At 61.8% G+C, this 57671-nt stretch carries 54 protein-coding genes (2 of these 54 running past the window's edge); 34 read left to right on the top strand and 20 right to left on the bottom strand.

What is annotated here, in order from left to right:
* From C8N35_RS20765 to C8N35_RS20780, 4 genes are all read right to left on the bottom strand, one after another.
* Positions 1–170 carry the start of an ABC transporter ATP-binding protein gene (locus tag C8N35_RS20765; protein ID WP_428977130.1) on the bottom strand. 547 nt of this gene lie to the left of the window's left edge, so 170 of the gene's 717 nt are visible here — the first part of the coding sequence; the start codon lies at positions 168–170; the stop codon falls past the left edge of the window.
* Positions 170–1939: a branched-chain amino acid ABC transporter ATP-binding protein/permease gene (locus C8N35_RS20770; RefSeq protein WP_107991654.1), complete on the bottom strand. Its 1770-nt coding sequence runs from the start codon at positions 1937–1939 to the stop codon at positions 170–172. The genes C8N35_RS20765 and C8N35_RS20770 overlap by 1 nt, the downstream gene beginning before the upstream one ends.
* Positions 1936–2979 (bottom strand): branched-chain amino acid ABC transporter permease, encoded by a 1044-nt coding sequence (locus C8N35_RS20775; protein WP_107991655.1) that lies wholly within the window; start codon positions 2977–2979, stop codon positions 1936–1938. Before C8N35_RS20775 ends, C8N35_RS20770 begins: the two co-directional genes overlap by 4 nt.
* A 134-nt stretch (positions 2980–3113) precedes the next feature.
* Positions 3114–4271, bottom strand: a complete 1158-nt coding sequence (locus C8N35_RS20780; protein WP_107991715.1) for an ABC transporter substrate-binding protein — start codon at positions 4269–4271, stop codon at positions 3114–3116.
* 1184 nt (positions 4272–5455) lie between these two features.
* Between C8N35_RS20780 and C8N35_RS20785 the strand changes: the two genes are divergently transcribed.
* The 17 genes from C8N35_RS20785 (at position 5456) to C8N35_RS20865 (ending at position 27806) form a co-directional block, all read left to right on the top strand.
* Complete coding sequence (locus C8N35_RS20785) at positions 5456–6391, top strand: LysR family transcriptional regulator (RefSeq protein WP_107991656.1); 936 nt, start codon at positions 5456–5458, stop codon at positions 6389–6391.
* Between the two features lie 82 nt (positions 6392–6473).
* Positions 6474–7295, top strand: a complete 822-nt coding sequence (locus C8N35_RS20790; RefSeq protein WP_210203634.1) for a putative hydro-lyase — start codon at positions 6474–6476, stop codon at positions 7293–7295.
* A 37-nt stretch (positions 7296–7332) separates the two neighbouring features.
* On the top strand, positions 7333–8370 hold the full coding sequence (locus C8N35_RS20795) for a TRAP transporter substrate-binding protein (RefSeq protein WP_107991658.1): 1038 nt from the start codon (positions 7333–7335) through the stop codon (positions 8368–8370).
* 97 nt (positions 8371–8467) lie between these two features.
* Entirely contained in the window at positions 8468–9016 is a 549-nt protein-coding gene (locus C8N35_RS20800; protein ID WP_107991659.1) for a TRAP transporter small permease subunit, read from the top strand.
* The gene (locus C8N35_RS20805) at positions 9013–10296 is read left to right on the top strand and encodes a TRAP transporter large permease (protein ID WP_107991660.1); all 1284 of its coding nucleotides are present in this window, start codon (positions 9013–9015) and stop codon (positions 10294–10296) included. Before C8N35_RS20800 ends, C8N35_RS20805 begins: the two co-directional genes overlap by 4 nt.
* Before the next feature lie 78 nt (positions 10297–10374).
* Entirely contained in the window at positions 10375–14010 is a 3636-nt protein-coding gene (locus C8N35_RS20810) for a hydantoinase B/oxoprolinase family protein (protein WP_107991661.1), read from the top strand.
* Positions 14011–14064: 54 nt separating this feature from the next.
* Complete coding sequence (locus C8N35_RS20815) at positions 14065–15504, top strand: Glu/Leu/Phe/Val family dehydrogenase (RefSeq protein ID WP_170122200.1); 1440 nt, start codon at positions 14065–14067, stop codon at positions 15502–15504.
* A 300-nt stretch (positions 15505–15804) separates the two neighbouring features.
* On the top strand, positions 15805–18966 hold the full coding sequence (locus tag C8N35_RS20820; RefSeq protein ID WP_107991662.1) for a glutamate cyclase domain-containing protein: 3162 nt from the start codon (positions 15805–15807) through the stop codon (positions 18964–18966).
* A gap of 22 nt (positions 18967–18988) precedes the next feature.
* Positions 18989–19459, top strand: coding sequence for a hypothetical protein (locus tag C8N35_RS23950; protein WP_107991663.1), 471 nt, complete (start codon positions 18989–18991; stop codon positions 19457–19459).
* Between the two features lie 28 nt (positions 19460–19487).
* Positions 19488–19955, top strand: a complete 468-nt coding sequence (locus C8N35_RS20830; protein WP_107991664.1) for a type III secretion system chaperone — start codon at positions 19488–19490, stop codon at positions 19953–19955.
* A gap of 596 nt (positions 19956–20551) precedes the next feature.
* Positions 20552–23599: a glutamate cyclase domain-containing protein gene (locus C8N35_RS20835; RefSeq protein ID WP_170122201.1), complete on the top strand. Its 3048-nt coding sequence runs from the start codon at positions 20552–20554 to the stop codon at positions 23597–23599.
* Between the two features lie 28 nt (positions 23600–23627).
* Positions 23628–24107, top strand: coding sequence for a type III secretion system chaperone (locus C8N35_RS23955; RefSeq protein ID WP_170122202.1), 480 nt, complete (start codon positions 23628–23630; stop codon positions 24105–24107).
* Between the two features lie 28 nt (positions 24108–24135).
* Positions 24136–24603, top strand: coding sequence for a type III secretion system chaperone (locus C8N35_RS20845; protein ID WP_107991666.1), 468 nt, complete (start codon positions 24136–24138; stop codon positions 24601–24603).
* A gap of 24 nt (positions 24604–24627) precedes the next feature.
* Positions 24628–25215, top strand: a complete 588-nt coding sequence (locus C8N35_RS20850; protein WP_146177442.1) for a hypothetical protein — start codon at positions 24628–24630, stop codon at positions 25213–25215.
* 32 nt (positions 25216–25247) lie between these two features.
* Entirely contained in the window at positions 25248–25697 is a 450-nt protein-coding gene (locus C8N35_RS20855) for a hypothetical protein (RefSeq protein WP_107991668.1), read from the top strand.
* Positions 25698–25924: 227 nt separating this feature from the next.
* Positions 25925–27139: a hypothetical protein gene (locus tag C8N35_RS20860; RefSeq protein WP_146177443.1), complete on the top strand. Its 1215-nt coding sequence runs from the start codon at positions 25925–25927 to the stop codon at positions 27137–27139.
* Between the two features lie 76 nt (positions 27140–27215).
* Positions 27216–27806: a hypothetical protein gene (locus C8N35_RS20865; protein WP_146177444.1), complete on the top strand. Its 591-nt coding sequence runs from the start codon at positions 27216–27218 to the stop codon at positions 27804–27806.
* Here C8N35_RS20865 and sctU read toward each other — a convergent pair.
* The 13 genes from sctU to C8N35_RS20930 form a co-directional block, all read right to left on the bottom strand.
* The gene (sctU, locus tag C8N35_RS20870; RefSeq protein ID WP_107991671.1) at positions 27762–28949 is read right to left on the bottom strand and encodes a type III secretion system export apparatus subunit SctU; all 1188 of its coding nucleotides are present in this window, start codon (positions 28947–28949) and stop codon (positions 27762–27764) included. The two genes, C8N35_RS20865 and sctU, sit on opposite strands and share 45 nt — an antisense overlap.
* Positions 28946–29797 carry a type III secretion system export apparatus subunit SctT gene (gene sctT, locus C8N35_RS20875; protein ID WP_107991672.1) on the bottom strand — a complete coding sequence of 284 codons (852 nt, stop codon included), beginning with the start codon at positions 29795–29797 and terminating at the stop codon, positions 28946–28948. The genes sctU and sctT overlap by 4 nt, the downstream gene beginning before the upstream one ends.
* Positions 29798–29806: 9 nt before the next feature.
* A complete protein-coding gene (gene sctS, locus C8N35_RS20880; RefSeq protein ID WP_107991673.1) occupies positions 29807–30076 on the bottom strand; it encodes a type III secretion system export apparatus subunit SctS in 270 nt (89 codons plus the stop codon).
* An 8-nt stretch (positions 30077–30084) separates the two neighbouring features.
* Positions 30085–30723, bottom strand: coding sequence for a type III secretion system export apparatus subunit SctR (sctR, locus tag C8N35_RS20885; RefSeq protein WP_107991674.1), 639 nt, complete (start codon positions 30721–30723; stop codon positions 30085–30087).
* A gap of 23 nt (positions 30724–30746) precedes the next feature.
* On the bottom strand, positions 30747–31865 hold the full coding sequence (locus C8N35_RS20890; protein WP_107991675.1) for a FliM/FliN family flagellar motor switch protein: 1119 nt from the start codon (positions 31863–31865) through the stop codon (positions 30747–30749).
* Positions 31862–32662 carry a hypothetical protein gene (locus C8N35_RS20895; RefSeq protein ID WP_107991676.1) on the bottom strand — a complete coding sequence of 267 codons (801 nt, stop codon included), beginning with the start codon at positions 32660–32662 and terminating at the stop codon, positions 31862–31864. The genes C8N35_RS20890 and C8N35_RS20895 overlap by 4 nt, the downstream gene beginning before the upstream one ends.
* A complete protein-coding gene (gene sctO, locus C8N35_RS20900) occupies positions 32659–33138 on the bottom strand; it encodes a type III secretion system stalk subunit SctO (protein ID WP_107991677.1) in 480 nt (159 codons plus the stop codon). Before sctO ends, C8N35_RS20895 begins: the two co-directional genes overlap by 4 nt.
* Positions 33135–34517 (bottom strand): type III secretion system ATPase SctN, encoded by a 1383-nt coding sequence (gene sctN / locus C8N35_RS20905; RefSeq protein WP_281261784.1) that lies wholly within the window; start codon positions 34515–34517, stop codon positions 33135–33137. Before sctN ends, sctO begins: the two co-directional genes overlap by 4 nt.
* Positions 34514–35188 carry a hypothetical protein gene (locus tag C8N35_RS20910; RefSeq protein ID WP_107991678.1) on the bottom strand — a complete coding sequence of 225 codons (675 nt, stop codon included), beginning with the start codon at positions 35186–35188 and terminating at the stop codon, positions 34514–34516. The genes sctN and C8N35_RS20910 overlap by 4 nt, the downstream gene beginning before the upstream one ends.
* Positions 35185–35898, bottom strand: coding sequence for a hypothetical protein (locus tag C8N35_RS20915; RefSeq protein ID WP_107991679.1), 714 nt, complete (start codon positions 35896–35898; stop codon positions 35185–35187). Before C8N35_RS20915 ends, C8N35_RS20910 begins: the two co-directional genes overlap by 4 nt.
* Before the next feature lie 12 nt (positions 35899–35910).
* Positions 35911–36732, bottom strand: a complete 822-nt coding sequence (gene sctJ / locus C8N35_RS20920) for a type III secretion system inner membrane ring lipoprotein SctJ (RefSeq protein ID WP_107991680.1) — start codon at positions 36730–36732, stop codon at positions 35911–35913.
* A gap of 19 nt (positions 36733–36751) precedes the next feature.
* Complete coding sequence (locus C8N35_RS20925) at positions 36752–37396, bottom strand: EscF/YscF/HrpA family type III secretion system needle major subunit (RefSeq protein ID WP_107991681.1); 645 nt, start codon at positions 37394–37396, stop codon at positions 36752–36754.
* Positions 37397–37483: 87 nt separating this feature from the next.
* Positions 37484–37846 (bottom strand): tetratricopeptide repeat protein, encoded by a 363-nt coding sequence (locus tag C8N35_RS20930; protein WP_107991682.1) that lies wholly within the window; start codon positions 37844–37846, stop codon positions 37484–37486.
* 210 nt (positions 37847–38056) lie between these two features.
* Between C8N35_RS20930 and sctV the strand changes: the two genes are divergently transcribed.
* The 10 genes from sctV to gspD all read left to right on the top strand — a co-directional run bounded on the left by sctV (position 38057) and on the right by gspD (position 49201).
* Positions 38057–40207 carry a type III secretion system export apparatus subunit SctV gene (gene sctV / locus C8N35_RS20935; RefSeq protein ID WP_210203631.1) on the top strand — a complete coding sequence of 717 codons (2151 nt, stop codon included), beginning with the start codon at positions 38057–38059 and terminating at the stop codon, positions 40205–40207.
* Positions 40208–40217: 10 nt separating this feature from the next.
* Positions 40218–41150 (top strand): MotA/TolQ/ExbB proton channel family protein, encoded by a 933-nt coding sequence (locus C8N35_RS20940; RefSeq protein WP_107991684.1) that lies wholly within the window; start codon positions 40218–40220, stop codon positions 41148–41150.
* A 2-nt stretch (positions 41151–41152) separates the two neighbouring features.
* Complete coding sequence (locus C8N35_RS20945; RefSeq protein WP_107991685.1) at positions 41153–41680, top strand: hypothetical protein; 528 nt, start codon at positions 41153–41155, stop codon at positions 41678–41680.
* On the top strand, positions 41670–42452 hold the full coding sequence (locus C8N35_RS20950; RefSeq protein WP_107991686.1) for a hypothetical protein: 783 nt from the start codon (positions 41670–41672) through the stop codon (positions 42450–42452). The genes C8N35_RS20945 and C8N35_RS20950 overlap by 11 nt, the downstream gene beginning before the upstream one ends.
* Positions 42453–42548: 96 nt before the next feature.
* The gene (locus C8N35_RS23740; protein ID WP_146177445.1) at positions 42549–42830 is read left to right on the top strand and encodes a hypothetical protein; all 282 of its coding nucleotides are present in this window, start codon (positions 42549–42551) and stop codon (positions 42828–42830) included.
* Between the two features lie 72 nt (positions 42831–42902).
* Positions 42903–43592 carry a Crp/Fnr family transcriptional regulator gene (locus C8N35_RS20955; protein WP_107991687.1) on the top strand — a complete coding sequence of 230 codons (690 nt, stop codon included), beginning with the start codon at positions 42903–42905 and terminating at the stop codon, positions 43590–43592.
* 6 nt (positions 43593–43598) lie between these two features.
* Positions 43599–43871, top strand: a complete 273-nt coding sequence (locus C8N35_RS20960) for a hypothetical protein (RefSeq protein ID WP_107991688.1) — start codon at positions 43599–43601, stop codon at positions 43869–43871.
* Positions 43872–43905: 34 nt separating this feature from the next.
* Positions 43906–44229 carry an EscF/YscF/HrpA family type III secretion system needle major subunit gene (locus C8N35_RS20965; RefSeq protein WP_210203632.1) on the top strand — a complete coding sequence of 108 codons (324 nt, stop codon included), beginning with the start codon at positions 43906–43908 and terminating at the stop codon, positions 44227–44229.
* 231 nt (positions 44230–44460) lie between these two features.
* Positions 44461–46866: an EscD/YscD/HrpQ family type III secretion system periplasmic domain-containing protein gene (locus tag C8N35_RS20970; RefSeq protein ID WP_146177446.1), complete on the top strand. Its 2406-nt coding sequence runs from the start codon at positions 44461–44463 to the stop codon at positions 46864–46866.
* Between the two features lie 166 nt (positions 46867–47032).
* On the top strand, positions 47033–49201 hold the full coding sequence (gene gspD / locus C8N35_RS20975; protein ID WP_170122203.1) for a type II secretion system secretin GspD: 2169 nt from the start codon (positions 47033–47035) through the stop codon (positions 49199–49201).
* A 195-nt stretch (positions 49202–49396) separates the two neighbouring features.
* Here the strand turns inward: gspD and C8N35_RS20980 are convergent, their stop codons facing one another.
* From C8N35_RS20980 to C8N35_RS20990, 3 genes are all read right to left on the bottom strand, one after another.
* The gene (locus C8N35_RS20980; RefSeq protein WP_107991691.1) at positions 49397–50047 is read right to left on the bottom strand and encodes a hypothetical protein; all 651 of its coding nucleotides are present in this window, start codon (positions 50045–50047) and stop codon (positions 49397–49399) included.
* Between the two features lie 257 nt (positions 50048–50304).
* Positions 50305–50700, bottom strand: coding sequence for a type III secretion system chaperone family protein (locus C8N35_RS20985; protein WP_107991692.1), 396 nt, complete (start codon positions 50698–50700; stop codon positions 50305–50307).
* A 20-nt stretch (positions 50701–50720) separates the two neighbouring features.
* Complete coding sequence (locus C8N35_RS20990; protein ID WP_107991693.1) at positions 50721–51962, bottom strand: HrpJ domain-containing protein; 1242 nt, start codon at positions 51960–51962, stop codon at positions 50721–50723.
* Between the two features lie 196 nt (positions 51963–52158).
* Between C8N35_RS20990 and C8N35_RS20995 the strand changes: the two genes are divergently transcribed.
* From C8N35_RS20995 to C8N35_RS21025, 7 genes are all read left to right on the top strand, one after another.
* Entirely contained in the window at positions 52159–52620 is a 462-nt protein-coding gene (locus tag C8N35_RS20995; protein WP_107991694.1) for a hypothetical protein, read from the top strand.
* 14 nt (positions 52621–52634) lie between these two features.
* Entirely contained in the window at positions 52635–54170 is a 1536-nt protein-coding gene (locus C8N35_RS21000) for a hypothetical protein (RefSeq protein ID WP_107991695.1), read from the top strand.
* A gap of 8 nt (positions 54171–54178) precedes the next feature.
* Positions 54179–54565: a type III secretion apparatus assembly protein SctX gene (gene sctX, locus C8N35_RS21005; protein ID WP_107991696.1), complete on the top strand. Its 387-nt coding sequence runs from the start codon at positions 54179–54181 to the stop codon at positions 54563–54565.
* Positions 54566–54567: 2 nt separating this feature from the next.
* Positions 54568–54942, top strand: a complete 375-nt coding sequence (locus tag C8N35_RS21010) for a SirB1 family protein (RefSeq protein WP_107991697.1) — start codon at positions 54568–54570, stop codon at positions 54940–54942.
* A 108-nt stretch (positions 54943–55050) separates the two neighbouring features.
* Positions 55051–55620, top strand: a complete 570-nt coding sequence (locus C8N35_RS21015) for a tetratricopeptide repeat protein (protein ID WP_107991698.1) — start codon at positions 55051–55053, stop codon at positions 55618–55620.
* Positions 55621–55670: 50 nt separating this feature from the next.
* A complete protein-coding gene (gene sctE / locus C8N35_RS21020) occupies positions 55671–56789 on the top strand; it encodes a type III secretion system translocon subunit SseC family protein (RefSeq protein ID WP_146177447.1) in 1119 nt (372 codons plus the stop codon).
* 117 nt (positions 56790–56906) lie between these two features.
* Positions 56907–57671: the 5' portion of a hypothetical protein gene (locus C8N35_RS21025; protein ID WP_107991700.1), read on the top strand. 444 nt of this gene lie beyond the right edge of the window; only the first 765 of its 1209 coding nucleotides appear in the window; the start codon lies at positions 56907–56909; the stop codon falls past the right edge of the window.

Genomic DNA, 57671 nt, shown 5'->3' on the forward strand with positions numbered 1-57671 from the left:
CCGGACGCCGGAAGAAGTCCGATGGCGGCATTCAGCAGGCTGGTCTTGCCGGCGCCGTTGGGGCCGATCACGGTCGCGATCCTGCCCTTTTCCACTTCCACCGAAACCGACCGCACGGCTTCCGCCTTGCCGTAGGAAACGGAGAAATCCTCGATTGCGAGCAGGGCCATCAGACGACACCTCCCAGATACGCTTCTTGCACGCGGGCATCTGCGCGCACGCTCGCCGGGTCGCCCTCGCACAGCTTGGTGCCGAACTCCATGACGACGATGCGGTCGACGAGCCCCATCACGAATTCCATGTCGTGCTCGACCAGCAGGATGGTCAGGTGCTCCTCGCGCAGGGATTTCAGCAAGGCCGACAGCGCCGCCTTTTCCTGCTTGCGCAGGCCCGCCGCCGGTTCGTCCAGCACCAGAAGCACCGGATCGGCGGCAAGCGCGCGGGCGATCTCCAGCACGCGCTGGTTGCCGAGCGGCAGGTTGCCGGCAAGCTCGAACGGCTTGTCGCCGAGCCCCACGCGCTCCAGCTGCCGCATCGCCTCGTATCGCGCGCGCTTTTCCTCCGCCGCATCGAGACCCAGCGCGCCGGAGAAGAAGCCGGCCTTCGTGCGGGCGTAGGTGCCCAGCAGCACGTTGTCGAGAAGCGTCATGTTGGGCCTCAGCTTCACGTGCTGGAAGGTGCGCGCGACGCCGGCTTCAGCGATCTTTCGCTGGCGGGCGCGGGTGATGTCGCGTCCGTCGAAGGTCACCTTGCCCGCCGAAAGCGGCATGGCGCCGGTCACCAGGTTGAACATGGTGCTCTTGCCGGCCCCGTTGGGGCCGATCAGGCCGAGGATCTCGCCCGACATGACCTCGAAGCTCACGTTGTTGACCGCCGCCAGCCCGCCGAAGCGTTTTTGCGCGGCTTCCACCTCCAGCAGCACCTTGCCCGGTGCGGGCTGCGTGCGGCGCGGCAGCGGTTCGGCCTCGGCGGGTCTCTCATGAACCACATCCGGCAGCAGGGCGGCGATATAGGGCACGATGCCGTTGCGCGCGCGCTGCAGGAACAGGATGAAGATCGCCGAATAGACCACGATCTCCAGCTGTCCGGCCGAGCCGGGGGCGATCAGCGGCAGGTAGTCCTGCACAGCGTTCTTCAAAAGCGTGATCAGCCCGCTGCCGACGACGGCGCCGGCGAGATATCCCGCACCGCCCACCATTGCCATCATCAGGTATTCGATGCCGCGCGTGACGTCGAACTCGACCGGGCTGATGAAGCGTCCGAGATGGGTGTAGAGCCAGCCGGAAAGGCCGGCGAGGATGGCGGCGATGACGAAGGTGGCGAGCCGGATGCGGAAGGCGTCGACGCCGAGCGATTCCACCATCGAATTGCCGCCGCGAAGCGCCCGCATGGCGCGCCCGACGCGCGAATCCAGCATGTTGTGTGCAAGCCACATCGCGCCGATGAGCATCGCCCAGATGAGATAATAGATCTGGTTGCTGTCCACGAGCGCGACGGTGCCGACCGAAATCGGCGGGATCGACGCGATGCCGCTGTTGCGGCCCAGCCCCTCGATGTTGCCGAAGGTGAAATAGATCGCGATGCCCCAGGCGACCGTGCTGATCGACAGGAAATGGCCTTGCAGCTTCAGCGTGATGGCGCCGAGCGCGGCGGCCACCGCGCCGCTCAGCACGATCGCCAGCACGAGCCCTGCCCAGGGCGAATAGCCCATGATGGCGCTCACCCAGGCGGTCGAATAGGCGGCGATGCCCATGAACGCGGTCTGGCCGAAGGAGACCATGCCGCCGATGCCGGTGAGCAGAACGAGGCCGAGCGCGATCAGCGCGAACACGCCGATATAGTTCATCAATGTGATGGTGAAGGGTTGCAGCAGGAACGGGGCGGCGGCGATCAGCACGACGGCGGCGATCGCGACGAGCCGCAGGGTGCGCGGGCTCATTCCTCGGTATCCTCTTCGGAGTGGACGGTCGTGTAGGAGCGCCAGAGCAGCACCGGGATGAGGATCGAGAACACGATCACCTCCTTGTAGGCGCTGGACTGGAAGGAGGCGAAGCTCTCCAGAAGGCCGACCAGAACCGAGCCGAGCGCGGTGACGGGAAAGCTGACGAGCCCGCCGATGATGGCGCCGACGAAGGCCTTCAGGCCGATGAGGAAGCCGGAATCGTAGAAGATGGTGTTGACCGGGGCGATCAGGATGCCGGAGACGCCGGCAAGCAGCGAGCCGAGCAGATAGGCGATGGTGCCGGCGCGTTCCGGCCGGATGCCCATCAGCCGTGCGCCGGTGCGGTTGATCGCGGTGGCGTGCAGCGCCTTGCCGGTCAGCGTGAACTCGAAGAACAGGTAGAGCAGGGCGGAAAACAAGAGCGCCGCGCCCACGATCATCACCGTCTGGCCGGGCACGAACACGCTGCCGAATTCGAAGGTGGCATCCGTCAGCGTTTCCGTGCGCACGCCTTCCGGCCCGAAGAACAGCAGCCCCAGCCCGACCAGCGCGAAGTGCAGCGCCATGGAGACGGTGAGCAGCAGCAGCACCGAGGCATCGGCGATGGGGCGGTAGACGATGCGGTCGAGCAGCGGCGCGACCGGCAGGATCAGCACCAGCGATAGCACGATGCGCAGCGCCATCGGCAGCGCGTGGCCGGCCGTCAGCCACACCGCGCCGGCGGCGGCAAGCGGCAGGACGAGATAGAACACCAGCGCCTTCGGGATCCGGCCGGGACTGCGCGCGCGCAGCAGCGAGACGACCTCGACCAGCGTGGCCAGCACGGCAAGCGCCGCGACAAGCCCGACCGTGCCCGGCACCTGCTTCAGTTCAAGGGCCGCGACGGTCAGCGCGGTGAAGGCGGCGATGTCGCCGAAGGGGACGAAGATCACCCGGGTCACGGCGAAGATCAGCACGAAGCCCAGCGCGATCAGCACGTAGATCGCGCCCGTGGCGATGCCGTCGACGGCCAGAATGGCGGCAATATCAGCGGTCATGGTGTCTCAAGGCTGGAGAAGGGGCCGGCGAGCCGGCAGGGGGCGAGCCGCGCCCGGCAGCAGCGGCCCCGTGCCCGCACGATGCATTCAGGTGGAGCGGGCCCCCGCGACCGGCCGGCCGCGGGGACGAGGCGTCAGGGCTGGTAGACCCACTTGCCCTCGACCAGCTTGACGACGACAAGGCTGCGCTCGTCGACGCCATAGCTGGAGGCCGGGGTGAAGTTGTAGACAGCGTGAACGCCTGGGAGATCCTTGGTGGTGAAGATGGCGTCGTTGAGTGCCTTGCGGAACGCCTGCGTGCCCGGCTTCTCCTCCTTCAGGGCCTTTTCAGCGGCATCGAGGAAGACCAACCAGCCGTCGAAGGAATATCCGGAGAAGCCGTCGGTCACCTGCTCGCCATTGTTCACCTTGGCATAGGCCTCGTGAAAGGCCATGCCCGGCTTCTTGGCGAAGTGGTCGTCGGGAAGCTGCGAGGTGACGACCACGGGGCCGGCGGACACCTGAATGCCCTCGACCGCAGCGCCGCCGACGCGGATGAAGTCGGCGTTGAGAACCGACGGCGTGCCGTAGAACGGTCCCTTGAAGCCGCGCTTTCTGAGTTCGATCAGCGGCAGCGCACCCTGGGTGCCCGAGCCGCCGTCGATGAAGGCATCGGGACGCGACGCCAGCACTTTCAGCACCTGGCCGGTGACGGAGGTATCGGTGCGCGAATAGCGCTCGTTCGTCGTCACCTTCGGGCCGCCGTCGGCTTCCGCCGCCTTGGCACCATCATAGACGAAATCGCCCCAGGCATCGTTGTAGCCGATATAGCCGACGGTCTTGATACCGTCGCGCTGCATGCGCTTGGCGATGACCTTGACCATCAGCGCCGGGGTCTGCGGCATTGCGATGGCCCAGCGCTCGCCGTCCTTGGCCGGCGTCACGTTGATCGGCGAGATCGCGATCATCGGCACGTGCAGTTCGTTGGCGACTGCCACCATGGCGATGGTGGAGGTTGCCTGCGCCGAACCGATCAGCAGATCGACGTGCTCTTCCTCCACCAGCTTGCGCGCCGCGCGGGAGGCGGCCGACGGGTCGGAGCCGTCGTCGAGGCTGATCAGCGTGATCTTCTCCCCGCCCACCTCGCTCTGGTATTCGAACGCGGCCTTGATGCCCTTTTCATACGGAATGCCGATCGAGGCGCCCGCGCCGCTGAGCGCGGTCACGAAGCCGACCTTGATTTCGGCCTGCGCCGCCGTCGCCGCCAGGCTCAGCCCGGCCACAACGGCGAGTGTCGAAGCGATTTTCTTCAAGATTGCCTCCACTGTCTGCCACCGGCGCGGATGCCCGGCGGTGAGGTTCATCTGGTCCCTTGATCGTCTGGAGATGTCGGCTTTCCGGATGTTCCGGCATGTTGGCCGGTATTTTGACCAATATTCTGAAAGGTGCGGCCCGCATCTTTGTGATGGCGTGCGGGTTCCGGCTTCGCGGTGGGAAGGTCGCGAACAGGTGCAGTGTTCTTCTGGTGAGCGAGCGCGCGATGCCGGCCCGCAATCGTTGCAACCGCCCCGGGGGACTCCACCCCGGCAGTGTCGTGTGTATCGGTCGGGCCGCGCCGCGAAAGAGCTTCGCGAAACGGCGTAAGGCAGGCAGGCGGAAGGCGCCGGTTGCCGCCTCATCGCGACCTGCCGAGCCGAAACCGCGTGGAGGACGCCGGACGGACATTCCAGGCGGGCATCGGGTCTCCGGGATGCGCAGACGCGTTCACCATGGGGCCTCCGTCAGCCGGTCCGTTGACTGTGCGCGATCTTGTAGCGTTCCCGACCGGACCGATATTTGAAGCTTAAAGTTAATTCGCGGTCGCTGTCAACAAAGCCGTGCTCCCGGAAGGCGCTGGATCATTCTCTTTTGAAATGGACAAATAAAATCAGATGTTTGTGATGGGCGCTCAAGCGCGCCGGAGCGGGCCGCTTTCCGTCAACGCTTGTGCTCCTGCTTGCGAAGACTAGTGCCGGAGCATCTTTTCGGTCCTGTGAAACTGGCAGCGCCGCCGCCAGACACCCTGCGTGCACCGTTCCAATGGCTGGTCGAACGACAATCGCCGGGCGGGTCCCGGATCTCCGAAGCTCAGGCTCAAGAACGACAACCTGAAGTATTCGGTGCGCCGGCATGGGAACTGCCACGACAATGCCGTTGCGGAGAATGCCCGCAACCGGCTCGAGCGAAAGCGGATACGGCGCCGGCTATCGATGCGCGGGGGCGAAGACAGGCAGGTTGTGTTCGATGACATTGAGATGTTCTACAATCCGCAGCCCGGGCATGTGAGGAGCGCGAAGCTGCCACCCGTCGCGTGCGAGGGCCGGCCGGAAATGAATGCTGCGGGTGTGCGAAAAATCCGGGGCGATTCAAACACAACGAAACGAAAACAAGCACTTCCGGCTAGCGCTGTGTCAGCCGACCGGAAGCCCATTTCAAGTCGACTTGAGGTTTTATTCACATGCGCGCTTTGAACTTGGATCAGATCCGGGCGTTCCTGGCCGTTTGTCGCAGCGGGGGCGTACAAAAGGCTGCGCAGCATCTGAATCTGACACAGCCGGCCGTCACGACGCGCATTCGCAAGCTGGAGGACAGTCTTGGTGTCTCTCTGTTCGAGCGGCAGATCTCGGGCATGAAGCTGACCAAACGGGGCGAGTTGCTGCTGCAATATGCCGAGCAGTTCGAACGGCTTGCCGATCGTGTGGAAGAAGTCGTTGTTGCGCCCGAGGGCATCGACCGACGCCTGCGGGTGGGGGCGTCGGAGACGGTTGCCCAATGCTGGCTGCCCGATCTCGTCTCCGCGCTTCATCGCAAATTTCCGCGCCTTGAAGTGGATATCAACGTCGATATCTCGGTGAACCTGCGCGCGGCGCTTCTTGCGCGCGAGATCGATCTGGCAATCCTGCTGGGGCCGATCTCCGAATACTCTGTCGACAATGTCACCTTGCCCGGCTTCGAACTCGCGTGGTTCGTCGCGGCCGACGCCGCCGATCCTGCGGAGGGAGCGCACCGGCTGTTTGAAGACAAGCCGGTCATCTCCTATGCCCGCAACACCCGGCCGTGGCGGGAGTTGAAGAGCCTGTTGTTCGATCGCGTCGGACCGGATGTCTCGGTCTTTCCGTCCTCGTCCCTTTCCGCCTGTTTCCGGCTCGTCGAAGCCGGGCTCGGGGTGGCGGCACTGCCGCGAGTCCTCGGCCACAAATTGGTCAGGGAAGGCAGCATCCGGGAATTCGATCCGGGCTGGAAGCCGAGCGAGTTGCGCTTCTCCGCATCCTATCTTGGCGACCCGCACGATCACATGGTCGAGGCTGCCGCCGAACTTTCTCAAACGATTTCAGAAGCATGGCATCTAGAGAATGATAGGAGAGGATCCGCAGGTGACGGAAAGAGACCATAAATGAAATTTATAAAGATAAGTAAAAATAATCAATTTGCGGTTATGTCGCGGATGCTCAACGCTTATAAAAAACAGGGGACATATAAGCGTGCTTGTGAGCTATCAGACACTGAGGGCGCGTCCTGCGGACGCTCAGCGACAGGCCATCCGACTTGGTGAATACCAGTCCCATACCGCGGGATTGGGCAAGGGATGTCTGCAGGCAAATGTGGTTATTACGCCGGCGGCCTATGCGCTCGACTTCATGCGCTTTTGCCAGCGCAACCCCAAACCGTGTCCGTTGATTGGCGTGTCCGATACCGGCAACCCGGACATGTTCACGCTCGGCGCCGATATCGATATCCGCACCGATATCCCGGCCTACAACATCTATCGCTATGGCGAACTCGCGGACACGGTCCCGGACATCCGGGCAATCTGGAACGACGATCTCGTTGCTTTCGCGCTGGGGTGCTCCTTTACGTTCGAACACGCGTTGCTCGAGGCCGGAATTGATGTCTGGCACATCAGCAACAATTCCACCGTTCCGATGTACCGGACCTCGATTTTCACGGTTCCGGCCGGCCCGTTTCGTGGTGGCAGCGTTGTATCCATGCGCATGATCCCGAGCGAGCGGGTCGACGAGGCGGTCGCCATTTCCTCCCGTTTTCCGTTGGCCCATGGATCGCCGGTCCACATCGGCGATCCTGCCGCGATCGATATTGCGGATCTCTCCAGGCCCGATTGGGGCGATCCCGTGCCGATGCCGGTCACGCACACGCCGGTTTTCTGGGCGTGTGGCGTCACGCCCCAAGCTATCATTCGCAATGCCAAGCTTCCGATCTGCATCACACACAAGCCGGGAACCATGCTTCTGACGGAAGTTCCCGACGATGCGGACGTACCTTTGTTCCAAAAATCATAAGACCAAAAAACAATCTGTACCCCAGAGGAGAAATACAATGAAACGACTGCTCGTTGCATGCGCTGTCTCTGCCGCTTTCACCTCGGCCGCAATGGCCGAAGATCTTTCCGTGGTCGGCAGCTGGTCCAGTCTGCCGTTGCACAACCAGTATGAAAAGCCGTTCTGGGAAACGACCCTCCCGGAAGCCTCCGCCGGCAGGCTGAAGGTCAATCTGACCACGCACAACCAGATGGGTCTGGGTGTCGGCGATGTGTTCCGCCTTCTGGGCGATGGCGTCTATGACGTGGCGATGACGGTTTCCGACTATGCGGTTGCGGACGCGCCGGAACTTGAAGGTCTCGACGTTCCACTCATTGCGCTTGATGCCAAGACGGAACACGCGGCAATCGATGCGGCCCGGCCGATGGTCGAGGAGATCTTCGAGACGCGCTTCAATGCGCATGTGCTGGCGATCGCGCCCTATCCCCCGCAGGTTGTCTTCTGCAACAAGGCGATCGGCGGCCTTGCCGACCTGAAGGGCCTCAAGATCCGCGCCTCGGGTCGCATGACGGCGAAGTTCCTGGAGGCCCTGGGCGCCGAAGGCGTCAATGTCGCCTTCTCCGAAGTCCCGGGCTCTTTGCAGAAGGGCGTGGTCGATTGCGCCGTGACCGGTGCCGGTTCGGGCTACAGCGCCGGCTGGTGGGAAGTGTCCTCGCATCTTCTGACCTTGCCGCTGGGCGGCTGGGATCCGGTCGTCACAGCCATCAACAAGGACAAGTGGGACAGCCTCTCGGCCGAGGATCGTGACCTCATTTCCACCCTGATCAAGTCGAAGTTCGAGGCGCCCGCCTGGGCGGCGGCCGACGGTGCGCTGGCCAATGACGTGGCCTGTCTGACCGGCGAGGGCGATTGTCAGTCCGGCGAGGCGCGCGCGATGGTGCTGGTTCCGGCGAGCGAGGCCGACATGGCGACGGCGCGCGAGATCCTGGAAACCGTCGTGCTGCCCGACTGGGGCAAGCGGGCCGGCAAGGATTGGGCCGAGCGCTGGAATGCCAGCGTCGGCAAGGTCGTCGAGGTTTCGATCCCGACCAATTGATCCTGACCGGTTTCGCCCAAGCCCTTGTCGATCAGGCGTCTTCGTCTGATCGACAAAGGCAACGCCAGACAGCCACTGCGCTTCAGGAGGTCTCTCGATGGCTCGCAAGACGCTCATTTTGCTGCGCCGGTTAAACAGGATCATCGCAATCCTGGTCGGCCTCATGTTCCTGGTCTGCGCGGGAACGGTGTTGCTCGATATCGTCTTGCGAAAATTGGGGGCCTCCTTCGGCGGAACCGATGAAATCACCGGCTACGTCATGGCGATAGCCAGCGCCTGGGGCATGGGCTTCGCGATGCTTGAGCTGGCCCATGTCCGCATCGACGTTCTGCGCGCTCAGGTCAACCAGCTCGGGCGCAGCATCTTCGACCTGCTGTCCATGCTGGTCCTGTCCGGCACGATCACGGTCATCGCCATGGGATGCTGGCCGGTTGTGGCGCGCTCGATCGCCAATGGGTCGCATGCCAACACACCGCTGGAGACACCGCTGGCCCTCGTGCAGGTGCCGTGGCTGGCCGGCTGGATCTGGTTCGCCTGCATGGCCTGGGCGACCTTCGTCGCCGCATTCGTGCTGGTTCTGCAGGGCCGGTTTGAAGAATCCGAATTCGCGATCGGCGCGTTCGCCGAACAGGAGGCCATGCCATGATCGCGTCCGTCGCTGCCGGCTTGCTTGGCCTTCTGTGTCTGTCGATACCGGTCGGGATCGTGCTGTTCATCCTCGGTTTCGGCATCGACGCCTTCTTCAGCCCGTTTCCACTGATCCGGGGTCTGGGCAACCTCGTCTGGTCATCGTCCAACAGCGCGACCCTGATCGCCATTCCGTTCTTTGTGCTGCTGGGCGAGATCCTGGTTCGAAGCGGATTGGCAGCGCGCACCTATACTGCGCTCGACCGATGGGTGTCCTGGCTTCCCGGCGGGCTGGTCCATGCCAACATCGCGACCGCGACCATGTTCTCCGCGACGTCCGGGTCCTCGGTCGCCACGGCCGCCACGGTGGCGACCGTGGCCATGCCGCAGGCCGAAAAACTCGGCTATGACCAGAAGCTGTTTTCCGGGGCGATCGCCGCCGGCGGCACCCTCGGCATCATGATCCCGCCCTCGATCAACCTGATCGTCTACGGCTTCCTGACGCAGACATCGATCCCGCAACTGTTCGTGGCGGGGCTGGTGCCCGGCGTCCTGCTGGCGCTCAGCTTTGTTCTTGTCGTCGGTATCATCTGTTCCATCAGGCCGGACCTGGGGGGCGAACGACGCGTCTTCCCGTTCGGGCAGATGATGCGGGCGCTTGGCGATCTGCTGCCGATCATCCTGCTTTTCACGCTCATCATCGGATCGATCTACAAGGGCTGGGCGACGCCCACGGAAGCCGCATCGGTCGGCGTCGGCGGCGCCATCGCGATCGCCGCGATGTTCGGCGGCATCAACGCGCGGATGGTGAGCGATGCCCTCATTGGCACGGTCAAGATCACGGCCATGATCATGCTCGTCGTGATCGGTGCGTCGTTTCTCAACTTCACGCTCTCGGCCGCCGGCATGGGGCAGGAGCTGCGCGACTTCCTCGAGGGGCTGGGCTTCAGCCCGCTGATGACCATTCTCGTGATCATCGCGATGTACGTCATCCTCGGCTTCTTCATCGAGACGCTGTCGCTGATGGTCGTGACCATTCCCATCGTCGTGCCGCTTGTCGTGAAGCTCGGCTACGACCCGATCTGGTTCGGCATCCTGATGATCGTGCTGATCGAAATGGCGCTGATCACGCCGCCGGTGGGGCTCAACCTCTATGTGGTCCAGGGCGCGCGCAAGAGCGGCAAGATGAGCGATGTCATGCTCGGCACGATCCCGTTCGTGATCGCGATGTCCCTGATGATCGTCGCTCTGGTCGCGTTTCCCGAGATTGCGCTCTATCTGCCGCAAGCTCTCGAATAGCGCGTCATCGATATCCGTTTTGAAACTTGATACGCGGCGGGCGCAGTCAGGCCCCGCCGGCGAGGGGAGGCTGTTGCCATGTCAGCGCTCAAGGATGATGCGCGCGCCGAAGTCGGAAAATGGGATTTCTGGATCGATCGGGGCGGCACGTTTACCGATATCGTCGGCCGCACGCCGCAAGGCGAGTTGAAGCCGCACAAGCTGTTGTCGGAAAACCCGGAAGCCTACCGCGATGCGGCCGTTCAGGGCATCCGCAACCTGATGGGCATTGCCGCCGACCAGCCCATCCCCTCAGACCGGATCGCGACCGTGAAGATGGGCACGACGGTGGCCACCAACGCGCTGCTGGAGCGCAAGGGCGACCGGGTTCTCCTGATCACCAATCCGGGCTTCGCTGACGCGCTGGAAATCGGCTACCAGGCACGCCCGCGCCTGTTCGACCGGGAAATCCGCAAGCCGCAGCTTCTCTACGAGCGGGTCGAGGAAGTGGGCGGCCGTTTCCTGACCGACGGCAGCGAGGAGGAGCCCCTCGACGAGGCCCGCGCCCGCCGCGTGCTCATGGAAGCGCATGATGCCGGCATCCGTTCGGTCGCGATCAATTTCATGCACGGCTACAAGTATCCGGACCATGAACGGCGCGTCGCCGGGATCGCGCGTGAAATCGGGTTTTCCCAGATTTCGCCGAGCCACGAGGTTTCCCCGCTGATCAAGTTCGTCGGGCGCGGCGACACGGCGGTTGTCGATGCCTATCTGTCGCCGATCCTGCGCCGCTATGTCGAACAGGTCGCCGGCGAATTCGATACCGAAAACTCCGGCATGCGGCTGATGTTCATGATGTCGTCCGGCGGCCTGACGGCGGCGGACCGCTTCCATGGTCGCGACGCGATCCTGTCGGGTCCCGCGGGCGGCATCGTCGGGGCGGTGGAGACCAGCCGGATTGCCGGATATGACCGGATCATCGGGTTCGACATGGGCGGAACGTCCACCGACGTCGCTCACTATGCCGGTGATATCGAGAACGAGTACGAGACCGAGGTGGCGGGCGTGCGCATGCGCGCGCCGATGATGAAGATTCACACGGTCGCCGCCGGGGGCGGCTCGATCCTGAACTATGACGGATCGCGCTTCCGTGTCGGGCCCCAATCGGCGGGCGCCAATCCCGGTCCCGCGAGCTACCGGCGCGGCGGGCCGCTGTCGGTGACCGATGCCAACGTGATGCTCGGCAAGTTGATGCCGCGGCATTTTCCCGCCGTCTTCGGCCCGCACCAGAACGAGCCGCTGGATGGGGATGTGGTGCGCCGCAAATTCTCCGAAATCGCGCAAGAGAGCGGCGCCGGGACACCCGAGGAGGTGGCCGAGGGCTTTCTCAGGATCGCCGTGGAGAACATGGCGAACGCGGTCAAGAAGATCTCCGTCCAGCGCGGCTATGACGTGACGCGCTACGCGCTCACGTGCTTTGGCGGGGCGGGGGGACAGCATGCCTGTCAGGTCGCCGATGTTCTTGGCATCAGAACGATCCTCATCCACCCCTTCGCCGGTATCCTGTCGGCCTACGGCATGGGGCTGGCCGATATCAAGGCCGGCCGCCAGACGAGCGTGGAGCGGCCGCTGGCCGCGGATGTGGTGAGCGAGCTTCAGAACACAAGCACGACGGTCGGTACGCAATTGAGGGACGATCTGGTCGGGCAGGGCGTGCCGGCCGGCGCCGTCGGGCTTCGCACCAATCTGCACCTTCGCTACGTTGGCACCGATACCGCCATCGAGGTGCCTTGCGGCGATATCGAGACGATGACCGCCCGTTTCGAGCGCATTCACAAGGAGCGTTTCGGCTTCCTGATGCCCGACACCGCGCTCATGATCGAAATGCTCGACGTGGAAGCAAGCGGCGGCGGCGCCGGGGAGGTCGAGACCCCGGCAAGGGTCGTGACCAGTGCTCCCATGCCTCTTGAACAGGCGCGGTTCTTCTCCGGTGGCAGGTGGCAGGACGCGCAGGTCTATCGGCGCAATCGGCTGAAGCCGGGTTACAAGCTGCGCGGCCCGGCGATCATCCTTGAGGATATCGGCACGATCGTCGTGGAGCCGGGTTGGCAGGCGTCGGTCAACGAGTATTCGCATATCGTGCTGAAGCGGTTCGACCACGCATCGCAGGCGCAGGTGGTCTCAAAAGAAGCCGATCCGGTGATGCTGGAGATCTTCAACAACCTCTTCATGTCGATTGCCGAGCAGATGGGCGTGCGCCTGCAGAACACGGCGCGCTCGACCAACATCAAGGAACGGCTCGATTTCTCCTGCGCGGTCTTCGATCACGACGGGGAGCTGATCGCCAACGCGCCGCATACCCCGGTTCATCTGGGCTCCATGGATCGCTCGGTGAAGAGCGTCATGGCCGCCCATCCGGACATGCGGCCCGGCGACGTGTTCGTCACCAACGCGCCCTATAACGGCGGCACCCACCTGCCGGACATCACCGTGGTGACGCCCGTCTTCCTCGATGACGGCGCCGAAAGCGGAGAGCGGCCGATCTTCTATGTCGCCTCGCGCGGGCACCATGCCGATGTCGGGGGCATCGCGCCCGGCTCGATGACGCCGCTGGCGACCACCATCGAGCAGGAGGGCGTCATCATCGACAATCTCAAGCTCGTTGCCCATGGCCGCTTTCTCGACAACGAGATCCGCTCCGTGCTGAACGATGGCAGCTACCCCTGCCGCAATCCCGATCAGAATGTCGCCGATCTCAAGGCGCAGGTCGCGGCCAATGAAAAGGGCGCGAAGGAGCTTCTGTCCATGGTCGCGACCTTCGGCAAGGACGTGGTCGAAGCCTATATGGGCCACGTGCGCGACTATGCGGAGGAATGCGTCCGGCGCGTCATCGGCGGTCTGAGGGACGGGAGCGCGGATGTCTGGTTCGATCAGGGGTGCCGGATCTCGGTGAAGATCACCGTGGATCATGACAGCCGCTCCGCGACCGTCGATTTCAGCGGCACCAGCGAGCAGCAGCCGGACAATTTCAACGCGCCCGAACCCGTGACCCGGGCCGCCGTGCTCTATGCCTTCCGCTGCATGGTGGACGACGAGATCCCGATGAATGCCGGCTGCATGCGCCCGCTCGACATCGTCTTGCCGGAGAAATCCATGCTCACCCCGCGCTATCCGGCGGCGGTCGTCGCGGGCAATGTCGAGGTCAGCCAGGCGGTCACCGATTGCCTGTTCTCTGCCTTCGGCGCGATCGCCGGTGCGCAAGGCACGATGAACAACTTCAATTTCGGCGATGCGGAATACCAGTACTACGAGACGATCTGCGGCGGCGCGGGCGCCGGCCCCGGCTTCAACGGCGCCCATGCGGTCCACACCCACATGACCAACACCCGCCTGACGGATCCCGAAATCCTCGAGCAGCGCTACTCCGTGGTGCTGGAGAAATTCCAGATCCGCCGTGGAACGGGCGGCCAGGGCGAATGGACGGGCGGCGCGGGCGTGAGCCGTGCGGTCCGCTTCCTGAAGGCCATGGATGTGTCCTTCCTTTGCGGACGCCGCGAGGTGCCGCCCAAAGGGCTCGCGGGTGGAGGAGACGGCGCCGTCGGCCGCAATCTCAAGCGCGATGGCGCCGGCCAGATCATCGAGCTTCCCGGTCGCACGCAGATCACATGCGCGGCCAACGAAGCGGTGATCATCGAAACGCCGTCGGGCGGCGGCTACGGCCGTGTTTCCGGGTAATCGCTCTCTTCCCTGAGTATCCCGATTGTCATTGCTTACAAGCAAGGCCTTGTCATGAATAAGCAGTTTTCGAATTTGGCCGTGGATGCGCCGCGGTCGAACTTCCTGGAATCCGTTGACCGGTATTTCACCCACGCCCTGACGTTCCTCAACCTTCCGGACGGATTGGCGGAGCGGATCACGGCCTGCAACTCCACCTACACCGTGCGCTTCGGCGTGCGCCTGCGCGGGCGGATGTATTCCTTCGTCGGCTGGCGCTCGGTGCACAGCGAGCACCGCGAACCGGTCAAGGGCGGCATCCGCTTCTCGCCCGATGCGGATGCGGAGGAGGTGGAGGCGCTGGCCGCGCTGATGACGCTGAAATGCTCGCTGACCGATCTGCCCTTCGGCGGCTCCAAGGGCGCGCTGAAGATCAACCCTTCCGACTGGACGCAGCCGGAGCTGGAGCGCATCACCCGCCGCTTCACCCAGGAACTGGCCAAACGCGGCCTGATCGGCCCCGGCGTCAACGTTCCGGCCCCGGACATGGGAACGGGCGAACGCGAAATGGCGTGGATGATGGACGAGTTCCGCCGCGCCAATCCCGCCGACGCCATCCATTCACGTGCCTGCGTGACCGGCAAGCCCCTGTCGAAAGGCGGTATTGCCGGGCGAACGGAGGCGACCGGACGCGGCGTCCAGTATGCGATCCACAGCTACCTACAGGATCCGCGCACGCCGGGCGTCCGCGGGCGGCGCGATCTTGGTGCCATGGACGTGGTGGTGCAGGGCTTCGGCAATGTGGGCTACCACGCCGCGAAGTTCCTGAGCGAGGAAGACGGCGCGAAGATCGTCGTCGTCGCCGAACGCGATGGCTACGTGACCAACCCCGACGGACTGCCCGTCGAGGCGCTGAAGCAGCATCAGCTCGCCACGGGCAGTATTCTCGGTTTCGAGCACGCCACCAGTTTCGAAGGCGACATGCGCGGCATCGAGCGGCCTTGCGATATCCTGATCCCGGCGGCCATGGAAAACGCCATCCACGAAGGCAACGCGGAACGGATCGAGGCGGGGCTCGTCGTGGAGGCGGCCAATGGCCCGCTGAGCTTCGAGGCCGACCAGATGCTGGCCCGGCGCGGTATCGTCGTTCTGCCGGACCTCTACGTGAACGCCGGCGGTGTGGTGGTCAGCTATTTCGAATGGGTCCGCAACCTGACCCACATCCCCTTCGGTCTGATGGAGCGCCGCCGCCGCGAGCGCCGCAATCACACCATCGCCGATGCGCTGGAACAGATGACCGGCAAACCCTTTCCCGAGGACATGCGCGAGGGCTTTCTGGAAGGCGGTCGCGAGATCGATCTGGTGCGCTCGGGTCTGGAGGACGTCATGCGCAGCACCTGGGCGCGCATTGGCGATCTGCTGGAAGCCCGGCCCGAGCTCAAGGACTACCGCACGGCGGCCTATGTCGCCTCGATCAGTGAGATCGCCGCGGCCTACGAGGCCATCGGCATCTGATTGCCTGGCATATTGCGCCATGCGCGCCGGTGGCGGACCGAAGACATTTCAGACCGGCTCCGCCACCGGCAATGACGTCCAGAAAATCCGCTCGCAACTGTCTTAAATAACATAGCAACTTCCTCTCTCACGAAGCATCTTCCAGGATGAAAAAATCGGCTGGGCGCTTTTCAGTTAAATTAAATAAATAATAGTATTATACTTAAAAACGTTTTTTCATCCGCATGAATATAACGCGCGATTACATTATTATTTCATGATATTTTGAAATTCGTCCGCCTGCTTGTCAAATGAATATGGATGGAGGCGGATATGTGCTTTATGAAACCGGGATTTTTACGCCCGAAGCCTGATTCAAATGTGAAACCTCATATTGATAGAAAATATTCTGATACACTAAAAAACAAAAATAACTTTAGGAAAGACGTTTCCAAAGATGTCTCTGTGACGCAGACGAAACTGAAGACTGCAAAAAATCAATTTAATCATTTCAACAGCAGTAAATATCCACCGGTTCGGGAATTTTCTGCATTAAAAGGCAAATTAATCCCGATCGAGGCCGCGACGGGTTCGGACGATGACATCGGCTTGAGCAAGCTTGATCCTTCCCAGGCAAAGCTGAAGCTCGCCCTTGTCGACAGCGGCATGGGGGGCGGCATGACGGCCGCGCTTCTGACGGGTGAAGTGCGGCAGCTCGGCTCGTATTACTGTCTGCCCATCGGCGACAAGCTGGGAAAGACAGCGGCCGCCTACACCGCCGCAATGGCGCTCTGGCCCTTGATCGCGCCCTTGACGAACGCACAGGGCGAGATCGACGGACACATCGCCGAACATGTGATCATCGCCTGCAACTCCGCCTCCGTCCGCAAGGACGACGCCATCGCGCTCATGAAGGAGTTCTGTGCGGCCGTCGCAGAGGGCCGCTGCGATATCGATCTGAATGACGACTTGAGACGGAACGTCATCGATCTTCATGAAAAGATCGGGTCGCAAGACGGCTATCTGGAGAACAGGGTCCACGAGATCGTTTCCAGAACGGCGGAAGTCGGTGTCGAGAATGCCGTCAAGCTCCTCGAGCGCGATTCCTGCGCCTTCATTCGTGTGGACTCGACCAATGGCACGGTGAAGTCGGGCGCCTATCCCGACCGCATCGGCGATGCGATCAAGGCGAAGTTCCAGGTCGACGATGTGTCCAGGCAAAGCCTGACGCAGACCGTGCGCCAGGATGGTCAGGACTTCAAGATCAGCCATACGGTCTACACGTTCCAGGCGGGCGGTGAGGAAAAGACCGTCGTCGTGGAGAACCGCGGAAATCCGGCGTGGGTTCTCGACATCGAGGCCAACAGGGCTGACACGACCGGACCGGAACTCGTCAGGTCGTCGCAAGCCGCGAGCGCCCGTGCGCTGGAGGGCGCGCTGAGGCATTTCGGTGAGCAAGGTATTGATCTTTCGCAGGAAGTTCTGGGCAAGCTGGAAACCAACACGCCTGAAATCAGCATGCTCTGCTGCACGCACTACCCGGCAATGACGGAACACCTGAATAGCGCCTATGGCGAGGGCGTCACCTTCATCAACCAGGCCACGGTCGTGGAGGCGATGGCTGAGGAGATCGACCCGAACGCAACGAACCCGGACCGCGGGCCGCTCAACCTTGCGCTGACCATCGGCAGCCAGAATTACGGCGGCACGCCCGGCAATCTGAAGCCTTCGGTTCCCGATCCCGACGCAACCGCCGGCACCTTGCGCAAAGTCCTCGACACGACGCTGAAAGGCGCGCGCCAGGCGGGCGACAACCGCATACGGGATATCGGCGCGGTGAAAGTCTTCATGCAAGGCGATCCCGGCGAGCCGGAGGACGTGAACCCGAAGGATATATCGTCACTGTCGGCCAAGGGCGTTCGTCAGCAGCAATTCGAACTGATCCATGAATTCATCGGGCTTGCCATGGAGAAGGAGATCCTGGAGGAGCAGGGTCTCGTCAAGATGGACGACGGCACACTGCGCTTTGTCCGCGACAAGGAAAAGCCGAAACTCGACAAGAATCCTGAAGCCGGAAAGATCTACGAGAAGTTCCCCTCGCAGTTGAGCGAGAAGCTGGACGCCCTGGGCGATCTGGTGATCCAGGGCGAAGCGCGCGGGATGGACACGATCGGTCGGTTCAACGATCAGGGTGCGCAGTTTCGGGCGGCGGTTTCACAGATCATCGCGGTCAGGCAGAACAATGCGAACCCCGAGAATGCGATACAGCGTGTCGGCGTGCTCACGGGTTTCACCGTGGTCGACAACGAAAGCGGCGAGCGGATCGAAGGCGAGAACGACGGGCCTCCGGGAGCCGCGATCATCGCCCGCACCCTGCTGAAGCAGGGTCTGCCGGTGACCATGGTCACCGACAGGTCGAACGAGGCGGCGCTCGTCTCTGCCCTTGTCGGTGCGGGCCTGGCGACGGTGACGGAGGCAAGCTCCGGAATTCCCGCCAATCTTCGCACCCTCGATACTCTCGATATCGTGCCGGAATTCGCCGACGGTCAGCTTGCGTTCGAAGTGCCCGATTTCAACAACCGGGACATTCGCCCCGACGACCACGGCCCGCGGATGCGCGAGAAGGGGCGCGAAGCCGTCCGGGCATCGGTCGAGAACCTCAAGGGCTCCAACGTCCAGACGATGATCAGCATCGAACGGCCCAGCCCCACTGAGGCTGGTGGTAACCTGGTCAGCATGCGCGGCTTAAGCGTGGAAGCCTTCAATCTGGACATGAGCCTCTGTCTTGGCGATGAGGAAAGCGGGTTTGGCCCCGTGTCCATTGCGATCGGCGATGGCGGCAACGAACTGGGCACCGGCGGCGTTCAGCCTCATGTCCAGAATGCGCGCGGCGCAAACCTCAAGCCGTTCGTCGCGCGCGGCGATTACATCGGCGCAAAGCGGAGCCTCGCCACCGATGTGATGATCCTCGGCGGCGTTTCGAACAATGCCGGCGTCGCTCTGTCGATGGCGATCGATGCCGCCATGCAGGACGATCCCGAGAGCTGGGACGCCGACACATGGACCGCGGACGAGACCACGGAAAACCGGCTCCATTCGACAATCGCAGCCTACAACAATACCATCAGCCATATGGTCGGGGATGTGTATCATGTCGAAGGTGAAGGCGGTGAAATACAGGAACGCGGCATGTCGGTTGACGGCGTGAACAAGGAAAACCTGAATGCAGTCGACGGCCGCCGGATGGGATTTTTCGAGGAATCCCTGCGGAGATGGCAGCAGAGCAACGGCAATTTGCCGCTTGGAATTGGACCGGATTACACAACCGAATTTCGTTTTGCGGGCAGCCCGCGCGACACCTCGCACAATGACGCTTTCCTGCACTATGTGAACGTCTTCGCTCCGGTGCCGGTTGATGACCCGTTGTCTCCCAATAGGATCATCAAGGCCGGCAGCCTGTTCTCTTCGACCAAGCTTGATTGATCCATTTTGAGAGAGGCACGCCATGTCCCTGCCGCAAGCACTTGTCGATTTTTCGTCCCGCTGCGAGGCCCGTTTCGGGGCCGGGTCGGCTGGCTACAATGATGACGGCGCCTTTGTCGGGGTGCGCGGGCGGGTGGTCCATGTCAATCTGGACCCGAACGCCAACCGGGTGGTGGTGTGGAGCGAGCTGGCGCGCCCGGAACATGCCGGTTTTGAAGCGCTCGAACAGGCGGCGATGGCCTGGACCAGCGACGCGCTTCTGGCCATGGGGCTGGTCGTCGGCGTCAACCGCAACGCCGACCTGATCGTGCTGGGCCGCAGCATCGAACAGGACGCGCTTGGCACGCAGACCGGTCTCGATCTGGTCGGCGAGGTCGCGCAGCAGGCCGAGGCCGCCGCCGCGATGCTGGCCAGGGCCGCGGCCGAGGCAGGCAACGGGGCGGGCGGCCGTTCCTCCGGTTCCGACGGCGATGCCGTCATCATCCACAACTGATCGGCGCGAACCAGGAGGAAGCAACATCATGACGAACGATAACACCCGGTTCGCCGACTATGTCACCAGGTGCTGCGAGGTTCTGGGTCTGCCGGTCGGGCCCGTGACCGGCGACAGCTACATGTTCCAGGTCGCGGACCGCTGGATCGAGCTGAAGGCCAATGCGGGCGGCGATCTGGTCTCCTTTGCGGCGATGGTCTACATGGCGCCGGCGGATGTGCCTGTGCGGCCGGATCTGGTCTGCGGCTTCAATGTCCGCTACCTGTTCGACGGCGGCTTCTCGCTGCTGCACGACCGGGAGACGGATCGGCTCTATCTGTGCCGGCCGCACCAATTGGAGGCGCTCGATCCGCGCGCCATCCGCGATGAGCTGATCGACTTCGCCGAGCGGGCCGCCAATGTCGGCACATGGTATATCCGCTCAAGCGAGGAGAATTCCGAGAATACAGGCGGGGGCTCTTCGTCATTTTCTACGGGAAATTTAGTCGGTTCATAAATCGGTCTGCATGTGCCCGTGGTGATATTTCGAATTAAAACGCATGGATCGCCTGTGGTTGTGCTTTGCGTTGAGATGAATAGCATTTTCATTATTTAATTGGCCCAATCCATACTGGCTGGACCAGATTCCAGAAATCACTGTCCACATCGCAAAAATTCAAAAACTGTCCCAAACAGCATAGCCGCGGATCCCGCGCCGATGAATGCTGTCTCACGACGGGATGAACAACTCATCCTGACGTGAAGACTGAAAGCGGCGTCAGGCATACCTCGATACACGGCGAAACGAAACGGTGAAGGCGCCGGAGGCGGACCTGTCTTCCGGGAGGCTCCGGAGCGATGGCCCAGCCCTTGTGTCTTTCAAGTTCCCGGGTGGGGCGCGATGACCTGGTCGGAGATTGTTTCCGATGATCATTATCCAAGTAGTTTTGTGCCATTCCGGCTGTTTTGGTGTGCGTTATTATAGTCCTGTCTTCTGGTTATCTATGTCAGGAAAAACAGGAAAACATAGATGCGTTTGATAAAACATTCGGAAATGCAGGGATACTGGGAGATGGCGATATGTGCTTTGTGGAAATAGGCTCGAAGCAGAGCATGAATGCTGCATATAATGTATCGCGTTCTGAGGCCTCCCAGAGCCGGGCCGTCGACGAATCGCAGGTCCGGCAAAGCCAGGACAAGCTGAAATTCGCGCTTCTGGACAGCGGCATGGGCGGCGGTATGACGGCGGCCCTGCTTGGCGGTGAGGTTCGCCAGCTCGGTTCCTATTTCTGCCTTCCGATCGGCGACAAGCAACCGGCGGTCGCGGAAGCCTATACCGCGGTCATGGCGCTGTGGCCGATGATCATGCCCCTGGCAAATTCCAACGGCGAGCTGGACGGCAAGGTCGCGGAAAACGTCATCATCGCCTGCAACTCCGCCTCCGTGCGCAAGGAAGGCGCCGTCGATCTGATGGCCAAGTTCTGCGCGCAGGCCGCGGCGAGTGATTTCGAGGGCGTCGGAGACCGCGAGAGCGGAAAGGCTCTTCCCCAGCTGGTCAAAAAAGGACTGGAGGACCTTGCCAAGGTTGTCGCGGAGAAGACCGGCGGTCTCGGGGTCGAGGATTTCCAGGCCTATTTCACCGGCCATGTCCACGAGATCGTTTCCAAGACCGCCGAAAAGGGTGCGCTCGAAGCGGTGGGTCTTCTCAAGGAGAAATCGCCGGATGCAGATCCGTTGCTGGTTCGCATCGATTCCACCAACGGCACGGCCGGTTCGCAAGCCTACCCCACCAAGATACGTGACGCGCTTGAACGTATGGGAGGCGAGGTTTCTGACGTCGAGATTCTCGGGTCAACCAGGAATCCGGGGGTCGGCGACACGGGAGATACCATCACCCACCACGTCATCTCGCTCAGGCTGAACGGCGAGGAGCGGACGATCGTCGTGGAAGGCCGGGGCAATCAGCCGTGGGTGAAGGCGGTCGAGGGCGGCACCGTCGCGGCGGAAGGCGCTGACCTGGTTCGGGTCTCCAACGAGAACAGCGAGGCGGCGTTGGGTAATTCGATCGCGCAGTTGCGTTCGAACACTCCGCGTGAAGGGACTGATCCGGCGAAAGCGGCCGGTATCCTTGCAGCGATGCTCGGTGACAATGGCCGCCGCGTCGATGATGAGGGTGGGCAGGGCGTCAAGCCGGATCTGTCGATGCTCTGTTGCACGCATTACCCGGCCATGAAGGATGCGCTGGTAGCGAGCTACGGCGAGGACGCAAGCCAGTTCATCGATCAGGCGACGATTGTCCGTGATCTGGTGCACGACGATCTTGAGGTGCCTGTCGATGGAAATCAGGAGCCACTCGAACTGGCCCTGACCGTCGGCAGCATGAATTATGGCGGGGCGGATGAAAAGATCCGCCCATCGATCGCGAATGGGTTCACGTCAGCCAATGTTCTCGCGGATGTGCTGGAACAGACGATGGATGGCGACAGCTCCAACGTGGTCCGCTCTCTCGGGTCGGTGAAGGTATTCCATCAGAATGACAATGGCGGCGCGAATGTCGCGAAAGACGCCAGGATAAGCAATGCGAGCACGCAAGGCGGGAGCTATCAGGAAGCTTTCGAGTTGCTCCATCAGATGATGGTCACCGGAGAGCAGGACATAAAAAGATTCTACGAGAGTCAGAATCTGGCGATCAATCCCGCGTTCGGGCGCAATCCCGAAAGTCCTGATTTCAACCCCGAAGCTCCGCGTTTCACCTTCGTTGGAAATGAACGCAGAGATCAGCGCATCCAGCCGAACCCCGAAAGACTGAGCGAAGGCGCAAGAACGCACCATGAGGAGCTGGACGCGGCGGATATGTCGGCAAAGCTGGACAGGCTCGGCACGGTGATGACCCTTGGCGAAAGCCGGGGCATCGACAAGATCGCGCCGCTCAATGATCAAGGAGCGCAACTCAAGGCGGCCACGGCGCAGCTGATGGACGTCGTCATCCGAAATCGCGACATCGCGGACCCGACGGAACGCGAGCCCGTCGGCATCATGACCGGCTTCTCGGTCGTCAGAAATGAAGATCGCACACGCGTTGCCGGTGAGAATGACGGCCCCCCGGGTGCCGTGCTCATGGGCAAGACCCTGGTGGATCAGGAAACACCGGTCGTCTTCGTGACCGACCGTTCGGCTCAGGCTTCGTTGTACTCGTCCTTGCTGGGAGCGGGACTGGCAGAGCTGACCTCTGAAGGAAAGCTGTTTCTGGAACTGAGGAAGAACGATTTCGCCGAAGATGAAAACGGATTGGGGCCGCATTCGCTGCTCGAACCCCAATATGTGAAAGTGCACGACCTGGTGAAGGTCGAGATCCCGCAGGTGGACTACCCCCAGATCCCGCCGGAGGCGCTGCCGCTTGACGATCCGGATGCCCGCGAAACGATGATTTCGCAACGCAAGGCGGCGAACAGGGAAGCCGTCCTGGCCACCGCCGAAACACTCAAGGGCATGAATGTCAACACGATGATCTCCATCGAGCGGCCGAGCGTGACCGAACTCGATGGCGGTTCCTACAGCATGGTCGCCGTCGATGTGGCGCCCTTCAACCCCGACCTCAGCCCCTTGCTCGGCAGCGAAGATATCGGTTTCGCGCCATTTACGATCGGCATCGGTGATGGCGGAAACGAGCTGGGCACCGGCGGTATCCAGTTCATGACGTCGGAAGGCCGCGATCACGAAATGCTGCCCTTCGTGAAGGGCGGCTCGGTGATCGGCGCGAAGAAGGATCTGGCCACCGATGTCATGCTGCTGAGCACCGTCTCCAACAATGGCGGCATGGCGGTGTCCATGTCGCTTTTGGCAGCGCTGGCCGGGGACGATGACGATGTTGGCGTGGCGCTCGATGCGACGATTGACGCCTATAACGACACGATCGCCTATCTCGCCGAAAACGGCATGTCGATCGATGGTGTGAACAAGGAAAACCTGAACACGGTCGATGGTCGTCGGATGGGAACGCGCCAAGAGGCCGGCGAGAGGTGGGAGGCCACCCAAGGCAAGGTCCCGCTTGGCATCGGCCCGGATTACCAGACACCCGATGGCAAATCGGGCAGCCCGAACGACACCTCGCACAATGACACTTTCCTCCGGTTCCGGAACATCTTCGCTCCGGTGAACTGAGACAGCCAATTGAACAGGGAGACACGCGATGTCCCTACCGCAAGTACTTGTCGATTTCTCTTCCCGCTGTGAGGCCCGGTTCGGGGCCGGGTCGGCCGGTTACAACGACGATGGCGCCTTTGTCGGGGTTGGCGAGCGGGTGGTCCACGTCAATCTGGACCCGAACGCCAACCGGGTGGTGGTGTGGAGCGAGCTGGCGCGGCCGGAACATGCCGGTTTTGAAGCGCTCGAACAGGCGGCGATGGCCTATACCAGCCATGAGCTTCTGGCCAGGGGGCTGGCGGTTGGCGTCAACCGCAACGCCGACCTGATCGTGCTGGGCCGCAGCATCGAGCAGGACGCGCTGGGCACGCAGACCGGTCTCGATCTGGTCGGCGAGGTGGCGCAGCAGGCCGAGATCGCCGATGCCATGCTGGCCAGGGCCGCGGCCGAGGCGGGCAACGGGGCGGGCGGCCATTCCTCCGGTTCCGGCGCCTCCGACGGCGATGCCGTCATCATCCACAACTGATCGCTGCGAACCAGGAGGAAGCAACATCATGTCCAGCGAAAACACCCGGTTCGCCGACTATGTCACCAAATGCTGCGAGGCGCTGGGTCTGCCGGTCGGGCCCGTGACCGGCGACAGCTACATGTTCCAGGTCGCGGACCGCTGGATCGAGCTGAAGACCAGCGCGGGCGGCGATCTCGTGACCTTCGCGGCGATGGTCTACATGGCGCCGGCGGATGTGCCTGTGCGGGCGGATCTGGTCTGCGGCTTCAATGTCCGCTACCTGTTCGATGGCGGCTTCTCGCTGCTGCACGACCGGGAGACGGATCGGCTCTATCTGTGCCGGGCGCACCAACTGGAGGCGCTCGATCCGCGCGCCATCCGCGATCAGCTGATCGACTTCGCCGAGCGGGCCGCCAATGTCGGCACCTGGTATATCCGCACAAGCGAGGAACCGGCGCCCGGCGCCCGCGCGCCCGCGCCCTCCGGCGAGCCCGGCAGCTATATCGGGCTTTAGACTGGCCTGATGCCGGACGGGCTCATGGCGCAGCCTGTCCGGCCACAACCGTCTTTGGTGGCCGCTCGAAGCCGATTTTTCAAATTTGGACCAATCCGGGAAATCGGATGGCGGCGCGACCATGGGCGCGCCGGGGGAAGGTGTTTGCCGATGGGCCGTTATCTGAACGAAACGCTTTTTGCCGCTCTCGCAGCCGATCCGCACGTCGACGCGGTGGTCGCGGAGGGAGACGACCTCGTGTTGCGCATGGAGGGAGAGATCCTCCGATTGACGCAGGATACGGAGAACGGGCGGACCGTCTGCTGGGCCGATATGCGCAAGTTGCAGCCCTCGGAAATCGCCGGTGGAGCCGCCGCCGCACGCCGCTACAACGCCACCCTTCAGGTTGATAGCGGCCTGACCATGGGCTTCTTCCTGAAAGGCAACGCCCTCGTTCTCGGCAAGAGCTTCGACGTGCGGGAGATGCCGCCGGCCGAGGCCGTCGGGGCCGCGCGTCGTGTGCTCGATGGTTTGAGCCCGGCCCGCGCACTGCTCGATGCGGTCCTGGAAGATATGCACCATGACGAAAGCCGAGCCCTGCAGCAGGGCGACGGGCCCCTGATGCAGGTCTGATCCCGACAGGCCTTGAGCGGAAAGGACACCGGATGAGCACATCGCATGACGCGTTTCGGAGCCTCGTTACGGATTACCTGGTCGGCCGGGGGAAAACCCCCTCGCAGATCGAGGATGCGGACGACTACATGCTGGAGGCGCGTGGCCGGATCGTCCAGCTCCGGCTTGGCCGCGAAGGGACCATGCTTGTGTCGACGATGGTCTTCTACAACGAGAACGACGACACCCAGGTGCGCGACACGGCCATCGCGGAGTTCAACGCCTACCACCTGTTCGCCGGCGGTTATTGCCTGCATGTGGATGAACGCAGCCAGTCGCTCTACGTCGAGCAGGAACTGACCGTCAGCCGTTTCGATGCGGATGGTTTGCGCGATCACATGGAGGATTTCGCGGTCCGGGCGACGAATTGCGCGCGCTGGTACCTGAAGGAACTGGCGGCATCCGACCCCGGCAGGACGACAGATCAACTGGTCTTCGCCTGAGCGGCACCCGCCTGAGCGTCGTCAAATGACATTTTCCGCATGTGTTACGGGAGGACACGGTTGTGTGCCTGACGGGACTTACAAATAGCAGTTCTGCCTCTTCGCTTCAGGGGAGCCATATTCAGGGATCTTCCCGGCTCAACAGCAGTAGCGCCAGCATCGACCTGAATGCCGGGCCGGGCAGCTCCAGCGGGGTCAAGAGCGGCTCAGGGCGTCTGGCGAGTGCGATGTCGTCGTCCATAAACCTGGGCGGGCAGGGGATGGGCTCCGTACACGCGAGCCACAGCCGGTCACTTGAAAGCGATGATTTCCTCGATGCTCTCAGCGAGGCGGATGACCAATCGGAGGATTTCGGCTTCGATCAGGCCAACAGTCTGAGCAACAGCGGTTCGCCCTCCCGCAGCGGAGAAACCTCGTCGGGCGCTGTTCAAGGGTCAAGTCACGACAACAGCGCGGTTTCCTCTTCGTCGGAAGTCCTCATCATCGATCCGGATGACGAAGTAAGCGAAACCCTTGTCTCCAATTCCGGCCTCCCGACATTCTCAGGTGTCCAGTCGTCCGACAACCTGAACGCACTTGAATCCATCACGGATGTCTCAACCTCGCAGGAGGATCAAGGGCCCGGCGGTTGTTGCAGTTGCTCCCTCAACGTTGGACAATCGTTGAAAGCCGGGCTCGTGCAGATGGTGTCAACGGCCCTGACCTTCGGCATCAAGCCGTGGGTGGAAGAAGGGCTCAAGGCCGCGCTTGCCCCTGCCGTCGGTGAGGCCATGGCAGGCCCTATTGCCGGTATCGTTGGCGGCGTTTTCATCGGAGTAATCCATACGACCGTTTCCAAGACGGTTTCGAGCGTCATGAATTCGGCGTTGTCGATGACCACTTACACCCCGACGGACAATCAACTCCGCGATGAACTGGCAACGATCGACGCACCGGTCACGGGTGCCTTTGTCGCAACCTATGCCTTGCGTGGCGGGTTCGTTGATCCGCAAGCCGGCCACGTAGCCGAAGCGGTTTCAAAAACGATTGCATCGTCGCTGGGCGGGCTGATTCAGGGTGTCGTTACCGATGTATTGAGGCAGACGGCTTTCAGCGACGACTTTGATCAGGGGCAAGCGCCGGAACTCTCGGATATCGACGCCAAGGAGATTGCCAAAACGGCGGTCAGCAGGATGTTAGAGAGTGGAGAGAATGCCGGCCACGATTACTTCGGCAAGGTTGTGGGAGCCGTCGTCGGAAACATGACCGCGCCGCTATGGGGGGGGCTCGAGATGAGTGGCTGGGCAAGCGGTGCGCTCGGAATGACGACGTTTCTCGCGTCATGGTTCGGCGGAATTCATGGGGGAGCCTTCGCGGGCGATCAAATCGCGTCGGCAATTCAGAATCTTAACGCAGGGGACGACCAGCCGAACGCCAATGGCGTTCCCTCGGAGTCGGTCTGACGGGCAGGAGACGGCTCGTTTCCCTTCGATATCTCCGCCGTGAGCCTGACGCTCGGTTCCTGAACGCTTGCGCCAGGTGGCGCGGATCGTTGCGGTGCGAACGCTTGGGGCGCGTCGAGGCAACCCCAATTATCAAAGGTACTCTGTGATGGACGCAACTCCGGCAACCGATTGGGAAATCGATGAGGTCTTTGCTCGTCTCGATCCGGAATCCGCCCGCGAGGTTGAGCTGGCCGGTTCCGACATTGCGCAGGCGCACCAGATGTTCTCTTGTCTGGCTTCCATCAGACAGGCCGACACGATCCGGCATGAGGGAGAGGTGCTCGCCGTCTTCGGTTGGTCGATCATTGACGGCGCGATCGAGACGGGTTTTCTGGCCAAGGAGAGGTTCTTCCGACCCGACATCCCATCCGTGCGGTTTCTTGGCAGGCACTTCCGCGCCTTGCAGGATAGAAGTGGCGGAATTCCGCTGATTTCCCATTCCTATTCGCGGCGCGCAACCGCGCCGCGCTGGTTCGATCTGATCGGCTACGACCTTGTCGCAACCGATGGACCTTGCCGGACCTACAGGCTGCCGGAACGCTCCGCTGCACGGCAGCGACAACGGTTCCGCCACCCGGCCTCAGGACCTGAAGGGGGCGGACGTGAAGACGTCGGCAAAAGGTGACGCGCCATCTGTGCCGGGCTTCGCGGCCGCGACGTGGTGGTCGCCTGCCTCCATGTCGAGGGCGCCGCGTTGCAAGGGATCCTTGTAGAGCTGCTCCTTGTTGGCCTCCACCCATGTCAGGATCTCGGCGACCACACCGAACCACTCATCCGGGATATAGGCGTCGATATCGGTGTCGGCGTAGAGCGCTCGGGCAAGCGGTGGGTGCCGGAAGACAGGCACTCCGGCCTGCTCGGCTTCCGCGCGCAGCCGGTGGGCATGGAGGTTGCGGCCCTTGGCAACGACCGTCGGCAGCGGCGTGATGCCGGGACGGTAGTCGATGGCGATCGCGAAATGGGTCGGATTGACCACCATGGCGGTGGATTTCCTGGCGCGTTCCACCCCGTCTCCCATGATCAGCTCCTGGGCCAGCTGTTTGCGCTGACCTTTGACCGTCGGGTCGCCCTCGCTTTCCTTGTATTCCCGTTTCACTTCGTCCTTCGTCATCATCAGGCTCTTGGTGTGGGTATGGCGCTGATACATGAAGTCGAGGCCCGCAACGACGACAAAGGCAAGGCCGGTGAAGAGCAGCGTTTCCTTCAGGATCGAACCGGTGACCTGAACGAGGCAGGGCATGCCGCAGCTCAATGAGTTCAGATAGGGGGAAATGGAGTCGCGGATGACATGGAACAGCAGCACCGAGAGAACCACGATCTTGAAGATCGACTTGAGTGTCTCCACGACCTGCTTCATCGAGAAGATCTTCTTCACGCCTTGCGCCGGGTTCACTTTTTCCAGCTTGGGCATGATGTTCTCGAAGGCGAAGATGCTGCCGAACTGAAGATAGTTCGAGAAGATGGCTGAGACGATCACGACCCCGAGGATCGGCAGGACGATCAGCACGCTGTCGTGGAAGGCGGCCGCGATCCCCTGCGCGGCGCTGGTGCGAAAGTCCTGACCGTGAAGCGCCGTGATCTGGTCGATAAGCCCGACGAGCCTGTCGAAGATCGACTGCGAGTTCATCCAGATGTAGACGATGACGCCGGCGAGCGTCGCCGTGGTCACCACCTCCTGACTGCGCGCGACCTGCCCCTTCTGCCGCGCGTCACGGACTTTCTTCGGGGTTGGCTGTTCCGTCTTTTCGCCGAAGGACTGGCCGCTCATGGTTGCCCCGCCTCGCCCGTTCGACCGGGCGTCGATGATGCCTTTTCGCCGATTGCCAGGATCTCGTAGAGCCGGTCCGTCCAGAGTGTGAAATAGCTCTGCTGGCCGGCGGCGTAAGGCAGCATCATGGCCATGTAGAAGATCAGGATGAGGAGCGCGATGGCGCTCTTGATCGGCATGGCCAGGATGAAGACCTGGATCTGCGGCGCGAAGCGGCTGACCAGCGCGAGCGCGAATTCCGACAGGAACATGATCGCCACCACCGGCGCCGCCATGATGAACATGGTGCGCACGCCGAGGTCGAGGACCTGAAGGACGAGAACGGGAAAGTCGTCCGAGATCAGCGGAATGGTCCTGGTCACCGGCCACAGGAGAAAGCTTCGGTAGACGACGCCGACGATGACGAGCATGCCGCCGATCGAAAAGAAATAGGTGACGAAGGCCTGCGAGAAGAGGTTGCCCAGCGGCGATGTCTGGTGGCCCTGAAGGGGGTCGATGCTCGAGGCGATCGCCGCGCCGCGCTGGTTGTCGATGAGATCGCCGACCGAGGTCACTGTCCAGAACAGCCAGCCGATCATGTAGCCGAAGACAAAGCCGACCACATATTCCTTCGCGAAGAACAGGGCGAAGGTCGGCAGATCCTGGCTGATCTCGGAGACATGGGCGAGATTGGCCGGAATGATGGGAAGGGCGAGGCTGAGGATCGCGGCATTACGCGCCAGCTTCGGCACCGCCGAGGGACTGAGGATCTGCGCGGAGGCGATGAAGGCATAAAGCCTTGGCAGGGAGATCAGAAGCGCGAGGATGAGGTCCTCGAAATTGCGAAAGAGCGGAAGAAGGACATCCATCGCGCGCCCCTAACGGATCATGTCCGGGAAATTGTCGAAAAGCGTCATCGTGAAGGTGAGCATTTCGCTTCCCAGAAACCCGGCGGTGGCCGCGATGGTGATGGCGACGGCGATGAGCTTGACCGCGAAGGAAAGGGTCTGCTCCTGAATCTGGGTGAGGGCCTGAAGCAGGCTCACGGCGATGCCGACGACGGAGGCCACAATGATTGGCGGCATCGACAACAGCAGGACCAGCATCATGGACTCTGTGATGACATGGACAATGTCAGACGGAGACATCGGCACTCCTACACATAGGTTTTGACCAGACCGAGAATGAGCCGCGACCAGCCGTCGACCATCACGAAGAGAAACAGCTTGAAAGGCAGGGAGATGGTCAGCGGCGAGACCATCATCATGCCCATGGCCAGCAGGATGTTCGACACGATCAGGTCGATCGCGATGAACGGCAGATAGAGCAGGAAGCCGATTTCGAAGGCTTCGCGCAGCTGGCTGACGGTGAAGGCGGGCAGCATGACCGCGATGTTGTCGGCATCGACGCGCGCCGCCAGCTCCGGCGGCCAGAGCGCGGCGGTCGCCTGCAGGAAGAACTGGCGTTCGCGTTCATCGGCATGATGGTCCAGAAAGCCCAGCAGCGGCCCCTTGGCGGCGTTGTAGGTCTGCTGCAGCCCGTCCAGCGAGTTGTAGACGAAATGCCCTTCTTTCAGGATGTCGTAGGTCTGGATGAAAACCGGCGCCATGATGTAGCCGGACAGGATGATGGCCAGCGCGTTCAGCGCCATGTTCGGCGGAATCTGCTGCACGCCCAGGGCATTTCGCACCAGCAGCAGCACCACCGCGATCTTGATGAAGGACGTGGCGACGACGGCCAGAAACGGCACCAGCGCGGCGCCAGCCAGCACCATGATGAGATTGAGTGGATCCATGTGCTGCCTCGAAGCCTCGCTGCCTAGGAGTCGTTGAGAAAGACGCGCGTCAAGCGGGCGGCGAGCCTGTCGGCGATGCGCACGAGATCCCCTTCGGCGATGACCTGATCGTGGACCCGAAGCGTCACCCGTGTGCTGTCGGCGCTGATCTCCGCAGGCAGCGGCACGGTGGCGCCGACCTGCCATGTCTCGATCTCGTTGAGCGCCAAAAGCGCGGAGCCGAGGGCGAAGGAGACCGGGGCCATCAGCACAGGTGGTGCCGCTTTCAGCTCCCCTGCCTGTTCGACATCGGTCGCGTCCTCCGGCCCGTTTTCGGGCGTCCGGTCCACTCCGGTTTCGGGCGCTTCGCAAACCGCTGCGGCATCGGTTTCCATGGTTTCGTCTCCGCTGAACGGGGTGATGGAGAGGCACTGCCAGTCCTGCTGCGACCTGTCGAACGTGTAGACATGTCCGTTTGCCAGAAGCGCGCGGCTTTCCGCTCGCGCAAGCTCGCGGAACAGGACGACATCTCCCGCTTCGAGCGCCCGGATGTCGCGCGCGGCAAGTCTGGCCTCGCCCGCCAGCCGCAGGACCGGCGTCCGGATCCGGGACCGCAACTGGCTGTGAACCTGCCGTGCGGAGGGGGGCGCATTTCTCAAGAGCGAGCAAATGTCATCGGGGCTGGCGCCAATGGAAAACAGGATCGGCATATCGCCGAAACCGGACAGGCTGCACGAAAACCAGTGTGCGGCCGCGGCCCCTGCATCGGTGGACAAGCGGTCTGCGAAAATGGACCCGTCGAGCGATGCCTTTTCGGCAAGAAAGCCGGGCAGGGCGCCCACCAGCGTCCACGCCATGCCTTGCTGCAACGCCTCGCAAAGGTCGGGTGGCATCTCCGCAAGGTCTCCGACGTCCAGTTCCACGCCGCAGATCGTGGCAAAGGGAAACTGCTCCACCTGCAGATAGAGGCGGCTCTTCCCGCCAAAGCCGATCTGGCGGACCCATCCGTCCCGCGGTGCCGAGTGCGTGGGGCGGAAGGAGAAAGTGACGTTCTTTTCCGAAAGCGTCACCGGCTGGTCCGCATGGCTCATCAGCGCGTTCCACACGGGAACGTCCTCAAGCTCGAGACGCAGGGTTTCCGCCTGCCAGGCCGGCGCATTCATCGCGCGCGCTCCGCTTGGCGCAAGAGCGAGGCCAGTTCGAACCCTGCATCCGAATGCGAGGGGGCTTCCGCCCCGCTACCGTCGCCGCTGGTCGACCTAATTCCTTTAAGGATTTTCACCCCATGGCGGGGATATCGCGCCTGCAGCGCATGGGCGAGCTGGGCGGCCGCGGCCAGAAGCCGGTTATCGGGATCAGCGGGATTTGCGCCCTCGCGGAACACAAGAGCGACCGTCAGCGTCGTGCCGTCCATGGTGACGTTGAAACCCGTCAAGGCGGTGGCGCCGTTGTCTGCCGGGATGTTCAGCGTGATCGCCGTCGGCGCAACGCAAGGACCGGGGCGCAGTGCCGCATCCAGACGGGGGGTGATGGTCTGGAGGATCGTCTCGATGCGCGCCTTCAGGTCTCCTTGCGGCGGGGGCCCCTGTCGGAGCGCGCGAGGGGCGCTCCCGGCCGAAAGCGGAACTTCCAGACTTGCCAGCAGAACGAAGGCATCCCCGTCGTCCTTCCCGCCCAGTCCTTTACCGTAGTCTCTTCCCTTGTCGCCCCCGTGGCCTTCGCCCTGGCCACGCGTCAGCCGTTCTTCAAATCGTGCCAGACGATCCTCGAGGTCGGCGCCCGGCTTCTGTTTCTCGCCCGCCCCGGAGCCGGAGCCCCTGGGGGTGTCGCGCGCATCCGTAGAGCCGCGTCCCGAGCCGCCGTTTGAAAACCGCGTATCCGCATGCCCTTCGCGTCCGGTTTCGCCGGGCGAATTCCTGTGCGACGTGTGGTTCGGGGAGGCGCGGTTGATATCTGTCATAGGGGAACGGACTGTGCCTTGCAGAACAGATCCTCGATCTCGGCTTCTTCGTTGCGCTCGGCGGTCATGGCGTGCTCCACGCGCATGTCCTCAAGCATCGTGTCGTATTTTTCGCGGGTCTTCTGTGCTGCTTGATACGCGAGACGCGCATCTTCCTCTTCTCTTGCGAGGCGCAGGCACTGCTGGACCGCCATTTCCAGTTCGTCCTTGAGGCACTGATGGGTCTTTTGCAGGCGGACGACCTTTTCCTTGGTCTCGTCGATAGCCTGGTGCTTGACCGGCTTCCTCATGATCGGCTGATAGATCGCGGTCTCGCGCTCGCCGAGCGTCGCTTCGCTCTCCTCGACCGCTTGCTTGCGCTGGTCCTGGACCAGATGCGCGCGGCGCAATTCCTCGCGCTTGGCGGTCATGGCACGCAGGGCCGCGTCCTCCCGGGTCGCCTTCACCCGCGCCAGGATCTTGAACTTGCCGATCATTTGAGAACGGTCTTCAGCTTGGCGAGCGTGTCGTCGAACGTGTCGAACTCATCGGTGCGCTGGCGCAGGAATTGGTTGATCGCGCCATATCTGGCGATCGCCAGATCGGCGGCCGGGTCGCTGCCCTGCTTGTATTCGCCGATCTTCACCAGCAGTTCCACGTCGGCATAGGTCGCCAGCAGGTTGTTCAGCTTGCCCGCCAGCGCCATGTGTTCGGGCGTGACGATCGCGGTCATGACACGGCTCTTGGAGGCGAGAATGTCGATGGCCGGGTAGTGGTTGGAGGCCGCCAGCTTGCGCGACAGGATGATGTGGCCATCGAGAATGGATCGGGTTTCGTCGGCCACGGGTTCGTTCATGTCGTCGCCTTCCACCAGTACGGTGTACATGGCGGTGATCGAGCCCTTGTCGTTCATGCCGACCCGCTCCATCAGCTTGGGAAGGTTCGCGAAAACGGAGGGCGGAAATCCGCGTCGGGTCGGCGGTTCGCCCGCGGCGAGACCGATTTCGCGCTGCGCACGGGCAAAGCGGGTGACGGAATCCATCAAGAACAGCACCCGCTTGCCCTGATCGCGGAAATATTCGGCGATTGCCGTGGCGACAAAGGCCGCCTTGGCGCGTTCCATGGAACTCTTGTCGGAGGTGGCGACCACCAGAATGGCCTTGGCCATGCCTTCGGGGCCGAGGTCATGTTCGATGAATTCGCGCACCTCGCGCCCGCGCTCGCCGATCAGCGCCATGACGGTGACATCGACATCCGCCCCCTTGACCAGCATCGACAAAAGCGTGGACTTGCCGCCGCCGGCGGCGGCGAAGATCCCCATCCGCTGGCCTTCGCCCGTGGTGAGAATGCCGTCGAGCGCGCGGATACCCATGGAAATCGGCGTGTCGATGACCTTGCGGGTCATCGGGTCCGGCGGGTTTTGATAGACCGGGTAACAGGCCTGCGGTGTGAACGCGTCCGTCTTGCCGTCGATGAAGTTGCCCATTCCATCCAGAACACGGCCCATCAGGCCGTCTCCGACCGGAACCTGCTGGACCCGCCCCGTGGGATGGACCTCGGTGCGCGGGGCGACGCCATGGGTTTCGCCGATCGGCGACAGAAGGGCTTCCTGGCCCGCGAACCCCACAACCTCCGCCATCAGGCGCTGGCCGGTCTTGCGGGTATATAGCTCTACGATCTCGCCGATCTGAACGTCCGAGATCACCGCATGAATGATCGTGCCGATGACCTTGGTCACCCGCCCGCTCATCCGGTAGGCGTCATGATCCCCGATCGCCCGCGAAAGCGCTGGTGCGAACCGGTTCAGGCGGGCGTCGAGGAGGGACAGGCCGGGGCCGATCCGCGCCGTTTGGCCTTTCGTCAGGGCCCTCGTCACGGTGCGTCCTCGACATCCTGCCCGCCCGTATCACCGCAAGGAGACGGGGAAAGATTGGCGCGTGCGGCGTCGATGATCGCTTCGATCTCGGCGATCTTGTCACCGAGTTCGCATTCGATCCGCCCGATCCGCGATTCAACGATGATGCTGGGCGCCGTCAGCGCCGCATCCTCGATCAGGTCGATGGTCTTGACCTCGGGAAACAGCATTTCGAGGCGGTTCGAGACCGGGATGAAAGCCTCGACGAGGCTTGTCGGGAGATAGATCTGGATCTGCGCTTCGCGGCGCATCTTGCGCAGCGCGCTGGATGCCGCCGCCTCGGCGAGCGTCATATCGTCGAATGTCGAAATGACCTTGCGGACGCAGGATTTGATCAGTTCGGCGAAGTCGGCTTCCAGGTCCACAAGCCTTGTATCGAGAAAGGCCTGCTCCACGAGAAGCCGCGAGAGCGCTTCTTCTTGCGCCGCCTGTCGCCCCTCGCGATAGCCGCGCTCCTTTTCCGCCTCATACTGGGCCCGGGCGTCCCGGCGGATCTCCTCCGCCTGCCTTTGCGCGGCCAGAACGAGGTTGCGCGCCTCGTCAAGCGGCGCCATGTCCCGGGCTTTCACGACACCATTGCCGGCGGATATGGCGTGGTCGAGCGTGCGCAGATCGTAGATAAGGTCGCTCATGCGATCCCCCTGTGCGCAAGCAATGTCTTCAGTTCCGCGATCTGAACTTCGCTGATCGTCTCGCCAGTGTGGAATTGTCGGCGGACGGCTTCCGGGAAGCGGAAACCGAGCAGCGTCGCCAGTGTCCGGTTCGTGGCCCTGGCGAACGCCATCAGCGTCTTCATACCCTCCATGACCAGAGCATGCGGCATCGCATCGGATTGGGGGGCTTTCTCCAATTCGCTATCCAGCCGCACATTGGCGCTGCGCGACGGCAGGTGCGGGAAAAAGACCGGAACCTCGCGAAGCGCGATGACAAAGGCCTCGGAACCGAGGATCGCTTGTGCCTTCTGCCGGTTCGATTTGAGAACGCAGCGCCGGATCTGCGGGTAAAGCTGCGCCGCCGCGCAATATTTCGATATGTCCAGCAGGGCGCCGGGATCGAGCTTCAAGAAACCGATCACCAGTTTCGCATCCGGCCTTTCCGCAAGATCGCGTGCCAGCCCCGGTTCAATGGCGAGATCCGTCAGTCCCAGATGCCGGGCGAGGGCGAGGTTCAGGGGCGCCTGGAAGGACCGCACCGAGGCGATCTTTTTCAAGGTGTCCGCGTTCAGCGGATTGAGGCCCAGATGGTCCTCATGAAAGTGGGAGAGCGGGCGCGTGATGTGGGATGCCACCAAGGCCAGCTCGCCAAGCGCCTTGTGACTGGTCTGCGCGGAGTTTTCCATCATCCTCCCCCGCACCTACTCTTCCGCCTGGGTCTGCTGAACCAGCCGGGTTTCCATCTTCCGTCTGGCGCTGCGGGCTCTCATGAAGCCGTAGCCCGTCGCGAGGTTGGAAAGGAGCAACACGGCTATCAGGGCGAGCAGGCCGCCCGCGAGTTGCCAGAAATAGCCCTGATCGCCCTCCCGCACGCCCAGACCGGGCAGAAGTTCGGCAATGACGGAGCGCGGCTGCTGGTTGAGCACCTGCGGCCGCTCCGCCTCGACCATCACCACCGACACGCTTTCATAATCGACCCCTTCGATTGAATTCGCGACGAGGCGCCTGATCTGCGGCACGAAGAAATCGAGATTGACGCCGATGCGGTGCTTGATGAACACCGCGGCGGAGGAGGGCTTGATCTTCTCGCCAAGGCCCGGGTCCTCGGGCAGGACGATATGGACACGGGCGGTCAGCACGCCGTCGATCTCGCTCAAGGTCCTGGAGACCTCTTCCGCAAGCGCGTAGACGAACCTGACCCGTTCCTCGAACGGCGACGACATGATCCCGCTCTTCTTGAAGACATTGCCGATGGAATCCCGCACCTCGCGCGGATAACCGTTCTGGTTGAGGATCTGGATGGCGCGCGGAAGCTCGCTTTCCTCCACGAGCAGCGTCACCCCCTCCTTGGCCTTGTACTGCTTGTCGGCGCTGACGCCGTTCGCCTGCAGGATGGCGAGCATCTCGTTCGCATCCCGTTCGGTCAGTCCGCTGTAGAGATCCAGCTTGCACGCGCCCAGAAGGACGCAGACGCCCAAAATGAACACGCAGCGGAAAAGGACAGTTTTTCTAACGGTCAGCATTAGGCACAAGAACCTGTTTCTACTGTCCTTTCATCAGCGTATCGAAAGTCTGCGTGGACTTGCCGGTAAGCTTTGATGTGACATCGATGAGAAGGGAATATTTGATGATTTCGACCTGGACGGCGAAGAGCTGGCCCTCTCGCGTCATCCAGCTGCCGGAGGCGTCCGTGAGGCGGCTCGTTTGCCCGTCGAACGCGCTGCGAAGACGCGAAAGTCCGTCCAGAATGGAATCGCCGCGCGAATCCGTTGACTGGATGGCCCCCGGTGCCGTTACCGGTGAGCGATCAAGGTCGAGCCCTCTCAACGCCCGTTGCCGGTCAAGCGCGGGGCTGGACGTCGGCGTCAGGCCGCCAGGATTTGCCTGTGAGCCGTAGGTTTCGCCCACGGCGGGCCCTGCGCCGGACGAGGGGGCGCTTTCCGCCGGGGGGAAAGGGAACGTGGTCGGCGCGGCGGATGCGCCCGTGGGCGAGACCGGTTGCGCCGAACCCGCGCCGGCCTGTTGCATGGCGACATCAAAGCGGGCAATCGACGACCCCGTGCCGGCATTCGCGATACCTGCGGGGGGAAGACCGGCGAGCTGGCCTTGAAATGCTTCGCCCGTCTGCTCCGGAGCCAGCGTGGCGCTTCTCATCGTGTTTGCAAGTAATGTGGTCGCTGCAACCATCTCGATACTGATCCTCACTCCGGATGCGCTGCAGTTTCGCCGTGGGACAACCGGGATGGCGGGTTTCCATCACTTTGGCGGGCGGGTTCACATGTTGGCGAGGACACCCTCGGCCATGCGGGAAAACGGGGTCTCCGGGGCGATCTGACAAACGGTTTGGAGGGTCTCGCGCCCATCCGGCACGTTTCCCCCCTGGATCAGCGCGATGCCCAGGAAGGTTCTGGTTGCGACGGTGGTCGGCGCCCTGTTCAGCTTTGTGATGGCGCTTTGCGCATCGCCGCTGAGAATGTCGACCATGCTCTCGCCGAGAAAGCCGGCTTCCTGATCCGGACGAAGCGCGCATATCGCCTTGAAGATGGCGCGGGCGTGGTCGTTCATGCCTCTGGACCCGGCGATGAAACCGATATCCGCAAGCAGGCTGATCAGGTCTCGGTCAAGGATGTCGTCCATGCCATCTCATATCGGACTTGCCGGCTTGCGCGGATGAATCCATCGCAGGACGCGGGCGGTTAAAGGCGTGGGCGGCCTCTCATGGCCGGCCTGTCTTGAGCCCTAACTCCGAATTGAAAAGGTGGCTGTCCCATTTAGCACACCGCCGATTGTCGATCCGACGTTCCCTGAAGCAATGAAGGAAGCAGCCCGCAGAGCAAGAAGCAGCCGATGACGATAGCGCGCGTCTTACATGCCATGTCGAAGCGCAATGACGTGATCCTCGCGTTCTTGCTGATCTGCATCGTCTTCATGATGATCCTGCCGCTTCCGACATTTCTCGTCGATGCGTTGATCGGCCTGAACCTGTGCATTGCCGCGATTTTGTTGATGGTCGCCGTTTATCTGTCCGACATCGTCCAGTTTTCCGCGTTTCCGTCCATCCTGCTTTTGACCACGCTCTTCCGGCTCGCGCTGTCGATCACCACCACACGGCTCATCCTGCTGCAGGCGGATGCGGGCAAGATCGTCGAGACATTCGGCAACTTCGTCGTGGCGGGCAATCTGGTCGTGGGGTCGGTGATCTTCCTGATCCTGACGATCGTGAACTTCATGGTGATCACGAAAGGGTCGGAGCGTGTCGCGGAGGTTTCCGCGCGCTTCTCGCTGGACGCCATGCCCGGCAAGCAGATGTCGATCGATTCCGACATGCGTGCCGGCATGATCGAGATGGACGAGGCCAAGCGCCGGCGCGCCAAGCTGGAAAAGGAAAGCCAGCTCTACGGCGCCATGGACGGCGCCATGAAGTTCGTCAAGGGCGATGCGATCGCCGGCCTGATCATCATCGCGGTCAATATCATCGGCGGCGTCATCATCGGCACCAGCCAGCGCGGGATGGAAACGTCGGAAGCGCTCGATGTGTATTCGATCCTGACCATCGGCGACGGGCTGGTCTCTCAGATCCCGGCGCTGTTCATCTCCATCACCGCGGGCTTCATCGTGACGCGCGTGTCGTCCGATGAAAACAATGATCTGGGCAGCGACATCGCCTTCCAGCTCATCAACGAACCGAAAGCGTTGATGATCGCCGCGGGTGTCTTGCTGGGCTTTGCCGCCGTGCCGGGCTTTCCTCCCGGGGTCTTCATTCCGCTTGCCTTGCTGTGCGGCGTCGGCGGCTTCTTCATCATGCGAAACCGGAAAAAGGCGGCAACAGCGAACCGTTCCCACGAAATGCCGAATTTCGCCCCGGCAATCGCGAAGAAGGGCGATACCCCCGCCTTTCCGGACAATGACGAGGCGGCCGACTTCGAGAAAGTGGACGCCGTCACCTTCGCCCTGACGGTGCCGCTGATCGTCGATATCGCCTCGGCGGTTCGCGGCGCGATCCGGCCGGAAAAGCTCGACAACGAGGTCGCACGCGTCCGCCGCGCGCTCTATTTCGATCTCGGAGTGCCGTTTCCCGGCATCAATCTGCGACTGAACGACAATCTGAAAGAAGGCGAATACCGCATCATGGTCAATGAGATCCCTGTTGCGGAAGGGCTCGCGCGACCGGGCTATTTCATTGCCCGCGAAACAGCGGATAACCTGAAGATGTTCGGGGTACCGTACGAGGTCGGCGACGACTTCCTGCCCAATACCAAGAGCCATTGGGTCGCCATGAAACACCTGCCCATCGTGCAAAGGGCGGGCATTCAGATCATGACGCTCTCCTCCATGCTGACCTATCACCTCGCGCATGTGCTGAAGGATCACGCCGGCGAATTCATCGGGATTCAGGAAGCGATGTACCTGATGAACAAGATGGAGGCGGATTTCGGCGAACTGGTCAGGGAGGCAACGCGCGCCCTGCCGATCACGACCATAACCGACATTCTCAAGCGGCTGGTCAGCGAAGAGATTTCGATCCGCGATCTGCGCACCATTTTGCAGGCATTGGTGGCATGGGGACAGAAGGAGAAGGACCCGATCATGCTGACGGAGCATGTGAGGGGCGCGCTCAGCCGCTACATCACCTACAAGTTCTCCGCCGGGCAGAACGTCATTCCCGCCTACCTTCTCTCCAAGGAGGTCGAGGACGAAATTCGCGGGGCGGTCCGTCAGACCAGCGGAGCCTCCTACCTGGCGCTTTCGCCCGACATTCATCGCCAGCTCATCGGGGCGATCAGGGAGGCATTGGGCGAGGTGACCCAGCACACATCCATGCCGGTGATGCTGGCGCCGATGGACATTCGCCGGTTCATGCGAAAGATCGTGGAGCGGGACTTCCCGAACCTTCCGGTCCTTTCGTTCCAGGAGCTTGCGGCGGACGCGAATATCCAGCCGCTTGAACGGATCAGGCTCGGCAATACCGGCCAGCAGAAACGTCTTTCCACGGTCTGAGGCGGGGCGGATGAGCAGGTTCGACACTCAAATCAACGCATATGTCTGTTGCCTGTCGGGTTTCGTCGGCATTCATCTGCTGGTGCATGGCGTCCCGCTCTGCGGGGCCACGATCCGGTTCGCATTGTTGGCCGGCATCGGTCTGCTGCTCGTCCTTGGCGGACTTTGGCTGAACAGCACGGGAGGCCGTTGGGGCGGGAGAAAATGGCTCGGCCCCGTCGTGGTGCTGGTTGCCGCCGGCTGCTCCATCTATCCGGTCATCTGGCCGCACGCCTTCAGCGGTATGGGACTGGCCCATGCCGTGGAGACCACGCGCCTGTGGCCACAGGCCCTTGTCTGCCTGTTCGCCGGCCTGGTTCTGGCAAAGAAGGATATCGCGACGCGCCATGCCGTGGGTCGCAACAGCTCGGCATCAATCGCGCCCTACGTACTGTTCGGATCGGGGCTCACCTTCGCGGCCTACGCGCTTGTGACCCGGTTCGCGATCGCGGGGGACACGCGCGGCGCGAACTGGCTTGCAAGCGCGCTTCTGGGCGAGACGCCGATCCGTTATCTGATCGTCGCCATCTTCTTTGTCATCGCCTCCTACATCGTCGATGCCCTGATGCGCGTGCGAACGGGCGTGCCCCTGACCGGGGCGATACGCAAATTCATCCGCACGCTGATCGCTGCGCTGCCTCTGCTCGGCTTTCTGGGGACCGTTGTCGGCATCATGAGAGCGCTCGCGGGATTGCCGCTCGTCTTCTCCGGCGATCATACCGTAGCCGCGGATCTGGCCCCCGCGCTGACCATGAGCCTCGGCGGCATTTCCCTCGCCTTTGAAACGACGCTGCTCGGACTTGTCGCCAGCCTCATCACGACCTTGGCGCTCGGCTATGTCGAAAAGGTGGAAGCCGACTTTCCCCCCGTCACAAACCGCGTCGCAAACCCCGAGGCACACTGACCATGACGGAGGATGACGGTCCCGAAGAGCCGTTCGATCCGGGGATCGATATTCTCGCCGGCCTGACGGCCGTCATTCTTCTGTCGGTGATCGCCATCCTGCCCATGGCGAACCTCGCAAAGTCCCGCATTGCCGAAATCGGACGGGTCATGGAAAGGCTCTTGCGGGAGGGGCCTGATGCGACCGGCAACGCGGCCCGGCTGCTGGTCATTGCCCGTCATGACGGGGCAACCGTCTCGGGGCCGGAGCCCGCTTTTGTCTCTCTCGACGACATCCTCGACAATCAACCGCTCTGGTCGAGGATCCTGGCCAGTTCGCGAAAGGATGAGGTGCCCGTTCTCTTCATCGAGGAAAGCGGGCAGGAGGCCGCTTTTCTGCTGGAGACGCTCTTCAGCCGTGCCGGACTTTCAACGATTTCGCGCGTCTTTCTGGACGGCGCCTGCGGGTTCTTCAAGGAGCGATACAAACCGGGCCAATGCGATTTCGGCGCAGGGCGGACGCGCTTGACCGGCGACGACGATGCGCAATAGCGCGTTTGTCGTTCTGTCCGATCTCGTCGCCAGTACCCTGGGGATTGCGGTTCTCCTGTTCCTGCTCGCCATTGCCGGTGGGCCGAAGAGTGGCGGCCCGCTGGCAAACGATATCTCCGCTCACAGCCTGGAAGCGTCTTTCAAGACTTACGACAGCCCCCCGTTGTCGCCGCAAGACGTGGTCGCTGCCCTTTATGCCCGAACCTGGGGCAGCGGGCATGCGGCGACCGTGATCGACGTTTTTTCCGATCGCATCGTGCTTGTCCGGCACAGCTCGGAGAAGTTCGATCCGGGGACGGAAATTCCGCGCAAGGGCTTGAATCGAGGGGATTTGCCGCCTGGCGTCCTCAGTGGGCATTCAGAAAAACTCCCCGGACCTATAGTATTTAACTTCTCAAACGAAATGCTGAACGTATTGGGCCGGAATGGTTCGTTCCCGGCTAAGAAGGCGCTTGTTATATCCGTGCCACGTGCCTTGTATCGCGTCGGCCCGAATGGTCGCACAAGCTGGTCACCCGGATTTTCTGATCTGATTGGCTCGCGAAGTAATTATCAGCTATTCCGAAAAAGACTTGAAGGATTGTTGGCCGACGTCCCGTCTTCGTCCCGTCTGCATGTTAACGAAGATGGACGTTTGGCGCGCGGGGCGCATTTCTCATTCCATACAGGCCGAGCCTTGTCGCGGATCCCCGAAGTAATTGAAAAATTGATAATAATCATCCTCTACGGCATGTCGGCGCTGATTGTTCTTCGCGTGGAGAGAAATCGGTGAATCGTCATAAGAGTGCTAAATGTTACAGAGTGACGCAGAATATCCCTGTTGAATGTTAAAAAAATTAAGGCTTTCGGAGGCTGAGGGGATGATGCCATGGCATGGACTGCGAACCCGTTGCAGAAGTCGACTGTGTCGGCGGCTTTCAATGAAGTGACGCGCGGCCCGGACGGATCCAATAATCTTGGAGCCGTGCGGCGAGAGCAGGGCTCGACCCCAATTGCTCAACTGAAAGAATCCAAGTTCGAAGAATATCTGAACAGGGGCGGGCTGATGACCCTGCCGCATGACGAAGGCGGGCGGGATGCAACCGGGTTCGATCCAGCAAGGGAGCTGGAGGCTGTGTCAGTCTATCAACGGCCCGGTACGATTATCTAGGCAGTAAAACACGAATGATTTATCTGAATAGAAGCAATTTTCCTTGCTTCTATAGTAATGATAGGTTTTGAAATGTTGCATTGGTTGCCTGATTACGACGAACTTAATGCCGACGTCAAGTCGGCGATTGCAAGATCGTCGTATAAGACGGTGTATAATAAGAACAGTGTGATATACTTGCAGGAAGATTCTGCGGACAAATTCTATATTGTACTATCCGGTTATGTCCGCCTCTCCTACATCATGGAAGATGGGACGGCGATCCTGTATGCGATTGTGCCTCCCGGCGAGAGCTTCGGCGAGCTGGGGGTGTTCGACCGGTCTTTCTACACCGATACGGCTTCGACAATCGGAACGGTCAGCGTATTGGTCGTCAATGCGGACATTTTCCATACGGCCGACAGTTGTGGCCGCGAAATTCGCGCGGCGCTCAGCGACCTGATCGCCAGTCGCTACAAAACCTATATTGACGTTACTAAAAGCCTTTATCTGACAAGTCTTTCCGCGCGGCTGGCGTTGTCCTTGCTGCGGCTGACGATGAGCCTCGGCCATACCATGGAATACAAGGGACGTGTCGTTCCCTTTCTGGGCACGATGGTGACCCAGAGCGATCTCGGGGCGATGGCGCGGGGCACGCGCGGCAATGTCAACCGGGTGCTCAAGACATGGGAGCGCGAGGGTCTGATCGTCGCCCAGGACCGGAAAATCATCATTCTCGATCCGGAAGGCCTGGAGACGCAGACCATGAACGGGGGGTGGTAGGTGGCAATGTCGAACACGATTTCCGCTCACGACGACGAGGCCGGGCCGGCTTTCGGAATGACCGATCTTGAGGAGAGGCTCGCAGGCCCCGACGGGCTCGATGTGCGAGAGCAGACGGCCGCGATGCTGGCCGACAAGGCAAGCCGATTGCGGGCGCTGATCGATGCGGGAATGACGCCCGCGGATTATCACAAGGCAAGCGCGGCGCACGTGGCTCTGGCGGCGGCCTACGACATTGTTTCCCGGTTTCCCGCAGGTTTACGAGCAGACCGAAAATAACAAGCACGTTGGACGAACAGACAGGAAGCGAAAAATGGCAAACATATCTTCAAGTGCGGCGTTTACGGGAACATCCGGTTCTCCGCCGACCTATCCCGGTGGCACGGGGTCCGCGAATTACAACGCGAACCGGGAAGGTTTCGACCTGATTTTCCGTCAGACCGAACTTCAGGGCCAGATGGCCGCCATCGAGGAGGATATCCGGAACATCGAGGCGAACACCAACCTCTCCGATACGGAAAAGATGTTCTCGATGCAGATGGCGATGAACGCCTGGTCGGCGGTGACCAATCTGCGCACCAACATGATCAAGAGCGTGTCGGATTCTCTCAAGACGATCGCCCGCAACGTGAACTGATCAGTGGCCGCCCGACCGGTTCGCCCGGCAACAAACAGACCTGGAGCGGTTTCCGTTCTGGCGGAATCGCCTGGGCGACAGGAAACCGCTCCAACCGCACAGGCGAAATCGCCTGCCTGATAAAACTACAGAGAAATCAGTGTGTTGAGATGTGTTTGGCATATCTCGATCGCTCGGCTTGTTGCCAACTGAACGGAATATGGCCGGAAAGTCACGGGCCCGCCGTGCAGCTTGTCAGGTGCCGGCAGTGGAACTCGAGGCGGATCGGCGGGCGCTTTGCAGTGCTTGTTCGAAATACGATGGTTGAGCGAAATGACGTCGATTGACAACAGTGGCCAATTGATCCTGAAGGTTTTTTCCGGCCTGCAATCCGGCGTCGAAGTGGCCTTGTCGGAGGGCGAATATACGTTCGGCTCCGGTCAGGACGACGATCTGCAGTTCGTGGACGTTCTGTTGAAGAGCGGCCATGCGCGTCTTCGCATCAAGGGTGGCGTCATCGCGGTCGCGGGAGGAGGGGGCGGGCTTTCGACCGGCTCCGGCCTTCAGATCGAGGCCGGTGACGAGGAATGGCGGGAAATCGAGCCGCTCGATTTGCTGTCCATTGGCGGCATATCCGTTGCGATCGGCCCGGCGGACGCGAAATGGGCCGACCTGACAGTCAATATGGAGCAGCGCAAGCCTCCCCAAAAGGAGGCGGAGCGCACCCGCGCTTCTCGGTCGCAAGACAAAGGCTCCGGTTCTGCGGGGCGATATGCGGCGGTTGCGGTGGGAAGCGTCTTTGTCCTTGTCTCGTTTCTCTGGCTGGTCGTTCCGGACCTGCACGCCAGTGGCGATGCGACGGGACGCGCGACGAGCTCCAGTTTCCAGATCGTCCGCAGCGTACTGGATGCGTTTCCTTTCGGGCGCCCGATCAAGCTTCGCCAGGAAGTTGACGGTGCCTTGTATGTCGAAGGGTATGTCGAAGAGCCGGTCGAACAGCGGGCGCTCAAGAACGCGATAGAGGAAGCCGGAATTCAGGTGCATCTGCGGCTCTGGATACTGGAGACCATCCGCAGCCAGATAGATGCCACGATCGCCAACCAGAAGGTCGACGTGACATATGTCCTTTCGCCCCGGGGCGAGCTGACGTTCAGCGGCACAATTCTGTCGGAAGACCGCTCGAACCACTTCCTGAATACCATCCGGCGCGAAATCCTGGGGATCTCGGATATCACCTATGACGTGAAGACGGAGGAGACGTATTTCGCGGAAGTCAGACAACTGTCGGCACGCTCCGGCATAGACGATACGGTCCTCTTCCGGCTCGATAACAAGCGGATCGAGGCCAGCGGCGTCGTCACCACCGACAAGCTCGACGCCTGGGTCGGGTTCATTCAGGCCTATGCGCGCCGCTACGCCGACCTCATCCCCCTTACATCCTATGTGCAGCTTGTAAACGAGCAGGGGCAGGTCCTGTCGCAAGGCAAGCCGACGGTGGTAGGCGCGTCGACGGCGATCCGGAACTCGACGACGGACCCGGCAGGGGCACAGCCGGAATACGTCCTGGACCTGGAGAAGCTCAAGCTCGGGGCTTTCGGCCCGCAGGATGTATTCGCCGAGCTTGCCGCGCCCATAACCGACAATCGGTCCGATCCGGCCGACGTGACCAACGGCATCGCTCATCTGCCCGTGACCTCCGAGCCGCCCGTGACTTCCGAGCCGCCCGTGACTTCCGAACCGTCAGGCAGTCAATGGCGCGCGCCGGAGCCGCCTGCGCCGTCTCCTGGCGGGGATGATCTTGTTGCCAGTGCCAGGGATGTCTTTGAGGCGCACGCGGCGGATCCTCAGGACCGAAAGGTCGGAAGGACTGGCCCGACCGCTCCCGCTGATCTGGCGGATGGTGGCGGCACGCCCGGTTCCACGGTCGGTGACGTCAACCCCGATGGACGGGCCGCCCCGGCGAGCGAAACGACGGACCCGACCGCTGAGCGGGTTCTCGACCGCTGGAATAACGTGGCGCGCCAAAGCGCGGCGGTTCCGACGCCGGAAGAGGGCGCATCGGACGGTCCGTCCGCGACGTCCGAGAAGGCGCCGGCCGCGAAAGTCGGCGCCGACGATGACATGCGGAGCATGTTTCTGCCCCTGATCCTGCAGCCGCAAGCCGGCCGTCAGCAATGTTGGGACGGCTCGGTGCTCACGGAATCCAATCTGGTGACGGTGCTGTTCTGGCTCGATTTCCTGAGCCTGACGACCGAGAAGTCCTTGGTCGGTTTCGATCAGAACAGCCAGTACCTCCTGCTGGAGGCGGCCCTCAATCCCGAGCGCACACGCCTGTGTGCCCAAAGGCTCGCAGGCAAACAGGGCATCCCCCTGCATGCGATGTCGCTTTATCTCGCCGAGGCCGAGCGCAATCCGGCCTTCGTCCGCTTCCTCGTGCGCGACTTCCAGGTGCCGGCCATGCAGATAAGCGGTGTCATGCTTCGTGATCGTGTCCGCTATCTGCAGATGAGAAACGGCGTGAAGATCCGGGAGGGAAGCTCGCCGGACGTCAGCAGCAGACTGGCGAGCATCGGCGCCCTGGGGGCATTGGTTAGATCTCGTGGCGGTATTGTTCCTGTGATCTACTCAGAAGACTTGTCCTGGCGGGCATTTGACTAGATTTAATGTATACATATTGTAAAGTTCAAATATTTGCGCGTGAACTATAGAGAATATTCTGTCTCTTAATTTTATATCAATCCAGAAGAAGCGTCTTTGTGCGGCGGAATCGCGGGAATGTGTCAGAATGCTCTGTAAATCAGTCTCAAGGTATAGAAGTCGGCTGTTGCGCCCTGCGATGATTGCGGTTCTGCTTCTCCAGGTGGGGTGTTCCGGGGTTCAGGGGCCGGATGCCATTGTGGGCGAGCCTTGGCTCGCATCCTATCGCGATGATGTGCGCGGCAAGGGCATCGATACGGCGAACGTCAATCTTCCGTCCAGCGGGAAGGTGCCGGTCGGGGTTGTCGCCGTCATCGATAACGAGCCGACCAATATCTCTCTTCCGGGCGAAGAAATTCAGCGCAATGCCGGCGAACTGGCCAGTGCCGGCGCATCGAAATACGACCTCAGCGAGCAGGTGGAAATCTCGTTCGACAACGATCCCCTCGACTATGTCGTCAAGCAGCTTCTTGGCGGCTTGCTGGCCGCGAACTACGTGACCGCGGACAAGCTGGAAGGGCGCGTTTCCTTCAAAACGGAACAGCCGGTGCCCCGTGCGGTCATTCCGTCCATCCTGCGCGATATCCTCGCGCGCCATGGCTACGTCATGAAGCTGATCAACGGCGTTTACCAGATCGGAAGTGGCGAAACGATCGCGGTTCTCGAGAACAACGCGGTCGCCGGCGCTTCCGGGGAATATGTCAATCAGATCGTCAATCTGAAGCGCGGAAAGGCGGAGGATCTCGCCGCCGTCGTGGCCAGCATTCTGCCGCGCGGAGCAACGGTGACACCGGTTGCCAGTACCAATTCCCTTGTCCTGCGGTTGAGCCCGGTCGATGTGAAGCCGGTCACGGAACTGATCCGGGCGCTGGTCGACAGCGGCGCCGCAAGCAGCCTGGTGGCGGTCATTCCGGTGCGCGAAAGCTCGCCGGAAAAGGTCGCCGGCGCGATCAATGCCTATTATTCCAGTCAGGATATCGCGGCCGCCGAGGTGCCTCTCATCATCCCGCTGGAGGATCAGCAGGCCTTGCTGGTCGGCGCGAAGACGCAGCGCATCCTGCGCAATGCCCGAACCCTCATCTCCGGTCTCGACAAGGACAACCGGGACGCGCCGTCATTGCGCGTCATTCCGCTTCAGCACCTGCCGCCGGCCGATATTGCAAACCAGCTCAATGCGATATTTGGAGGCGAGGGGGCCGGCGCCGGCAACAGGCCCGCGGACACGAGCCGGACAGCGCGCGCCGACAACCGGGACGAGACCACAACCGATGCCAATAGCGGCGGCGACAGTGTCCCGACGCCCTCCATCATCCGCTCTTCGACCGGCAGAGGGCAGGCATCGCCGACAGCGGCCAGTTTCGAGCAAGGCCGAAATGACGGTTCATTCGCGCCGAAAGTGGACGCGACCATTCCGCAAACCGATACCGGCATTTCAATCGTGCCGGATACGCGAAACAACGCCTTGCTGGTCTACGCGACCTTCCGTCAGTTCAAGCGCATTCGCGACGTGGTCCGTGCGCTGGACCTGCCGTTGGCTCAGGTCGTCATCGAGGCGACGATCGTCGAGGTCGATCTGACCGACGGTCTGGATTACGGCGTGCAGGCTTATCTGCGCGGGGAGGGGCTCGATGTGCGTTCCTCCCGGTCGCCATTTATCGCGGACCCGGGCGGCGCGGGGGGCGTCGCCTCCTTCGATATCGATTTCGGCGACTACACCGCGAGCTTCGTCCTGCATGCCCTACAGGCGGTTACCAATGTGAAGGTCATTTCATCGCCATACCTGACGGTCCTGGACGGCCGCTCGGCGCGCCTGTCGGTCGGCGATCAGGTCCCGTATCTCACCAAGCAAACCGCCGCAACCAATACGGGAACCACGACGACGACGAACGAGATCGAGGTTCGCGATGTCGGCATCATATTGCAGGTGACGCCCAGTATCCGCGCCGACAACTCCGTCGTTCTCACCATCCAGCAGGAGGTCAGTTCCGCAAAGACCGCGGCGAACGGCGATGAACTCACGCCGATCATCCAGCAGCGGACCATCAATTCCGATATCGTCGTGAATTCCGGCAAGACCGTGCTGCTCGGCGGCCTGATCCAGGATCGCGACGACAAGGTGACGACCGGCGTGCCCGTTCTGTCGAGCGTTCCGCTGATGGGAAACCTGTTCAAGCAGACGAACAGCAAGAAGAGCCGCACCGAACTGGTGGTCATGATCACGCCGCGCGTGGTGCGCAGGCCGTCCCAGATTCAGAACATCACCCGGTTGATCAAGGCGCGCCTGTCGACGCCCTGACCCGCCCGCACTTCGCCCTTGTCGCGCGGGCGCCTCTCCGCGACGTCCTTCATTTCCGGGTGGGCGGGGAAAGCGGCGGCGGGCTGAGGCCGGGCCTGCGGCCTGTCAGCAGAGGCAGCGGCCTATCAGCAGAGGCAAGGGCCTGCGCGCGCGAGGCACGCCAAAACCCATCGGTCAGCGGTGATCGGTGCCGGGTCAGGCGAACTGGAGCGCCAGCAGTTTGCTCTGCGATGCACGCCGCTCCGGCTTGTAGGTCGCGCTCCGGCGGGCGATGCGGGAGGCGAACGCCAGATAATGCCGTGCGGTCTTCTTCTCATCGAGCCGAAGCGCGCAATGTCCGGCAAGAAAGCAGCTGCGGGGGTGTGGCATGCTGGAGGTGACGGACGCGACCGCCAGATCATAGCCGCTCTTGTACAAACCTTGCCTGGCCGCGCAGGCCGACAGGGCGATCTGGCCATAACTGCGCACATCCTCCAGCGACGCGATCAACGCAAACAGACCCGTCGCGCGCACATAGTCACGCTGCGCGAAAAAGGCGCAAGCCGCCTCATAGACATCATGGATGCTGGAGATTCGGTCCGGTCCGGCCGGGAAGTGGGCCTGTAAAAAGGCCTCGAGGCCGAGGTCGGGAAGGTCCGCCAGTCCGCACTCATAAAGATAGCTGGACAGCGTAACCGCGTCTTTTCCGCTCGAGCCAGTAAATTCACGTAACTTTTCAACCAGATTGCCGATCAGACTGCCCGCAATGAGCGCGTCCGCGTCGACATGCTCGAAACAACTCCGGCCCAAATCCTGTGCGGGCAGCGGAGCAAGCAAAATAGCTTGGTCGTAAGGTTCGTAGAACACAGTCGCTCCAAAATCAATCAATGCGAGCAGCAGAGTATGAGAGCAGGATCAGGTGTCCATGTCCTGTGTATCAGATAAAAAAGATTTATGCCAACCAATAAAATATATCAATCGGTAGATGGCAACTTGAATATCTTTCCCTTCGTAATCGGACCGTGTTTGTTTGAAAAATGTCCGGTTGATCGGGGGCTTCCTTCGCGGCCAGGTATCAACCGAATTCCCGGTCGTCGCGCCACGAACCGTTGGGCCGATCCGCGCTAGTTCGTTCCCGTGCCATCGTGCAGCCCGATCAGGCGATCCAGACAGGACTGGATGGTCTGTCGGTCAAAGTCGTCATTGTTCAGGCTCGCGATCAGCAGCAGCCCTCCGTCCATGGCCAAGCCGGCATTGATCGGCGCACGCAGATAGGGCTCCCGGTTGGCAAGACGCAGGAAGCTGTCGAGGTCTTCCACCTGGGGCGGATGGCCGGGCGTTCGCTTGAGACTGATAAGCGTCCGGCTTCCATCCTCTGCGGGAAAGAAACCGATCAATCCCACCCGATCGAGCAGGAAGGACACGCTGCCATTGCCGGCCTGCACGATCTGGTTGATCTGCAAACCCGACGCAAAGTCCTCGATGGTCTGCAGGATCTGTCTCGAAAACGTGGTGGTCATGGAGCTTCCTCGAGCGGGGTTCAATCGGGGGCGTTTTGCGCTTCGAAAAACTGCTCTTCGATTTCCGTCATCTCTGTCTGCAACTGCTCGAGCACTTTCTTCTGCTGTACGCATGCCTGATCGGACGGAAAGACCTGATCCGGAACCATGGCGTGGAGATCCCGCAATTCGTTTGCGAAAACGACCATTGTGGGCGGAAAGTCTGTCTCGAACGGTTTTGCCAGCGCGCGCGCGTCGGCAAGGTTCGTGGCGTGTTTCGTGCAGAAGTGGAGCAGGGCGCTGGCAAGCTCCTCGGGCCCGCCCGCCCCGGCGCCATTGGCGAAACCGTGATCGATGCGCTGAACCTTGGCGAGCGCCTCGTGACAGGCCCCGAAGACCGTCCGCATCGTCTTGAGCTTTGACAGTTCTTTCAAGAGCGCCCCAAGTAGCACCGGGTCGGTGCTGGTCGTCGTCGACGCCAGATCATTCCCTGCCGCGTCCATGAACAGGTCGACGACCGCATCGAATGCGAAACGCAGGTTGAACCCGGTCAGCGTATCGAAGATCTGCGCCATGTTTCTCGGGCCCCGCAACATTTCGCGATAGTGATTGCGCAGCGCGGCCGGGTTGGTTTCAAGCGTCGGGGCGGCATCGTTCGCCAGGGCCGCCATCGCATACCCGGCGCGAACGTCGCGAATGAGATCCGGATCCTGCTCGAACCGTGCTTCGGCAGCATCGAGTTCCGCGCGCAGAGCCTCGCGCGCCGCGGCCCGTTCCGGGCTCGGGCCGCCATTCTCGAACGCGGCCCGCGTATCCTCGTGATAGCGGATGACCGCCCGAAGGACTTCGTATTGGTGCGTGACGTCCTTGTCGAAATCCCGCAGGGCGTGGAGGATGTCGTCGGCAGAGACATGCTGACCGCTCCCGCCGCCTTTTTCGAGAATGTCCTCGAATTTCTGCAGTGTCTTGACGAGGTCGCGAAGATCATCCTCGTGGGGCTTGTCGGGCAGCTTGTCGTAATAGTCGGCTATTCGCTTGAGGGCTTCGCGATTGGCGCCCTGACCCTGCCGCAGCTTGGTCTGGCCGAGCGAGCGCTTGTCCTTGAGGTGGGCCGCCGCGTTGCCAATCTCCTCCTGTATGTCGGACAGGTCGTTATTGATCACGCTGGCTGCCGCGGAATTGCCCTTCTGCGCGCCGCGCGCCTGTTCGAGCACTTCCGCACCGACGGTCGATTGAACATTGCCGGACGCGACCTGTTGGCGAAGCAAATTGATTTCAGCCATGCGCTCTCCCGAAAGGTCAGGACAAACGGAGCGAACCTTGTCCGCCGGCGTGGCGCGGGGGCGATCCGGACTGAAAGCTCTGACTGCGAAAATACCTGTCAATTCTTCTAGCTAATGTGCCGAATGGCACACCGGTTCCTTCATTTGCCAATCAGTATCCGTGCTCACGGAAGATGCGGCGGAAGGATAACGACCTGTGTCGGTTGAGAACGACAGGCAGGAAAACGGATCGCAGGACCCGGCGTGGCGGCGTCAGCACGCCGACCGGCAGATCCGGCAGGTGGAGAAGTCCCTGCAAGCGGTCAGATCCGCGGCGTTGCGTCGGGAGGCGGGGCTTCGCGATGTCTTTGCCGGGATCGAGACGACCTTGTCCGCGATCATGGAGACGCCGTTGCTCCGGCACGATGCGCATTGCCAGAACCTGATGTCCCGAATCGCCCGTGCCGGGACAATGGAAGACTTCGCAACGCGTGTCGCGGATTTCGACCGGCACATCAGGCGCATTGCCGGCCTGTCGGTGGATGAGAATGCTGCCGCGCTGGATTATCTGGCGCCGTCGCAAACGGGATTGAGCCGTCTGTGCGGGGAGCGGCCGGCCGAGCCGGCATCGAACGGCTCAAACCATCGCATTTTTCACAGGACCCGTCTGAAATTGTAATCGGGAATTGTCTTATGGCGAACTTCTGGGCGACCACATTCTCGTTTCCGAGCTCCCCGGCGCCGGATCCCAATCCGCTGCAGACCCTGCCCGGCTCCACGGATGATGGCTCCGCCGCCGATATCAACAAGGCCAATTCTGAGGCGCTCTTTCCGTATATGGACGGCTCCAGTGAAGCCACAAGCCTGGAAAGTCCCAAGGATAGCAGCGGCAATACGGTCGACCTGAGCACCGTCGCTCTGACGGATATCACACCGGAATTCTTCTCGGGTCTGCACTCCAGCCAGCAATTGCAGCTGCTCAATCGCAGCGATGTCGATGGCGAACTGGTGCTGACCGGCGGAGGCGAGCGCCTCGATGTCCTGCTGGGCTCCGATGGCCGAACCGTTCTGGTGCTTCAGGCGCTTTCAAAAACCGATCTCGCTCCGATGGCCAATGACGACCAGAAGCTGATCGCCGACTATGCGAACGCGCTATATGCGGATGCGCCGGATGTCGTGGACGACCTGGCTGCTTCGTGGGGTGTTGCGCTTGGCGAGAGCGCGGATACCTACCGATCCGCGATGGCGGCGCTGGTTCAAACGGAAATCGATGACATAAACGGCGACGGGAGCCAGCATGCGGCTGTGTTCACGGAGCAGCTGGAGCTGATCATCGATCGTATCGATCAGAACAGTCTTTTCTCCTCGAGTAATATAAACAGCGAAATTTCAGATATCACGGATCGCTACAAGAGGATGCGGCAATTCGAGAAGACTGTCGCGGCCCAGTCGTTTTCCGACCCCGAGACAACAGTCTATGAGGGGCTTAACAGTCTCGACAACAACGCCAATATAGCATCCGGCCTGAATAGCTTTCTGGTTCAGGAGCAACGTCTTCTGGAACTGGCGAAGCAGCGCCATTCGCTCTCGCAGAGCGCCAGCGTTCAGGGAAAAAGCCTGGATCTTCCCTCCCTGATTTCCATGCTTCAGCTTTCCTACAACATCAAGAAAGAGGCGGAGGTCGCCGTCCTCACCGAGGAACTGCAGCAGCAGAACGCCCTGCTGCGGGATTACGCGGCCATGCAGAAGCTCGTGAACGATGTCCTGAAGCAATTCCCGTCCGGAGAGGATGGCAGCAAACAAAAGCGAAACATCTCGGGCTCGACCGGAGAACCAGTCGTTTCGGCGTCCGATCCCGACTGGTCAACCGCGACAATGAACCTGGATGTTCAGGAGCGTCGCGCCATGATCATGTTTTCGTCGTACTTCTCCGGGCCGAACCTGCTGAAGCTGGGGCACCCGTTGGAGGCGCTGAGAGGTATCACGCGCCCTCTCGAAAGCTTCTCCAAGACCAAGGATGGAAAAACCGTACTGGTCGAGAAGACCCAGTCCGCCTGGAATATCTATTCCACGCAGCTGGCTGACGCGGTGACGCTGATCAACCAGAACAGCCAGATCCTGACCAACGAGATTTCGTCGATCAATCAGGAGCGCAACCGTCACTTCGATCTGGCGAACAATGCCCTGCGCAGACTGAACGACAGCCTCACCTCGATCGCGCGGATGTAGGGGGTCGTATGTCGACACCGATCAGACCGCTCAATATCGGACTGGAAAGCGTCTCGCGATGGCGGGTGGATGACGAGGCGCATCTTCCGCAACGGGGACGCGATGCCCCGAAATTCCTGCCCAAGCAGCGGGAGCTCGACGAGATTCTGCACCGGCCTTCGCTGGACGAACGCCTGACCGAATTGCTGCAGCCCTCGTTTCTGGATACAGAGCTGCTTCACCCCAACGTTCTGTCCGACACGAGGTTGAGCACGCATGAAGTGCTGGGGGATCTGGCCAATGAAGCGAGCGGGGACGCGCGCCAGGTCTTGAGCGAAGCGCAGGTGATCCTGGGCAGCGAGATGGAGCTCGAAGAAGAGGTCCGCGCCGCCCTGGCCGCGCTTCTCAAGGGCTAGCCATGCTGGAGCTTGTTTCCCTTTCGACGGTCCTCACGAAGCGGCAAAGGGATTACCTCGCGCTGACCGTGTTCGTGCTCGCAAGTCACGAGCGCGCGGACAAGGCGCTCGCCCTTGTCGAGGCATTGGCGGTGATCGGCGGAGAGACCGTTGAGCTGCTGCTTGCGCGCGCGGTCCTGCGCTTCAAATGCGATGATTACGCCGGGGCCCTCGACGACCTGGAATTGCTGGACCAGGCCGATCCGCCGAACGCCGCGACGGAGAGGAACCTGCCGCCCGAAAACCGGGCCCGCCGGTATTTGCGCGCGCGTTGCTATTGGGAGACCGGCCGCACGGCGGAGAGCACCGAGATCGCGCGGAGTCTGGTCGCCAAATAGTCTGTCGCGACCATGTTTTGAGCTTTGGGTGTGCCTTACGGTACACAGGCGGGCGCAAGCCGCTGCTAGACAGGCAAAGATATTATCGCTGTTTGGGAGGGGAGAGCCATGTCGATCATGGATCTTGGATTTTCTTCAGGGGAAGACTTCTCGCGATTGCTGGCGGCGTCCGCCCCGCAGATCGAAAAGATCATGGAAAGCTCCGGGCTTGCGCAGGACAACCGGGTCAGGTTGATGCAGGCCGGCTATTCCCCGAAGGAAATATTCGATCTGACCGACCGCGAGGTCGATGCCCTGTTTCAGTCGGGCTTCCAGGCTCTGGGCGGCGGCGATCTGCAGGGTGCGCAGGACACGTTCGGCATGCTCTGCAAGCTGGATTCGCTCGATGCCCGCTTTCCCTTCGCGCTGGCGACCACCTACCAGCTTCAGGGCAAGTTCGAGACGGCGGCCAAGCTCCATGTGGTCGCCCTCGGGCTCGATGCGACCAATGTCGACGGCTATCTGCAACTCGGCGAATGCCTCCTGGCGGCGCGAGAGCTGGATAACGCCCGCGACGTGTTCGAGGTCGCCGCAGCTCTGGTCGAACGGGGCCACGGCGAGCCCGCGATGAAAGCCCAGGCCGAGGCGATGCTGTCCGTGATCAGCGAGGCGTCGGATGCGCGCGAAAACGCGCTCTGACCCGAGACGTCGTTTCAATACAGCACGTTATGCAAGCGGGAATTGATATCATGTCTGACGCGAGCGTTGTTCGTCACTCTGATCCCTCACTGGTTGGCTTTGGTTTGGGGGTGGATCAGGCACAAGGTCAGAAAGAGGCCGATGTCCTGAAATCCGGTCTCGCCGGGTATGCCGCGACGGCTCTTCCCGAGGCGGGCGGCGGCGCCAACACCAAGAGCGGTTCGGCGGGAAGCGCCTCGCGCAGCTATGGCGCCGTCATGGGCGCGCTCGGCCGCTTGATGTCCAGGACCGGCGGCGATGCCCTCGATGCGGAATTGGCGTCGGCAATCGCGAAGATGAAGGACATCGTCGGCGACGTGCAGACCGGCAAGCTGCTCAGCGACGAGGAAAAGAAGCGGGCCGCTCTCGGCGAAAAGCAGAAGAAGATCGGCGAAGCCCAGGACAAGTTCGATGAGGCCCAGAAGGCCAAGGAAAAGAGCGGTATCTTCGGCTGGATCAAGACCGCCTTTTCGGCAATCGCGGCGGCGATATCTATTGTCGTCGGCGCCGCGCTGATTGCGACGGGTGTGGGGGCCGCGGTCGGCGCGCTGATGATCGCCGGCGGCGTCATCGGTCTGATCATGACGGTGGATTCGATCGTCAACGCCACCACCGGCAAGGGCATCATGGGCAACATCGCCTACAGCGTTGCGATGAACCAGGGCAAGACCGAGGAAGAGGCCGCGAAGATCGCATCCGACTGGGATACCGGTTTTGCCATTACGATGGCTGTCGTGGCGGTGGCGCTTGCGATTGCCACCATCGGCGTGGGCTTCTCCAGCCTGGCCTCGGCGAGTACCGGCGTTGCGGAGGCGACGCAGGCGACGATGAAAACCGTCCAGATCGCCGGTGAAGCCGCCGCCGGTATCGCGACTGTCGGCGAAGCCTCATCCTCTGTCGGGCAGGCGATCACGAACAAGGAAGCGGCCGATCTCGGCGCGCAAGCCAGGACCAATCAGGCCGAGGGCAAGCGGATGGAAGCCTTCATCCAGACGCTCGACGACTTCATCGACGTTCTGGTGGACCAGATTTCCGGCGCGAACTCGCGCTTCAACGCCATGCTCGAAACGGTACAGGGTTCGATGAACGATCGCGCGAACACGATGGGGCGCGCGCATTTCACCGGCTGAGACCCTGACGCGATCAATGCGTAGCCAAAAGGCTGAAGCGCTGTTCTGGCTCCCTCAGAACGTTCTTCGCTCCAGTAAAATTCATCGGAGCCAGCGAAATCCATCGGAGATTGAGACATGGCGATAACGCCGGCCCAGGCGGGCATCGATCCTCAATACCTTCCCAGTTCCTTTGTGAATTCGGCAGGCGAACTGACCGTTTCCTCCACGCAGGCCAAGGAAGTCGCGGCGGGAATCCAGGCGAGAGCCACGACCTTGCCGGCCGGCGAGCAGGCCATTTTCCTGTCGCTGGTCAAGAGCCCGGACTTCAGCCCTCCTGGCGATATCAACGCGTCGGACCTGAGTTCGGCTCTGAATCGTTTCGAGAAGGCCGCGCACATCATCCAGGAATTCTCCGCGAGCACATCGCCGGGCGACAGTTCCCGCATCCTTGCCCGTCTCATGGTCGAACTGGCCGGTCTCCAGAGAAAGGACGCGCTGAACAACAGGCTGGCCTTGCGCCAGCAGGCGCGGAGTGAACTGGAATCCCAGGCCGATCAGCTGGAAACCGCCGGCAAGGAGGCCGCTTCCGCCGCCATGATGCAGATGTGCGTCAGCATCGGCGCGGCCGCCTTTTCCTTCGCTGCCTCCTCGATCTCTCTCGGCGGAGCGCTGAAGAACGCCTCGAAGCTGAAAGAGCTCAAAAGCGCCATCCCCAAGGCGGACGGTCTTGACGGCGCGCCGAACATGAATGGCGCGGACAAGCTGGGCAAGGCCGCGGACATCGGCGATGCGGCGGGGGCATCCACGGCCTCCGGGACGAGCAAGGTGGGCAAGGCGGGCAAGGCGGCGGAAGCCACCGAGGTGGAAACGTTCGAGCTCAAGCTCACCATTCAGAAAACG

The sequence above is a fragment of the Breoghania corrubedonensis genome (assembly GCF_003053845.1).
GTDB lineage: Bacteria > Pseudomonadota > Alphaproteobacteria > Rhizobiales > Stappiaceae > Breoghania > Breoghania corrubedonensis.

Excerpts from the sequence above, each read along its gene's own strand:
- C8N35_RS20770 (WP_107991654.1), bottom strand. The coding sequence starts at position 1,939 with ATGAGCCCGCGCACCCTGCGGCTCGTCGCGATCGCCGCCGTCGTGCTG.
- C8N35_RS20775 (WP_107991655.1), bottom strand. The coding sequence starts at position 2,979 with ATGACCGCTGATATTGCCGCCATTCTGGCCGTCGACGGCATCGCCACG.
- C8N35_RS20785 (WP_107991656.1), top strand. The coding sequence starts at position 5,456 with ATGCGCGCTTTGAACTTGGATCAGATCCGGGCGTTCCTGGCCGTTTGT.
- C8N35_RS20795 (WP_107991658.1), top strand. The coding sequence starts at position 7,333 with ATGAAACGACTGCTCGTTGCATGCGCTGTCTCTGCCGCTTTCACCTCG.
- C8N35_RS20800 (WP_107991659.1), top strand. The coding sequence starts at position 8,468 with ATGGCTCGCAAGACGCTCATTTTGCTGCGCCGGTTAAACAGGATCATC.
- C8N35_RS20805 (WP_107991660.1), top strand. The coding sequence starts at position 9,013 with ATGATCGCGTCCGTCGCTGCCGGCTTGCTTGGCCTTCTGTGTCTGTCG.
- C8N35_RS20810 (WP_107991661.1), top strand. The coding sequence starts at position 10,375 with ATGTCAGCGCTCAAGGATGATGCGCGCGCCGAAGTCGGAAAATGGGAT.
- C8N35_RS20815 (WP_170122200.1), top strand. The coding sequence starts at position 14,065 with ATGAATAAGCAGTTTTCGAATTTGGCCGTGGATGCGCCGCGGTCGAAC.
- C8N35_RS20820 (WP_107991662.1), top strand. The coding sequence starts at position 15,805 with ATGGAGGCGGATATGTGCTTTATGAAACCGGGATTTTTACGCCCGAAG.
- C8N35_RS23950 (WP_107991663.1), top strand. The coding sequence starts at position 18,989 with ATGTCCCTGCCGCAAGCACTTGTCGATTTTTCGTCCCGCTGCGAGGCC.
- C8N35_RS20830 (WP_107991664.1), top strand. The coding sequence starts at position 19,488 with ATGACGAACGATAACACCCGGTTCGCCGACTATGTCACCAGGTGCTGC.
- C8N35_RS20835 (WP_170122201.1), top strand. The coding sequence starts at position 20,552 with ATGAATGCTGCATATAATGTATCGCGTTCTGAGGCCTCCCAGAGCCGG.
- C8N35_RS23955 (WP_170122202.1), top strand. The coding sequence starts at position 23,628 with ATGTCCCTACCGCAAGTACTTGTCGATTTCTCTTCCCGCTGTGAGGCC.
- C8N35_RS20845 (WP_107991666.1), top strand. The coding sequence starts at position 24,136 with ATGTCCAGCGAAAACACCCGGTTCGCCGACTATGTCACCAAATGCTGC.
- C8N35_RS20850 (WP_146177442.1), top strand. The coding sequence starts at position 24,628 with ATGGCGCAGCCTGTCCGGCCACAACCGTCTTTGGTGGCCGCTCGAAGC.
- C8N35_RS20855 (WP_107991668.1), top strand. The coding sequence starts at position 25,248 with ATGAGCACATCGCATGACGCGTTTCGGAGCCTCGTTACGGATTACCTG.
- C8N35_RS20860 (WP_146177443.1), top strand. The coding sequence starts at position 25,925 with ATGTCGTCGTCCATAAACCTGGGCGGGCAGGGGATGGGCTCCGTACAC.
- sctU (WP_107991671.1), bottom strand. The coding sequence starts at position 28,949 with ATGAGCGGCCAGTCCTTCGGCGAAAAGACGGAACAGCCAACCCCGAAG.
- sctT (WP_107991672.1), bottom strand. The coding sequence starts at position 29,797 with ATGGATGTCCTTCTTCCGCTCTTTCGCAATTTCGAGGACCTCATCCTC.
- sctS (WP_107991673.1), bottom strand. The coding sequence starts at position 30,076 with ATGTCTCCGTCTGACATTGTCCATGTCATCACAGAGTCCATGATGCTG.
- sctR (WP_107991674.1), bottom strand. The coding sequence starts at position 30,723 with ATGGATCCACTCAATCTCATCATGGTGCTGGCTGGCGCCGCGCTGGTG.
- C8N35_RS20890 (WP_107991675.1), bottom strand. The coding sequence starts at position 31,865 with ATGAATGCGCCGGCCTGGCAGGCGGAAACCCTGCGTCTCGAGCTTGAG.
- C8N35_RS20895 (WP_107991676.1), bottom strand. The coding sequence starts at position 32,662 with ATGACAGATATCAACCGCGCCTCCCCGAACCACACGTCGCACAGGAAT.
- sctO (WP_107991677.1), bottom strand. The coding sequence starts at position 33,138 with ATGATCGGCAAGTTCAAGATCCTGGCGCGGGTGAAGGCGACCCGGGAG.
- C8N35_RS20910 (WP_107991678.1), bottom strand. The coding sequence starts at position 35,188 with ATGAGCGACCTTATCTACGATCTGCGCACGCTCGACCACGCCATATCC.
- C8N35_RS20915 (WP_107991679.1), bottom strand. The coding sequence starts at position 35,898 with ATGATGGAAAACTCCGCGCAGACCAGTCACAAGGCGCTTGGCGAGCTG.
- sctJ (WP_107991680.1), bottom strand. The coding sequence starts at position 36,732 with ATGCTGACCGTTAGAAAAACTGTCCTTTTCCGCTGCGTGTTCATTTTG.
- C8N35_RS20925 (WP_107991681.1), bottom strand. The coding sequence starts at position 37,396 with ATGGTTGCAGCGACCACATTACTTGCAAACACGATGAGAAGCGCCACG.
- C8N35_RS20930 (WP_107991682.1), bottom strand. The coding sequence starts at position 37,846 with ATGGACGACATCCTTGACCGAGACCTGATCAGCCTGCTTGCGGATATC.
- sctV (WP_210203631.1), top strand. The coding sequence starts at position 38,057 with ATGACGATAGCGCGCGTCTTACATGCCATGTCGAAGCGCAATGACGTG.
- C8N35_RS20940 (WP_107991684.1), top strand. The coding sequence starts at position 40,218 with ATGAGCAGGTTCGACACTCAAATCAACGCATATGTCTGTTGCCTGTCG.
- C8N35_RS20945 (WP_107991685.1), top strand. The coding sequence starts at position 41,153 with ATGACGGAGGATGACGGTCCCGAAGAGCCGTTCGATCCGGGGATCGAT.
- C8N35_RS20950 (WP_107991686.1), top strand. The coding sequence starts at position 41,670 with ATGCGCAATAGCGCGTTTGTCGTTCTGTCCGATCTCGTCGCCAGTACC.
- C8N35_RS23740 (WP_146177445.1), top strand. The coding sequence starts at position 42,549 with ATGGCATGGACTGCGAACCCGTTGCAGAAGTCGACTGTGTCGGCGGCT.
- C8N35_RS20955 (WP_107991687.1), top strand. The coding sequence starts at position 42,903 with ATGTTGCATTGGTTGCCTGATTACGACGAACTTAATGCCGACGTCAAG.
- C8N35_RS20960 (WP_107991688.1), top strand. The coding sequence starts at position 43,599 with ATGTCGAACACGATTTCCGCTCACGACGACGAGGCCGGGCCGGCTTTC.
- C8N35_RS20965 (WP_210203632.1), top strand. The coding sequence starts at position 43,906 with ATGGCAAACATATCTTCAAGTGCGGCGTTTACGGGAACATCCGGTTCT.
- C8N35_RS20985 (WP_107991692.1), bottom strand. The coding sequence starts at position 50,700 with ATGACCACCACGTTTTCGAGACAGATCCTGCAGACCATCGAGGACTTT.
- C8N35_RS20990 (WP_107991693.1), bottom strand. The coding sequence starts at position 51,962 with ATGGCTGAAATCAATTTGCTTCGCCAACAGGTCGCGTCCGGCAATGTT.
- C8N35_RS21000 (WP_107991695.1), top strand. The coding sequence starts at position 52,635 with ATGGCGAACTTCTGGGCGACCACATTCTCGTTTCCGAGCTCCCCGGCG.
- sctX (WP_107991696.1), top strand. The coding sequence starts at position 54,179 with ATGTCGACACCGATCAGACCGCTCAATATCGGACTGGAAAGCGTCTCG.
- C8N35_RS21010 (WP_107991697.1), top strand. The coding sequence starts at position 54,568 with ATGCTGGAGCTTGTTTCCCTTTCGACGGTCCTCACGAAGCGGCAAAGG.
- C8N35_RS21015 (WP_107991698.1), top strand. The coding sequence starts at position 55,051 with ATGTCGATCATGGATCTTGGATTTTCTTCAGGGGAAGACTTCTCGCGA.
- sctE (WP_146177447.1), top strand. The coding sequence starts at position 55,671 with ATGTCTGACGCGAGCGTTGTTCGTCACTCTGATCCCTCACTGGTTGGC.